At 68.8% G+C, this 53,767-nt stretch carries 59 protein-coding genes and 1 pseudogene (2 of these 60 only partly in view); 26 read left to right on the top strand and 34 right to left on the bottom strand.

Translation table 11 applies throughout. The features are described from left to right. The 3 genes from ACGFSB_RS29580 to ACGFSB_RS29590 all read right to left on the bottom strand — a co-directional run. On the bottom strand, positions 1–658 hold the 5' portion of the coding sequence (locus ACGFSB_RS29580) for an AAA family ATPase (RefSeq protein WP_393405546.1). Its footprint begins 356 nt before the window's first position; only the first 658 of its 1,014 coding nucleotides appear in the window; it begins with the start codon at positions 656–658; its stop codon lies beyond the left edge, outside the window. A 120-nt stretch (positions 659–778) separates the two neighbouring features. After that, positions 779–2,845 carry a trypsin-like peptidase domain-containing protein gene (locus ACGFSB_RS29585; protein WP_393405548.1) on the bottom strand — a complete coding sequence of 689 codons (2,067 nt, stop codon included), beginning with the start codon at positions 2,843–2,845 and terminating at the stop codon, positions 779–781. Then, entirely contained in the window at positions 2,842–3,189 is a 348-nt protein-coding gene (locus ACGFSB_RS29590) for a CU044_2847 family protein (RefSeq protein WP_393405550.1), read from the bottom strand. Before ACGFSB_RS29590 ends, ACGFSB_RS29585 begins: the two co-directional genes overlap by 4 nt. A gap of 122 nt (positions 3,190–3,311) precedes the next feature. Between ACGFSB_RS29590 and ACGFSB_RS29595 the strand changes: the two genes are divergently transcribed. After that, on the top strand, positions 3,312–3,497 hold the full coding sequence (locus ACGFSB_RS29595) for a DUF6104 family protein (protein WP_018102711.1): 186 nt from the start codon (positions 3,312–3,314) through the stop codon (positions 3,495–3,497). 106 nt (positions 3,498–3,603) lie between these two features. On the opposite strand, the gene ACGFSB_RS29600 is transcribed toward ACGFSB_RS29595, so the two are convergent. Next, positions 3,604–4,509: a hypothetical protein gene (locus ACGFSB_RS29600; protein ID WP_393405552.1), complete on the bottom strand. Its 906-nt coding sequence runs from the start codon at positions 4,507–4,509 to the stop codon at positions 3,604–3,606. Between the two features lie 171 nt (positions 4,510–4,680). Between ACGFSB_RS29600 and ACGFSB_RS29605 the strand changes: the two genes are divergently transcribed. After that, positions 4,681–5,586, top strand: coding sequence for a DUF4097 domain-containing protein (locus ACGFSB_RS29605; protein ID WP_393405554.1), 906 nt, complete (start codon positions 4,681–4,683; stop codon positions 5,584–5,586). 1 nt (position 5,587) lies between these two features. Then, on the top strand, positions 5,588–6,673 hold the full coding sequence (locus ACGFSB_RS29610) for a helix-turn-helix transcriptional regulator (RefSeq protein ID WP_393405556.1): 1,086 nt from the start codon (positions 5,588–5,590) through the stop codon (positions 6,671–6,673). A 108-nt stretch (positions 6,674–6,781) separates the two neighbouring features. Here ACGFSB_RS29610 and ACGFSB_RS29615 read toward each other — a convergent pair whose 3' ends face one another. From ACGFSB_RS29615 to ACGFSB_RS29630, 4 genes are all read right to left on the bottom strand, one after another. Further along, positions 6,782–7,345, bottom strand: a complete 564-nt coding sequence (locus ACGFSB_RS29615) for a Clp protease N-terminal domain-containing protein (protein WP_393405889.1) — start codon at positions 7,343–7,345, stop codon at positions 6,782–6,784. Continuing rightward, the gene (locus ACGFSB_RS29620; RefSeq protein ID WP_190081985.1) at positions 7,345–7,554 is read right to left on the bottom strand and encodes a helix-turn-helix domain-containing protein; all 210 of its coding nucleotides are present in this window, start codon (positions 7,552–7,554) and stop codon (positions 7,345–7,347) included. The genes ACGFSB_RS29615 and ACGFSB_RS29620 overlap by 1 nt, the downstream gene beginning before the upstream one ends. A 106-nt stretch (positions 7,555–7,660) precedes the next feature. Further along, on the bottom strand, positions 7,661–8,626 hold the full coding sequence (locus tag ACGFSB_RS29625; RefSeq protein ID WP_393405558.1) for a zinc-binding dehydrogenase: 966 nt from the start codon (positions 8,624–8,626) through the stop codon (positions 7,661–7,663). Between the two features lie 151 nt (positions 8,627–8,777). Next, on the bottom strand, positions 8,778–9,992 hold the full coding sequence (locus tag ACGFSB_RS29630; RefSeq protein WP_393405560.1) for an NADP-dependent malic enzyme: 1,215 nt from the start codon (positions 9,990–9,992) through the stop codon (positions 8,778–8,780). A 586-nt stretch (positions 9,993–10,578) separates the two neighbouring features. On the opposite strand from ACGFSB_RS29630, the gene ACGFSB_RS29635 reads away from it, so the two are divergent. From ACGFSB_RS29635 to ACGFSB_RS29650, 4 genes are all read left to right on the top strand, one after another. Then, positions 10,579–11,535: an ABC transporter substrate-binding protein gene (locus ACGFSB_RS29635; protein ID WP_393405562.1), complete on the top strand. Its 957-nt coding sequence runs from the start codon at positions 10,579–10,581 to the stop codon at positions 11,533–11,535. A 34-nt stretch (positions 11,536–11,569) separates the two neighbouring features. Further along, complete coding sequence (locus ACGFSB_RS29640; RefSeq protein WP_393405564.1) at positions 11,570–12,508, top strand: amino acid ABC transporter permease; 939 nt, start codon at positions 11,570–11,572, stop codon at positions 12,506–12,508. Next, positions 12,505–13,266: an amino acid ABC transporter ATP-binding protein gene (locus ACGFSB_RS29645; RefSeq protein WP_393405566.1), complete on the top strand. Its 762-nt coding sequence runs from the start codon at positions 12,505–12,507 to the stop codon at positions 13,264–13,266. Before ACGFSB_RS29640 ends, ACGFSB_RS29645 begins: the two co-directional genes overlap by 4 nt. Before the next feature lie 120 nt (positions 13,267–13,386). Then, the gene (locus ACGFSB_RS29650) at positions 13,387–13,659 is read left to right on the top strand and encodes a BTAD domain-containing putative transcriptional regulator (RefSeq protein ID WP_393405568.1); all 273 of its coding nucleotides are present in this window, start codon (positions 13,387–13,389) and stop codon (positions 13,657–13,659) included. A gap of 10 nt (positions 13,660–13,669) precedes the next feature. On the opposite strand, the gene ACGFSB_RS29655 is transcribed toward ACGFSB_RS29650, so the two are convergent. Next, positions 13,670–14,431, bottom strand: a complete 762-nt coding sequence (locus ACGFSB_RS29655; protein ID WP_393405570.1) for a class I SAM-dependent methyltransferase — start codon at positions 14,429–14,431, stop codon at positions 13,670–13,672. A gap of 104 nt (positions 14,432–14,535) precedes the next feature. On the opposite strand from ACGFSB_RS29655, the gene ACGFSB_RS29660 reads away from it, so the two are divergent. Then, entirely contained in the window at positions 14,536–15,165 is a 630-nt protein-coding gene (locus tag ACGFSB_RS29660) for a CGNR zinc finger domain-containing protein (protein WP_393405572.1), read from the top strand. Here the strand turns inward: ACGFSB_RS29660 and sodX are convergent. Then, positions 15,069–15,533, bottom strand: coding sequence for a nickel-type superoxide dismutase maturation protease (gene sodX / locus ACGFSB_RS29665; RefSeq protein ID WP_393405891.1), 465 nt, complete (start codon positions 15,531–15,533; stop codon positions 15,069–15,071). The genes ACGFSB_RS29660 and sodX overlap by 97 nt on opposite strands. 145 nt (positions 15,534–15,678) lie before the next feature. Between sodX and sodN the strand changes: the two genes are divergently transcribed. Then, entirely contained in the window at positions 15,679–16,074 is a 396-nt protein-coding gene (gene sodN, locus ACGFSB_RS29670) for a superoxide dismutase, Ni (protein WP_393405574.1), read from the top strand. 7 nt (positions 16,075–16,081) lie between these two features. On the opposite strand, the gene ACGFSB_RS29675 is transcribed toward sodN, so the two are convergent. Together ACGFSB_RS29675 and ACGFSB_RS29680 are read right to left on the bottom strand one after the other, a co-directional pair. After that, entirely contained in the window at positions 16,082–17,236 is a 1,155-nt protein-coding gene (locus ACGFSB_RS29675) for a tyrosine-type recombinase/integrase (RefSeq protein ID WP_393405576.1), read from the bottom strand. A 21-nt stretch (positions 17,237–17,257) separates the two neighbouring features. After that, on the bottom strand, positions 17,258–17,761 hold the full coding sequence (locus ACGFSB_RS29680; protein WP_393405578.1) for a helix-turn-helix transcriptional regulator: 504 nt from the start codon (positions 17,759–17,761) through the stop codon (positions 17,258–17,260). Positions 17,762–17,881: 120 nt separating this feature from the next. Here ACGFSB_RS29680 and ACGFSB_RS29685 point away from each other — a divergent pair, with 120 nt between their 5' ends. After that, positions 17,882–18,076: an AlpA family transcriptional regulator gene (locus ACGFSB_RS29685; RefSeq protein WP_019889361.1), complete on the top strand. Its 195-nt coding sequence runs from the start codon at positions 17,882–17,884 to the stop codon at positions 18,074–18,076. A 148-nt stretch (positions 18,077–18,224) separates the two neighbouring features. Continuing rightward, positions 18,225–19,007: pseudogene (locus ACGFSB_RS29690) on the top strand (hypothetical protein); the annotation flags it as partial. A 22-nt stretch (positions 19,008–19,029) separates the two neighbouring features. Here ACGFSB_RS29690 and ACGFSB_RS29695 read toward each other — a convergent pair. Together ACGFSB_RS29695 and ACGFSB_RS29700 are read right to left on the bottom strand one after the other, a co-directional pair. Then, a complete protein-coding gene (locus tag ACGFSB_RS29695) occupies positions 19,030–19,848 on the bottom strand; it encodes a class I SAM-dependent methyltransferase (RefSeq protein WP_393405581.1) in 819 nt (272 codons plus the stop codon). After that, complete coding sequence (locus ACGFSB_RS29700; protein ID WP_393405583.1) at positions 19,845–21,185, bottom strand: helix-turn-helix domain-containing protein; 1,341 nt, start codon at positions 21,183–21,185, stop codon at positions 19,845–19,847. The genes ACGFSB_RS29695 and ACGFSB_RS29700 overlap by 4 nt, the downstream gene beginning before the upstream one ends. 103 nt (positions 21,186–21,288) lie before the next feature. Between ACGFSB_RS29700 and ACGFSB_RS29705 the strand changes: the two genes are divergently transcribed. From ACGFSB_RS29705 to ACGFSB_RS29720, 4 genes are all read left to right on the top strand, one after another. Then, positions 21,289–21,750 carry an ATP-binding protein gene (locus tag ACGFSB_RS29705; RefSeq protein WP_393405585.1) on the top strand — a complete coding sequence of 154 codons (462 nt, stop codon included), beginning with the start codon at positions 21,289–21,291 and terminating at the stop codon, positions 21,748–21,750. Next, positions 21,744–22,100 carry a hypothetical protein gene (locus tag ACGFSB_RS29710; RefSeq protein ID WP_393405587.1) on the top strand — a complete coding sequence of 119 codons (357 nt, stop codon included), beginning with the start codon at positions 21,744–21,746 and terminating at the stop codon, positions 22,098–22,100. Before ACGFSB_RS29705 ends, ACGFSB_RS29710 begins: the two co-directional genes overlap by 7 nt. Before the next feature lie 147 nt (positions 22,101–22,247). Then, positions 22,248–23,363, top strand: coding sequence for a hypothetical protein (locus ACGFSB_RS29715; RefSeq protein ID WP_393405589.1), 1,116 nt, complete (start codon positions 22,248–22,250; stop codon positions 23,361–23,363). Further along, complete coding sequence (locus ACGFSB_RS29720) at positions 23,360–23,719, top strand: ASCH domain-containing protein (protein WP_393405591.1); 360 nt, start codon at positions 23,360–23,362, stop codon at positions 23,717–23,719. Before ACGFSB_RS29715 ends, ACGFSB_RS29720 begins: the two co-directional genes overlap by 4 nt. A gap of 110 nt (positions 23,720–23,829) precedes the next feature. On the opposite strand, the gene ACGFSB_RS29725 is transcribed toward ACGFSB_RS29720, so the two are convergent. From ACGFSB_RS29725 to ACGFSB_RS29740, 4 genes are all read right to left on the bottom strand, one after another. Next, positions 23,830–25,188: a hypothetical protein gene (locus ACGFSB_RS29725; RefSeq protein ID WP_393405593.1), complete on the bottom strand. Its 1,359-nt coding sequence runs from the start codon at positions 25,186–25,188 to the stop codon at positions 23,830–23,832. After that, positions 25,172–26,986, bottom strand: coding sequence for a hypothetical protein (locus ACGFSB_RS29730; RefSeq protein ID WP_393405595.1), 1,815 nt, complete (start codon positions 26,984–26,986; stop codon positions 25,172–25,174). Before ACGFSB_RS29730 ends, ACGFSB_RS29725 begins: the two co-directional genes overlap by 17 nt. 618 nt (positions 26,987–27,604) lie before the next feature. After that, the gene (locus tag ACGFSB_RS29735) at positions 27,605–27,898 is read right to left on the bottom strand and encodes a hypothetical protein (protein WP_393405597.1); all 294 of its coding nucleotides are present in this window, start codon (positions 27,896–27,898) and stop codon (positions 27,605–27,607) included. A 77-nt stretch (positions 27,899–27,975) separates the two neighbouring features. Next, entirely contained in the window at positions 27,976–28,620 is a 645-nt protein-coding gene (locus tag ACGFSB_RS29740; protein WP_393405599.1) for a LysE family translocator, read from the bottom strand. A 144-nt stretch (positions 28,621–28,764) separates the two neighbouring features. Between ACGFSB_RS29740 and ACGFSB_RS29745 the strand changes: the two genes are divergently transcribed. Further along, positions 28,765–30,846, top strand: a complete 2,082-nt coding sequence (locus ACGFSB_RS29745; protein ID WP_393405601.1) for a GTP-binding protein — start codon at positions 28,765–28,767, stop codon at positions 30,844–30,846. 160 nt (positions 30,847–31,006) lie between these two features. Here ACGFSB_RS29745 and ACGFSB_RS29750 read toward each other — a convergent pair whose 3' ends face one another. Further along, entirely contained in the window at positions 31,007–31,945 is a 939-nt protein-coding gene (locus ACGFSB_RS29750) for a sigma-70 family RNA polymerase sigma factor (RefSeq protein WP_393405603.1), read from the bottom strand. 129 nt (positions 31,946–32,074) lie between these two features. Here ACGFSB_RS29750 and ACGFSB_RS29755 point away from each other — a divergent pair, with 129 nt between their 5' ends. Then, positions 32,075–32,581 carry a pyridoxamine 5'-phosphate oxidase family protein gene (locus tag ACGFSB_RS29755; RefSeq protein ID WP_393405605.1) on the top strand — a complete coding sequence of 169 codons (507 nt, stop codon included), beginning with the start codon at positions 32,075–32,077 and terminating at the stop codon, positions 32,579–32,581. A gap of 49 nt (positions 32,582–32,630) precedes the next feature. On the opposite strand, the gene ACGFSB_RS29760 is transcribed toward ACGFSB_RS29755, so the two are convergent. The 11 genes from ACGFSB_RS29760 to ACGFSB_RS29810 all read right to left on the bottom strand — a co-directional run bounded on the left by ACGFSB_RS29760 (position 32,631) and on the right by ACGFSB_RS29810 (position 42,537). After that, the gene (locus ACGFSB_RS29760; protein ID WP_393405607.1) at positions 32,631–33,821 is read right to left on the bottom strand and encodes an HAD-IA family hydrolase; all 1,191 of its coding nucleotides are present in this window, start codon (positions 33,819–33,821) and stop codon (positions 32,631–32,633) included. After that, positions 33,818–34,342 carry a hypothetical protein gene (locus ACGFSB_RS29765; protein WP_393405609.1) on the bottom strand — a complete coding sequence of 175 codons (525 nt, stop codon included), beginning with the start codon at positions 34,340–34,342 and terminating at the stop codon, positions 33,818–33,820. The genes ACGFSB_RS29760 and ACGFSB_RS29765 overlap by 4 nt, the downstream gene beginning before the upstream one ends. A 128-nt stretch (positions 34,343–34,470) precedes the next feature. After that, a complete protein-coding gene (locus ACGFSB_RS29770) occupies positions 34,471–35,286 on the bottom strand; it encodes a hypothetical protein (protein WP_393405611.1) in 816 nt (271 codons plus the stop codon). A gap of 363 nt (positions 35,287–35,649) precedes the next feature. After that, positions 35,650–36,018 (bottom strand): GntR family transcriptional regulator, encoded by a 369-nt coding sequence (locus ACGFSB_RS29775; protein ID WP_393405613.1) that lies wholly within the window; start codon positions 36,016–36,018, stop codon positions 35,650–35,652. 4 nt (positions 36,019–36,022) lie between these two features. Then, on the bottom strand, positions 36,023–37,057 hold the full coding sequence (locus ACGFSB_RS29780) for a DUF1648 domain-containing protein (RefSeq protein ID WP_393405615.1): 1,035 nt from the start codon (positions 37,055–37,057) through the stop codon (positions 36,023–36,025). An 84-nt stretch (positions 37,058–37,141) separates the two neighbouring features. Further along, positions 37,142–37,393 (bottom strand): hypothetical protein, encoded by a 252-nt coding sequence (locus tag ACGFSB_RS29785; protein WP_393405617.1) that lies wholly within the window; start codon positions 37,391–37,393, stop codon positions 37,142–37,144. Positions 37,394–37,437: 44 nt separating this feature from the next. Continuing rightward, positions 37,438–38,034, bottom strand: a complete 597-nt coding sequence (locus tag ACGFSB_RS29790; protein WP_393405619.1) for a dihydrofolate reductase family protein — start codon at positions 38,032–38,034, stop codon at positions 37,438–37,440. Between the two features lie 97 nt (positions 38,035–38,131). Continuing rightward, positions 38,132–38,896, bottom strand: coding sequence for an ANTAR domain-containing protein (locus ACGFSB_RS29795; RefSeq protein WP_393405621.1), 765 nt, complete (start codon positions 38,894–38,896; stop codon positions 38,132–38,134). Between the two features lie 78 nt (positions 38,897–38,974). After that, positions 38,975–39,628, bottom strand: a complete 654-nt coding sequence (locus ACGFSB_RS29800) for a GNAT family N-acetyltransferase (RefSeq protein ID WP_393405623.1) — start codon at positions 39,626–39,628, stop codon at positions 38,975–38,977. A 248-nt stretch (positions 39,629–39,876) separates the two neighbouring features. Next, a complete protein-coding gene (locus ACGFSB_RS29805) occupies positions 39,877–41,034 on the bottom strand; it encodes a family 2 encapsulin nanocompartment cargo protein polyprenyl transferase (RefSeq protein WP_393405625.1) in 1,158 nt (385 codons plus the stop codon). Between the two features lie 96 nt (positions 41,035–41,130). Next, positions 41,131–42,537, bottom strand: coding sequence for a family 2B encapsulin nanocompartment shell protein (locus ACGFSB_RS29810; RefSeq protein ID WP_393405628.1), 1,407 nt, complete (start codon positions 42,535–42,537; stop codon positions 41,131–41,133). 271 nt (positions 42,538–42,808) lie between these two features. Here ACGFSB_RS29810 and ACGFSB_RS29815 point away from each other — a divergent pair, with 271 nt between their 5' ends. The 3 genes from ACGFSB_RS29815 (at position 42,809) to ACGFSB_RS29825 (ending at position 44,838) form a co-directional block, all read left to right on the top strand. Continuing rightward, complete coding sequence (locus ACGFSB_RS29815) at positions 42,809–43,057, top strand: hypothetical protein (protein ID WP_393405630.1); 249 nt, start codon at positions 42,809–42,811, stop codon at positions 43,055–43,057. 137 nt (positions 43,058–43,194) lie between these two features. Beyond that, a complete protein-coding gene (locus tag ACGFSB_RS29820; protein ID WP_393405632.1) occupies positions 43,195–43,785 on the top strand; it encodes an N-acetylmuramoyl-L-alanine amidase in 591 nt (196 codons plus the stop codon). Between the two features lie 114 nt (positions 43,786–43,899). Then, positions 43,900–44,838 carry a 1-aminocyclopropane-1-carboxylate deaminase/D-cysteine desulfhydrase gene (locus ACGFSB_RS29825; protein WP_393405634.1) on the top strand — a complete coding sequence of 313 codons (939 nt, stop codon included), beginning with the start codon at positions 43,900–43,902 and terminating at the stop codon, positions 44,836–44,838. On the opposite strand, the gene ACGFSB_RS29830 is transcribed toward ACGFSB_RS29825, so the two are convergent. Beyond that, entirely contained in the window at positions 44,817–46,415 is a 1,599-nt protein-coding gene (locus ACGFSB_RS29830; protein ID WP_393405636.1) for a Na+/H+ antiporter, read from the bottom strand. The two genes, ACGFSB_RS29825 and ACGFSB_RS29830, sit on opposite strands and share 22 nt — an antisense overlap. 46 nt (positions 46,416–46,461) lie before the next feature. On the opposite strand from ACGFSB_RS29830, the gene ACGFSB_RS29835 reads away from it, so the two are divergent. The 3 genes from ACGFSB_RS29835 (at position 46,462) to ACGFSB_RS29845 (ending at position 48,447) form a co-directional block, all read left to right on the top strand. Further along, the gene (locus ACGFSB_RS29835) at positions 46,462–46,722 is read left to right on the top strand and encodes a UBP-type zinc finger domain-containing protein (RefSeq protein WP_393405638.1); all 261 of its coding nucleotides are present in this window, start codon (positions 46,462–46,464) and stop codon (positions 46,720–46,722) included. A gap of 247 nt (positions 46,723–46,969) precedes the next feature. Beyond that, positions 46,970–47,383 carry an anti-sigma regulatory factor gene (locus ACGFSB_RS29840; RefSeq protein WP_030780840.1) on the top strand — a complete coding sequence of 138 codons (414 nt, stop codon included), beginning with the start codon at positions 46,970–46,972 and terminating at the stop codon, positions 47,381–47,383. Further along, complete coding sequence (locus ACGFSB_RS29845) at positions 47,380–48,447, top strand: RNA polymerase sigma factor SigF (protein WP_393405640.1); 1,068 nt, start codon at positions 47,380–47,382, stop codon at positions 48,445–48,447. The genes ACGFSB_RS29840 and ACGFSB_RS29845 overlap by 4 nt, the downstream gene beginning before the upstream one ends. Before the next feature lie 72 nt (positions 48,448–48,519). Here the strand turns inward: ACGFSB_RS29845 and ACGFSB_RS29850 are convergent, their stop codons facing one another. Next, positions 48,520–48,972, bottom strand: coding sequence for a hypothetical protein (locus tag ACGFSB_RS29850; protein ID WP_393405642.1), 453 nt, complete (start codon positions 48,970–48,972; stop codon positions 48,520–48,522). A gap of 92 nt (positions 48,973–49,064) precedes the next feature. On the opposite strand from ACGFSB_RS29850, the gene ACGFSB_RS29855 reads away from it, so the two are divergent. Continuing rightward, positions 49,065–50,033, top strand: coding sequence for a diacylglycerol/lipid kinase family protein (locus ACGFSB_RS29855; RefSeq protein WP_393405644.1), 969 nt, complete (start codon positions 49,065–49,067; stop codon positions 50,031–50,033). 318 nt (positions 50,034–50,351) lie between these two features. Beyond that, entirely contained in the window at positions 50,352–50,609 is a 258-nt protein-coding gene (locus ACGFSB_RS29860) for a WhiB family transcriptional regulator (RefSeq protein WP_016639615.1), read from the top strand. Between the two features lie 244 nt (positions 50,610–50,853). On the opposite strand, the gene ACGFSB_RS29865 is transcribed toward ACGFSB_RS29860, so the two are convergent. Both ACGFSB_RS29865 and ACGFSB_RS29870 read right to left on the bottom strand, forming a co-directional pair. After that, positions 50,854–52,320 (bottom strand): sensor histidine kinase, encoded by a 1,467-nt coding sequence (locus ACGFSB_RS29865; RefSeq protein WP_393405893.1) that lies wholly within the window; start codon positions 52,318–52,320, stop codon positions 50,854–50,856. A gap of 270 nt (positions 52,321–52,590) precedes the next feature. Next, the gene (locus ACGFSB_RS29870) at positions 52,591–53,211 is read right to left on the bottom strand and encodes a TetR/AcrR family transcriptional regulator (RefSeq protein ID WP_393405646.1); all 621 of its coding nucleotides are present in this window, start codon (positions 53,209–53,211) and stop codon (positions 52,591–52,593) included. Between the two features lie 118 nt (positions 53,212–53,329). Here ACGFSB_RS29870 and ACGFSB_RS29875 point away from each other — a divergent pair, with 118 nt between their 5' ends. Continuing rightward, on the top strand, positions 53,330–53,767 hold the 5' portion of the coding sequence (locus tag ACGFSB_RS29875) for an SDR family oxidoreductase (protein ID WP_393405648.1). It continues 309 nt past the right edge of the window; the window shows 438 of its 747 coding nt (coding positions 1–438); it begins with the start codon at positions 53,330–53,332; its stop codon lies beyond the right edge, outside the window.

The following is a 53,767-nucleotide window of genomic DNA, read 5'->3' on the forward strand; positions in this document are numbered from 1 at the left end:
TGCGGCCGTCGTCGGTGAGCACCTGGACCGCGGGTTCGCGATCCGCGATGCGTTCGAGCTCCGGGATGGCGAACTCGCCCTCCTCCAGGGCGTTCAGCAGGTCGTTGGGGAGGTCGAGGTCGCTCTTGTCGAGCTCGTCGATGAGCAGGACGCGTGGCACGTCGGAGGGGAGCAGTGCGGTGCCGAGCGGTCCGAGACGGATGTACGAGCCGATGCCGGGCGCGGCGGCCTGGCTCCCCGACTCGCCCTGGGCGCGCTCCAGTTGGACGTCCTGGAGGCGGCCGATGGCGTCGTAGCGGTAGAGCCCGTCCCGGAGGGTGGAGCGGCTCACGATGGGCCAGCGCAGTACCCGGCCAAGGCCGAGCTCGTGGGCGACGGCGTAGGCGAGGGTCGATTTTCCGGTGCCGGGGTTGCCGGTGGCCAGGAGCGGGCGGCGCAGGTACAGAGCGGCGTTGACGGCATCGGTCTCGGCGGGCCTGGGTGCGTAGTTCTCGACGAGGGTGCGCTGGAAGCCGAGCCTGCGGGCCGTGCTCGGGTCGGTGCCCGGGGCCGCGTCCCGCTCCGAGGCCGTGAAGTCGCGCCAGGGGGGTGGAGGGGGTAACCGCTGCACTCCGTCGTGCGGCTCACCGACACCTCGGTAGATCCGCCAGTCATTCACCTTGGGCTCCTCCCGGCTCTGGTGAGGCCGCGCAGCGGGTACAGGCGACGACGACACTACCGCCGATCACCCCGGCCTGCCGACCCCGGTTCCGGCCCCATTCTGCGGTTTGACGGTCCATCAGGTCTCGATGGTCGGTGGAGAGACGGCTTCGGTGCCGTAGGGCGGGCGATCGGGCGGGTCGAACAGAACGGCGATGCCGTCGGCCCATCCGGAGTCGGCGGCCCGCTCCGGCGTGCTGGCGTGGACGCGCAGTTCCTGGATGCGGTCGCGGAGTCCGGCGGCGTTGCCGACCTTGGCCAGAAATCCACCGGCCCGGCGGTGGAACTCCTGGCAGTCGCCGTGGTCCTGGCCGTCGCGGCGCCACAGGACCAGCGGGTGTCCGGCGGCGAGCGCGGTGGCCATGGCGGCGAAGCCGTCGCCATGGCCGACATGCCCGCAGTAGACGGGCACGGAACCGCGCTCGGCTCCCATGAGTCTGCCGAACGCCGCGGGCTTGCTCTCACGGCGTACGGACGGCGCATGGCCCGATGTCACGGCCTCGTCGCGCAACGGCACGGCGGCCAGCGGGCCGTCGACGGCGGCGTTCCACAACCGCCGCCACTCGGGGATGACGTCTCTCCCGTTGCGCCTGCGGTCGCGGATGACGACGACCCGGCGTCGGCCGAGCGGCATGTAGGGCGGGTCCCACTCGTCGTAGGCCTCGTCGTCGTCGGCACCGTCCGGTATCAGGCGCCAGGCGTCGAGCGGTTCGTCGAACAACTGCCGGGGCAGCAGGGCCTCGACGGCGGCCAGGTTCTCCCCGCTGTCGCCGAGGCGCAGCGCGGCGGCGAGCGGTCCGCGCAGGGTCTCGTGCAGCTTGGAGCGCGGCACGCCGCGGTCGCTGCCGTCCAGCGGGCTCACGTCGCGGCCGTCGTACAGCAGCTTGACGCTCCACGGGTAGCGGTTGTCGTAGCCGGGGTCGCCGATGTCGACGAGGACGTCCGCACGGGCCTGGGGGCGGTTCTCCCGTACGGAGGCGACGGGTGGGGCCTGGGTGTCGGTGCCGTTCAGGATCGGGGCGAGGGCGAGGGCGATCTCCTCGGCGATCGGGCCGCGGGCCATCCCGGACCCGTACGCCAGCCAGTCGGCGAGGTCACGCAGCGCGTCCGCGGAGGCCGCGTCACGACGGGTGAGCGTGGTGTGCCGGGCGACCTTCGCGGCGTACAACAACACCGCGTCGAGGTCGAGTTCGCGCGAATTCGCCGTGCCTCGGATGTCGGGCAGGTCGTGCAGAAGACCGGCGCCCTCGCGCCAGGTGCGCGGGTCGTACTCGATGGGTGAGCGGTAATCGTCCGCGAGGACACGGCACTTCACTTCGTGTACGAGATCCATGACCTCGCCGGGGCCACCGGGCGGCGGGAGTTCGGCGAGGCGGCCGTAGAGGTGAACCCGCAGGTCCGGGGTGAGTCCGGGTGCGCCGCGGGTGCGCAGCTTGAGCTGGGTGCGCGTCCAGTCGTCGGGCCCGCCCGCGCGGTAGCGGCGCAGGTGATGGCGGTCGTGTTCACTCATGACCGTGTGCAGTACGTCGCCGCCCGGGAGGTCGTACAGCTCGTGCAGGGCGGTGACCGGGACGGCGGCGCCCTCGCTGCGGCCGACCCCCTTGACCAGGGCGATGACGGCTCCGGACTCCCGGTCGATGACGGGCCCGCCGGAGACTCCCTCGACGGGCAGGACGCCGGTCAGGAGCAGCGCCCTGGTGTCCAGCGCCTGTGCCGTGCCGAGCCCGTCGCGCACTCCGAGATCGCCGGTCTCCCGCGACCAGCCGTGCAGGCTGATCTCGGCGGGGATGGACGGGGGCCGCTCGCTCAGCCAGACGCACGGGGCATCGCGCGCGCCCGGGACGTGGACCAGGGCGATGTCGGGGAACTCCCAGCGCGACCGGTTCCCCTCAGGGACCGAGGGCCGGGGCTTGGCGAGGACGACCCTGCCCGTGGCGGTGCCGCCCTGCCAGACGACGCCGACGGCTTCTTCGCTCCGCCACACTGCGGCTCCCCCCTTTCCCACGACATGGGCGCAGGTCAGCAACCATCCCGGGGCGATGAAGAAGCCCGAACCCCAGTAGTGGTCACCATGCTGCTCATACCCCCCACCAGGCTCCACGATGCGCGCGAGCGAGGGGCGCACTATCCCCTGTACGGCGCTCATTCCGCGCCTGTCGCCGTGGCCGCGGGTTCCGTCCAGGTCAGCGACACGGACACGGACGCCTTGCCGCTGCCGTCGGCGAGGACACTGATGACCTTGCCGGCCTGCGCGGACAGCTCGATGCCGAAGTTCACGGCGACCTCGACGGAACCAGAGGGTCCGAGCCCGGAGCGCAGGGAGCCCACCACCCCGCTCACGATGTCGCCGAGTCCGCTCGCCATGTCGATGACGCGGTCACCGACTCCGGTGTCCCGGTAGCCGCCGCTGTCGATTTCCTGTGCCTCGGTGATGCGCGCCCAGACGGCGGTGCCGTCGTCGAGCCGAATCTGTGCGATCCCATCCGTCACAAAAGACCCCCGTTACCCCCATGACAAGGAGGAGCAGGCTAACTCCATGCAGGGGGCAAGAGCGAGGGAACGACCCTTATCCTGGCTGAGACACAGCGTTTTCGAGCCCAGCGGAGCCCCCCTTGTACTTCACCGACCGTGGCATCGAGGAGCTTGAGAAGCGGCGCGGCGAGGAGGAAGTCACCTTCGAGTGGCTCGCCGAGCAGCTCCGCACCTTCGTGGACCTCAACCCCGACTTCGAGGTCCCGGTAGAGCGCCTCGCGACGTGGCTGGCCCGGCTGGATGACGACGAGGACGAGGACGAGTAGGCGGTCGCAGCGGTTCACGTAGGAGGTACGCGCCGGTTCAGGTAGGCGGTACGCGCCGGTTCAGGTAGGCGGTACGCGCCGGTTCAGGTAGGCGGTACGCGCCGGTTCAGGCGGCCTTGCGCGTAGCCCCCGAACCGCCCCCGCAAGGCCCGGCGTCAGCCGCCCGTACGCGGTCGTAGGCGAAGCCCAACGCCCCCTGCGCCAGCAGCAGCAGCGCCGCGGCCGCCCATCCCGCACTGCGCCGCCGTACGGCCCACGCCGCCACCGGCAGCCCCGCGGCCAGCTGCGCCGCGGCCAGCGCGCGGGCCCTGGGTCCCCGTAGCCACGGCCCGAGACGGCCGCGCTCCACGACGTCGAGCTCCGCCCGTACCGCGTCCCGCCACCCCGACCACTCGACCTGCCGCACCCCCGGCACCACGTGGGCCACCGCCCGCAACCGGTCGGCGGGTTCGCCGGGGCTCAGGCCTGTCGGCAGGGCCGCTCCGGCCCGCGTGAGCACGGCGAGCAGCCCCAGCATCCGCGCACGGGCGTCGGCGTCGGCGTCGGCGTCCGTGTTCGGGCGCCCCAGGGCCTCAAGCGCCTGCATGTCGAGGACGGGGTCGAGCCCGAGCCGCGCGGCGAAGGTACGCAGGGCCTCGCCCTCGCCGACGGGCGTCCCGTTCGCCAGCCATTCGTAGCCGACCGTGCGCCGGAAGCCCGCCGCGAGCGTGAAGCCGGACCGGTCGGAGTCCCACCACAGGGCGAGCACGGGCCAGGTCGACCCGACGGCGAGCGCGGTGGCCCACCCCGTGAGCACCCGGTCAACGGGTTCGTCACCGTGCACCCAGGGCTTGCCCTCAGGGACGAGCACACTCCACTCGCGCCCCGCCGGGGCGAGCAGCAGCCGCTCGCGCAACAGGCGTGCCGCGGGCTCGACCGCGTCGAGGTCGGCCCGGCAGAGCAGGAGGGCACCGGCGGCGGCGCGCTCGGAGAAGGAAGCACGCTCGAAAGCCTCGAAAGCATCGGACGACATGGCCCCACGCTAGGTCAAATCACCATATTCGGCGCTGAGAAGCGACAGTGTCTTGACTTTCCGCAACCGCGATATATCGTGTATCTCAGAGACGCGATATGGCGCGTTGCCGTCCAGGGTGTCAGAGGCCGTCAGGCCCTGCCGCCCGGCTCACCCCAGGAGGTCAGCCCGATGTCAGAGTGGTCCGTCGCCGAGCCCAAGAAGCTCACCTTCGACGCCCCAGTGACAACACTCCAGGTGCGCGTCGTCAACGGAACAGTGAACGTCGTGGGCACCGACGAAGTTTCCGCCAGGCTCGAGGTCTCCGAGATAGAGGGCCCGCCCCTGACCGTCACGCAGTCGGAAGGCACCCTGTCCGTGGCGTATGACGACCTGCCCTGGAAGGGCTTCCTCAAGTGGCTCGACCGCAAGGGCTGGCGCCGCAGCGTGGTGGTCTCCCTGGCCGTCCCCGCGGGCACCCGGGTAGAGGTGGGCGTCGTCGGGGCGGGCGCCGTGGTCTCGGGGATCGAAGGACCCACGGAGGTCAAGGGCGTCACCGGCGACACCACCTTCGTCGGCCTCTCGGGACCCGTCCGCGCCGACACGGTCTCCGGCAGCGTGGAGGCCCAGGGCATCACCGGCGACCTGCGGTTCAACTCGGTCTCCGGTGACCTGACCGTCTTCGAGGGCGCGGGCTCCTCCGTTCGGGCCGATTCCGTGAGCGGCTCGATGATCGTGGACCTCGACCCGGCGGGCGCCCCGACCGACATCGGCCTGACGAACGTCTCGGGCGAGATCGCGATCCGGCTTCCCCATCCGACGGACGCGGACGTGGAGGCGAACACCGCGAGCGGCTCGGTGTCCAACGCGTTCGAGGATCTGCGCGTCAGCGGCCAGTGGGGGGCCAAGAGGATCACCGGCCGCCTGGGCTCGGGCAGCGGAAAGCTCAAGGCGACGACGGTCTCGGGATCCATCGCGCTGCTGCGCAGGCCGCCGACAGAGGAAGATCCATCCGACGCCGTCCTTCCGACCACGCCCTCGACGGACGACGCCACCCCGACGGACGACGCCGCCCCGACCGACAAGAAGGTGCTCTGAGATGGCCCCCGTGTTCGCCCACGGCCGACTGCGCCTGTACCTGCTCAAGCTCCTCGACGAGGCCCCGCGCCACGGCTATGAGGTGATCCGCCTCCTGGAAGAGCGCTTCCAGGGGCTTTACGCCCCTTCGGCGGGCACGGTCTACCCGCGCCTGGCCAAGCTGGAGGCAGAGGGCCTGGTCACGCACACCACGGAGGGCGGCCGCAAGGTCTACGCCATCACGGACGCGGGCCGCGCCGAACTGGCCGACCGCAGAGGCGAGCTGGCCGACCTGGAGCTGGAGATCCGCGATTCGGTCGCCGAGCTCGCGGCCGAGATCCGGGACGGCGTGCGGGGCGCGGCCGGTGAGCTCCGCCGCGAGATGCGGGAGGCGGCCAAGGAGGCCCGTGCGTCCGGCGGCACGTCCGGCACGTCCGATGGCAAGAGCGGCTCCGCCGCGGGGAAGGCCTTCCCGGACGCCTCCGACTTCTTCGACGGCTCCTGGGGCGACAAGGAGGGCTGGCGCCAGGCAAAGGAGGAGTTCAAGCGCGCCAAGCAGGAGTGGAAGGACCAGGCGCGGCGCGCGAAGGACGAGACCCGCCGGGCACGCGAGGAAGCCCAGCGCGCCCGCCGCCAGGCCCAGACGGCGCAGGAAACCGCGCACGCCCAGGCTCAGGAGGAGGTGCAGCGCATCGCACGGCGCGTCCAGGACCAGGTGCAGGACCACTTCACGCGGGGCGACTGGCCGACGGGGGTCCGCGAGGGCCTGACGGAACTGGCCAAGGAGTTCGGCGAGTTCGGAAAGAACGCAGGCCACGACTTCGGCCGCAAGGGCGGCAAGGGCACGCGGGCGACCGCCGAGGAGCCCAAGTTCACGGTGGACCGCGAGGACGAGGTCCCTACGGAGTATGTCCCGGACTGGGCCCAGGACGACAGCACCGGCCACCCGGAACGCGACCTGGACCGCCTCCTGGACCGCTTCCGCGACGACATCCGCGACGCGGCCCGGGACCACGGCGTGACGGAGGACCAACTCCGGGACGCCCGACGGCACTTGTCTGCGGCGGCGGCCCACATCGCCGCGACACTGCGCACACCGAAGGCGTGACCTGGGCGGTCGACAGAGAGGGCGGCGTCGGCGCTCCGGGACTCGGCGCCGACGCCTGAGGGAGGACGCCCGAGGGAGGGCAGAGCTGTGCATGGCGCGACGCCACTCCTACTCGGCGCCCCCGCCGTACAGCACCCTCTCCACCGACTCATGCGTCACGCCATGATCCGCAAGCACCTCGCTGATGGGCCCGGGGCGGACAGTGAGGGCGAACAAGATGTGCTCGTCGCCGATGTGCCGGTCCCGGCGAGCGGTGGCGATGCGCAGGGACTTCTCCAGGGTGTCCTTGGCCTCGCGGGTGAAGGGCAGGCGCCCGGTCCAGCCGAGGCCGGACCGCCCGGCCCTGCGCCCGCCCGCCAACGCGCCCACGCCATGAGTCTCCTCGACCCGGGACACGATCTCGGACACGTCGATGCCGAGCTCGGCCAGGGCCTCCGTGTCGGCCTGCGAAAGACCCCCGCGGCGCCGTGCCTCGCCAAGGGCTCCCTCGATCGAGTCCCGGCGACGCGTGGCCCCGAGTGAGGCCAGGGCGAAGGACGCCCGGCTCGCCTCGCGGTCGAGCAGCGCGAGCAGCATGTGCCCGTCGTCGACGGAGTCGGCGCCCTCGCCCTCGGCATGGTCGACCGCACCCTTGACCACGGCGCGGGCGTCCTTCGTGAACCGCTCGAACATCATTGCCTCCCGTACTTCTTGTGCACGGCCTGCCTGCTCACTCCGAGCTCCGCGGCGATCCCCTGCCACGACCAGCCCTGCAGACGCGCACTGCGCACCTGCACGGCCTCCAACTGCTCCACCAGCCTCCGCAGCGCGGAGACGGCTCGCAGTCCGACTCGTGGGTCACGGTCACCCGCACGCTCGGCGAGATCCGTAGCTTCGGTCATGCGTGTCAACTTACGTTGACGGAAGGTGGGTGTCAACCGTAATTGACAAGGCCGACGGTCCAAGGTGAGGCTGGTGAGGCCAGCGAGATCGGTGAGATCGGTGAGATCACCCGACCTCGAGCACGATCTTCCCGAACTGCCCGCCCGACTCCATCCGCTCGAAGCCCTCGCGCGCCCGGTCGAGCGGCAGCACCTCGTCGATGACGGGACGTACGCCCGTGGCGGCGCAGAAGGAGAGCAGGTCCTCCAGCTCGTCCTTGGAGCCCATGGTCGAGCCGACGATCTTCAGCTCCAGGAAGAAGACCCGCGTCAGCTCCGCGTGCGAGGGCCGGTCACCGCTGGTCGCGCCCGAGATCACCAGAGTGCCGCCCGGCTTGAGGGACTTGATCGAGTGCGACCACGTCGCCGCCCCCACCGTCTCGATGACGGCGTCCACCCGCTGCGGAAGCCGCGCACCGGACTCGACAGCCTCCACGGCGCCCAGCTCCAGGGCCCGCTTCCGCTTGGCCTCGTCGCGGCTCGTGGCGAAGACCCGGAGCCCCGCCGCCTTGCCGAGCACGATCGCGGCCGTCGCGACGCCGCCCCCGGCACCCTGCACAAGCACCGAATCACCGGGACGCACCCCGGCATTGGTGAAGAGCATGCGGTACGCGGTGAGCCACGCGGTCGGCAGACAGGCCGCCTCCGCGAACGACAGTTCCTTCGGCTTCGGCAGCAGATTCCACGTGGGGACGGAGACCTGCTCGGCGAAGGTCCCCTGATACTTCTCGGTCAGGATCGAGCGACCCTCGCGGGGCCCGACTCCGTACCCGGTCTGACCGATGACGGAGTGCAGCACGACCTCATTGCCGTCCTCGTCGATCCCGGCGGCATCACAGCCGAGGATCATCGGCAACTTGTCCTCGGCGAGGCCGACCCCGCGCAGGGACCACAGGTCATGGTGATTGAGGGAGGCGGCCCTGACATTCACGGTCGACCAGCCGGCCCTGGCATCGGGGGCGGGACGCTCCCCCAACTCAAGGCCACTGAGCGGCTGGTCACGGTCGATGCGGGCGGCGTAGGCGGCGAACATGAGGCAGACGATAGGCGGGCGCCCTACCCGCACGTAACCATGCACGGCTGTGACACACGCCGCGCCCCGTGCCGTACGCAACCGCGCCCCCGTGCCGTACGCAACACGTGCGTACGAGACGGGGGCGCGGTCATACCGTCGAGCGCACCGCTCAGCGTCGAGCCACGCCCTCGGCCCGAGCGGCAGCAGCCACAGCGGCAGTCACAGCCGGTGCGACCCTCTCGTCGAACGGCGAGGGAATCACGTAGTCGGCCGACAGCTCATCGCCCACCACACCGGCCAGCGCCTCCGCGGCGGCGATCTTCATGCCCTCGGTGATCCGCGACGCCCGCACCTGGAGCGCCCCGGCGAAGATGCCGGGGAAGGCGAGGACGTTGTTGATCTGGTTCGGGTAGTCCGAACGCCCCGTCGCGACGACAGCCGCGTACTTGTGGGCGATGTCCGGGTGCACCTCGGGGTTCGGGTTGGCCATGGCGAACACGAACGAGTCGGGCGCCATGGAGGCGACCGCGGGCTCGGGGACGGTGCCGCCCGAGACACCGATGAACACATCGGCACCCGCGAGCGCACTCTCGAGCGAACCGCTGAGCCCGGCCTTGTTGGTGAGCTCCGCGAGCTCCCGCTTGACCGGGGTGAGGTCCTCCCGGTCCCGGCTCACGACGCCCTTGCGGTCCGCGACCGCCACATCGCCGAGGCCCGCCTCGAGCAGGAACTTGGCGATAGCGACCCCGGCCGCACCCGCACCGGAGATCACGGCGCGCAGCTCGCCGAGCGTGCGCCCGGTCAGCTTCGCCGCGTTCCGCAGCGCGGCGAGCGTCACGACCGCCGTGCCGTGCTGGTCGTCGTGGAAGACGGGGATGTCGAGCCGCTCCTGGAGCTTGCGCTCGATCTCGAAGCAGCGCGGGGCCGAGATGTCCTCGAGGTTGACACCGCCGAAGGACGGCGCGAGCCGCACCACGGTCTCGACGATCTCGTCCGTGTCCGTCGTCGCGAGCGCGATCGGAACCGCGTCCACGCCGCCGAACTGCTTGAACAGAATCGCCTTGCCCTCCATCACGGGGAGGGAGGCCTCGGGGCCGATGTCACCGAGGCCGAGCACGGCCGTGCCGTCGGTGACGACGGCCACGACATTCGACTTCCATGTGTAGTCGTTCACCAGCTCCGGCTGCTCGGCGATCGCGGTGCACACTTTCGCGACGCCGGGCGTGTACGCCAGGGACAGGTCGTCCTTGTTCCGCACCGGCACAGTGGCCTGCACGGCCATCTTGCCGCCACGGTGCAGCGCGAACGCCGGATCGAAGGGCTCTTCAGCGCCTTCGTGACCCGTACTGCTGGCGCTGCGAGGATTGACGATCTCCGCTGCCACTTGTCTTACCCCTTAAGTCTTAAATCATCAGTTGAGGGTGTCCACTCCTGGTTGAGAAGTGGGCGGGCACCGCGTCTGTTCCCCGCCTGTCGGCGGAGGGAGGTACAGACACGCGGGCGCGCCGCACACGCGCCCTGGGCCCCGGATGAGGGGTGTAACGCACCTTTCTACCTGACGGTCCTTGCCACGGGCGAGTGGGATTGGTTACGTGAGGCGTCCCTGGTCCTTGTAGTGGTCCCACAAGAGCGGGCGGCGGCAGAGCATTGCCGGATTTCCGGAAGAGGACGGCCGGGCTTCCCGGCGAGGACGGCCGGATCTGCCGAAGAGGGCAGTCCGCCGGTCCGCATCGCGAGATTCACCCGAGATTCACGGAAGATCTCAAATGGCGGTACTTCATTCCAGACCGGTACGGCCCGGTTGTTCCGGCCTGTCCGGGTTCCAGGATCACCCGTTATCCGATTTTGACATCTCCAGCACCCAGAATCGGACGCTCCGAATGGCAAGATGCCGTCATCACACGAGGTCGCGACACCCGAAGGTGTGTGCACGACCACTCGGCAACTCCCTCATCCGCCGGAGGACCCTCATGACCGCACGCTCCATCTGTCGTACGACCAGCGGTAAGTCCGTGAAGTCCCGGATGTCCGCGGTCGGTGCGATCGCGGTCGCCGGTGCGCTGCTGCTCACCGGCTGCGGAGACCAGACCAAGGACAACGGCGGGGGGAAGGTCAAGGACGCGCCGCTCGCGGACAAGCTGCCCGCCGACATCCGGGACGCGGGTGTCATCAAGGTCGGTTCGGACATCGCGTACCCGCCGGTCGAGTTCAAGGACAAGTCCGGCAAGACCGTCGGCATCGACCCCGACCTCGGCGACGCGCTCGGCAAGCAGCTCGGCGTGAAGTTCCAGTTCGACAACGGCACCTTCGACACCTTGCTCGGCGGTCTGCGCTCCAAGCGCTACCAGGTCGCCATGTCGGCCATGACCGACACCAAGAACCGCCAGGAAGGCGTCGACGAGGAGACCGGCAAGAAGATCGGCACCGGCGTCGACTTCATCGACTACTTCACAGCGGGCGTCTCGATCTACACCAAGAAGGGCGACGACCAGGGCATCAAGACCTGGGCCGACCTCTGCGGCAAGAAGATCGTCGTCCAGCGCGGCACCGTCTCGCACGACCTGGCCAAGGCCGAGTCGAAGAAGTGCAAGGGCGGCAAGAAGATCGCCATCGAGTCCTTCGACAACGACCAGCAGGCCCAGACCCGACTGCGCTCGGGCGGCGCTGACGCGGGCTCCTCGGACTTCCCGGTCGCCGCGTACGCGGTGAAGACCTCGGGCGGCGGCAAGGACTTCCAGCTGGTCGGCGAGCAGGTCGAGGCCGCTCCGTACGGCATCGCGGTCTCCAAGGAGAACCCCGAGCTGCGTGACGCGATCAAGGCGGCACTCGACGCCATCGTCAAGAACGGCGAGTACGACAAGATCATCTCCAAGTGGGGCGTCGAGGCCGGCGCGGTCAAGGAAGCCAAGATCAACGGCGGCAAGTGACCGCGTCCCTCTCAGTCGCTGAAAGGCCACTCACGTGACCACCGACATCATCAAGCAGGGCCCGGAGGACACCCCACCGTCCCCCGAGCCCGAGACCATCAAGGCCGTCCCGGTCCGCCACTACGGCCGGTATCTCGCCGCGATCCTCGCCATTGCCGCCCTCGCCGCAATCGTCATCGCGTTCGCGCGGGGCAACATCAACTGGGGCGCGATCCCGGACAACTTCTTCGACGAGCGCATCGTCAAGGGCGTCCGTGAGACCCTGCTCCTGACCGTCCTGTCGATGCTCATCGGCGTGGTCGGCGGCATCCTCCTCTCGGTCATGCGCCTGTCGAAGAACCCGGTGACCCAGGCGATCGCCTGGTTCTACATCTGGTTCTTCCGGGGCACTCCGGTCCTGGTCCAGCTCTTCATCTGGTTCAACCTCGGCTTCGTCTTCGACACGATCAACCTCGGTCCCATCTACAAGGACCAGTGGTCGGACTTCATGACGCCGTTCCTGACGGCGCTGCTCGGCCTGGGCCTCAACGAGGCCGCGTACATGGCGGAGATCTGCCGCGCCGGCCTGCTCTCGGTCGACGAGGGCCAGACCGAGGCGGCGCACGCGCTCGGCATGAGCCACGGCAAGACGCTGCGCCGGATCGTCCTGCCGCAGGCGATGCGCGTGATCGTGCCGCCGACGGGCAACGAAGTCATCAACATGCTGAAGACGACCTCACTGGTCGCCGCCGTCCAGTACTTCGAACTCCTGCGGTACGCCCAGGACATCGGCACCTCGTCCGGCGCGACGGTGGAGGCGCTGCTGCTCGCCGCCACCTGGTACCTGATCATGACGTCGGTCCTCAGCATCGGACAGTTCTACCTGGAGCGTTACTACGCACGCGGCTCGTCCCGCTCGCTGCCGCGCACACCGTTCCAGAAGATCAAGGCGAACGTGCTCTCTCTGGGCAGCCCGAAGGGAGGCGTCGCATGACCGCCATGGTGAAGTCCGAGGGTGTCCACAAGTCCTTCGGCAATGTCGAGGTGCTCAAGGGCATCGACCTGGAGGTCAAGTCGGGCGAGGTCTTCTGCCTCATCGGCCCGTCCGGCTCCGGCAAGTCGACGTTCCTGCGCTGCATCAACCACCTGGAGAAGATCAACGCCGGTCGGCTGTACGTCGACGGAGAACTGGTCGGCTACCGCCAGAAGGGGGACAAGCTGTACGAGCTCAAGGACAGCGAAGTCGCCCTGAAGCGCCGGGACATCGGCATGGTCTTCCAGCGCTTCAATCTCTTCCCCCATATGACGGCCCTTGAGAACATCCTGGAGGCGCCGGTCCAGGTCAAGGGCGAGACGAAGGCGGCGGCGAAGGAACGCGCCGGGCAGCTCCTGGAGCGCGTCGGTCTGGCCGACAAGGCGAAGAGCTACCCCTCACAGCTCTCGGGCGGCCAGCAGCAGCGGGTGGCGATCGCCCGCGCGCTGGCCATGGACCCGAAGCTGATGCTCTTCGACGAGCCGACATCGGCGCTCGACCCCGAGCTGGTCGGCGACGTGCTCGACGTCATGCGTGATCTCGCGGAGTCCGGCATGACGATGATCGTCGTCACGCACGAGATGGGCTTCGCCAGGGAGGTCGGCGACAACCTCGTCTTCATGGATGACGGAGTGGTCGTCGAGTCCGGTCACCCCAGGGACGTACTGACGAACCCTCAGCACGACCGCACGAAGGGGTTCCTCTCCAAGGTCCTCTGACACCGACAGCCACCGGACCGTGTATGGCCGGTGTATGGCGCCGTGTATGCGGGGCGGCCTGATCATCGTTGCGGCGGTGATCGGGCCGCCCTGTTTTCTTTCCCCCACGGAGGACTACTCATGGGAGCCATGCGGAAGGCGCCGGTCGTCCTGCCACTGGCACTGGCCGTTCAAGTCGGTTCGCCGACCGATGCCGGGCAGCGGACTCACAGGTCGGGCCGCACCAAGGAAGCCCTGGACGCCTACCGCGCGCTGCACGCGCTGCTCGATGCCGAGCTCGGTGTGGCGCCGATCGGCGAACTGCGGCTGCTGCACCAGGCCGTGCTCTCCCGCGATCCGGCGATCGCGGTGGCACGCCGCGATCGCCGGACCCCCGCACCCGTCTTCGGGTGACGCGGGCGGGCTACTTCAGACCGAGCACCATCGCATCGGACGGCGACGACCACACCGTCCGCGCCTCGCCGAAGCCCGCGTCGCGCAGCGTCCGCGCGTGCCATTCAGGCGACGGGGTGTCGCCGTCCGCGTGCTCGCCGTAGATCTCGAACCGCTTGGCGGTGGGCTCCGCGAGGACCGGGTCCTTGGCCGCGAGCTGCCACCACTCCCGCCAGTCCACGGCGCCGCCGGTCTTGGCCCGGTCCATCCGGGCGTGCCGCTGGGCGCTGTCGGCGGCGTTCAGGCGGGGAGTCGCGGGGTCGGGCATGTGATCGGCGTTGAGGAAGACGCCGCCGTCCCGTACGACGCCGGCGATCTGCCCGTAGAGGGTGGTGAGGGGTTCACTGTGCAGCCAGTGCAGTGCGGTGGCGGTGAGGACGGCGTCGTACGAGTCGTACGGAAGCTGGGTCGTCCACTCCGGGTCCTTGAGGTCCGCGGTGACGAAGGTGACCCGGTCGTCACCGGCGAAGGTGCCCTCGGCGATGGCGAGGAGCGCCGGGTCGAGGTCGACGCCCGTGCTGATCGCGTTCGGGAACCTCTTGAGCAGCCGGTCCGTAATACTCCCCGTACCGCACGCGAGGTCGAGGACGCGCGGTTCGGTGCCGACGACGGCCTCGACCATGTCCAGCATGACCCGGAACCGCTCCTCGCGGTCGGGCAGATACCACTCCTGTTGCCGGTCCCAGCTGTCCTGCCAGGCGCGCCAGTCGGTCCCGGACACCGTCTCCGTCATCAGAAGCCCTCCAGTACGTAATACGCTCTCGTAATACCCTGTAAGCACGCGCAACCGTTACTCACGCACCTGACGAAGATAGCCCGCCCCGGTAAGGACTACAAGTGGAACTGGCCTATTACTCGGACTACGCCGTACGTCTGGTCAACAGCGAGGAGCCGGGTCGCAACACGGACACGCTGACGTCGGTCGAGGCGGTCCGCGAGCTGTTCGGAGGCAGTTCGCAGGCGGCACGCCGCGCCACGGACTCCGACGTCACCCGCTTCCGCTCGGTGCGCGCCAGGCTCAGGGCCGTCTTCGAGGCGGCCGACAGCGGCGACGAGACCCTCGCGGTCGACCTGCTGAACTCGCTGCTCATGGAGTTCCCGGTCAGCCCGCAGGTCTCGGGCCACGACGACCGCGACGACGAGGGCAACCCGCTGTGGCACATGCACTTGGCGGACCACCCGTCGAACGCGACGTCCGGGTACGCCGCGATCGCCGCGATGGGCCTCGCCTTCCACCTCACCGAACACGGAGTGGACCGCCTGGGCCTGTGCGAGGCGGCACCGTGCCGCAACGCCTATCTCGACACGTCGACAAACCGTTCCCGGCGCTACTGCTCGGACCGCTGCGCGACCCGCGCCAACGTCGCCGCCTACCGCGCCCGCAAGCGCTTGGAGACGGCGCGGTCGGCGAGCACGGGGCGCGCGGCGGATACGGCCCAGCGCAGCACCGCGAACGGCGAACGCTGACCTGCCCGTTCACCGGGACGCCGGCCTGACCCGAACTTGGGCGGGCGGTAGCGGAACCACACCTTCCCCAGGACGAGTTCCTCGGGCACCGTGCCGTAGTCCGTGCTGTCCCCTCCCGCGTACGCGTTGTCCCCGAGCACCCACCAGCCGCCGTCGCGCCGCTCGGCGGCCCGCTTGACGACCAGCAGATCCTGCTGGAACGGATGCCGCAGCACGACGACGTCACCGGCCCGCACCCGCGCGCCCCACTGCACCACCAGACGGTCCCCGTGGTACAGCGTTGGCACCATCGAAGGCCCGGTCACCTCGGCCGCCCCCAACGGCACCATGGACCTTCTCCGCTCACTCTCCTGCGACAGCTCCGGCATCACCGGCACCTCCCCGGTCCAATCCTCCACGAGTCCCAGTCTGACCCTGGACTTTTGTCCTAAGCCCATGGGGGCACTCGCGAAAACCCGTCTCTCACGGAGTAATGTCCCACCTGAGAAGACGATCACGAGGAAGGACCGCTGCATGCTTTCCCGCCTGTTTGCCCCCAAGGTAAAGGTCAGCGCCCACTGCGACCTCCCCTGCGGTGTGTACGACCCGGCCCAGGCCCGCATCGAGGCGGAGTCGGTCAAGGCCGTCCAGGAGAAGATGGCCGCCAACGACGACGCGCAGTTCCAGATTCGCGCCATCGGAATCAAGGAGCAGCGCGCGGAGCTCGCCAAGCACCACGTATCGGTGCTCTGGAGCGACTACTTCAAGCCCCCGCACTTCGAGAAGTACCCGGAGCTGCACCAGCTGGTCAACGACACCCTCAAGGCCCTCTCGGCCGCCAAGGGCTCGTCCGACCCGGCCACGGGCCAGAAGGCGCTCGACTACATCGCCCAGATCGACACGATCTTCTGGGAGACCAAGAAGGCTTGATCTATGGCTAGGCCGTCTGACCTGCGGTTTCGCGGGTTGCATCGCCTACCTGTCCGCACCCGGTCCGCAGGCCGCCGAGAACGGCGTCCATGACGGAGCGGGTGCGGTCTTCTTCTCCCGGCCACAGGTGGGCGTAGATCCGCAACGTGATGACGGCGGACGCGTGGCCGAGGACCAGCTGGACCTGCTTGACGCTCGCTCCGCCGGCGATGAGGGCGGAGGCGTAGAAGTGGCGCAGATCGTGGGTGACCATGTGCGGCAGCTCGACGGGCTTGCGGCCCTCGCGGTCGGCTGCTTCGCTCTCCGCTGCTTGGATCGTCCTGCGGGCGCAGTTCCACTCCGTCTTCCAGCGGCGGTAGTTGAGGGGCTCGCCCTCCTCCATCGTGAACAGCCAATCCTTCGAGGGCCGTGCCGCCAGGTGCGTGAGGAGCGCATCCGTGACGACCTCGCCCACCGGGACCGTACGCCGGGACTTGCCGGTCTTCGGCGGGCCGATCAGGCCGGACTGGAGACGCTGGCGCTCGACACGGATCGAGCCGCTCTTGAAGTCGACGTCCGAGACTTTGAGACCGAGCAACTCACCTATGCGCAAGCCTGATCCGGCCAGGACGACGATCGCCGTTCGGATGTACGGCGGCATCGATCCGAGCATCGCCTCGACCTGCGCGACGGTGAGCGGAGTGAACTCCTCATCGGGCATGGACGGGAGCGTGATCCGCTTGCAGGGGGTCACGGCGATGACCTTGTCCTCGACGGCCGCCGTCATGACGCGGACCAGGACGTCGTAGACGTTGCGTACGCTGCCGGGACCGAGTTGCTCGGAGAGCTTCTTGAAGAGGGCCTGGATGTGGCTGCGGCGCAGGGACGCCATCGCGTAGGAGCCGAGCACGGGTATCAGGTGAACCCGCAGGGCGTTGTCGGTGATACGGGTGCCCGCCTCACCGGCGATCTGCTCGCCCTCCCACTTCGTCGCGTACTTCTCGAATGAGATCTTGCCCGCGCGCGGGTCGACGTAAAGGCCGGTGACCACGCTGGCCGTGACCTCGTCGAGCCAGCGCTGGGCGTCGAGTTTGCGGTCGAAGTGGCGGGCGTGCTCCTTGCCGTCGAGGTCGCGGTAGCGGGCCCGCCATTTGCCGTTGGGGCGCTTTTGAATGTTGGCCAAGTGGCTTCTCCTTTGGGTTGGTTATCGGTAGTAGCCGCCGCCCTCGATGTGCTCGGTGAGGGCGCGGGCGTCGCGCTCGTCGCCCATCAGGCGAAGGCACTGTTCATGAATGGCTCGTGAGCTGTCGGGGCTGACCTGGATGTGCTCGGCGATGCCGACGACAGCGTGGTGCAGGCGGTCTTCGGCGTCGCGTGTCTCGTAGTACGCCTCGACGGCTTCCTGGACGAGCCGCCTGCTGTCGAGATCCAGCCCTTCCAGCGGCGGTGTCATCAGCTCTTCGAGGGGCAGCTCGAAGACGCGGGCGAAGGCGAGTGCCTCGTCGACGTTGATGCGGCGGCGCGGGGTGCCGTTCTCGATGCGCCAGACCGCGGTCTGGTTCATCTTGACGCCGGCCTTGGACACCCGGTCCGCCAGCTCTGTAGTGCTCCATCCCCTGACCTCGCGTTCCAGCGCCACCCGCGCGGCGATGTTGCCCTCGCTGTAGAGCAGCGGCACCTCACCGCCGTCGACCTTGTCGCCTGTCATCGGACCTCCATCACGACCATCACTTTCCCAATTGAAACACATTCTTGCCGATTTGGTTAACCGGCGATCGTCGAGTACGAACTATGCAGACCGGATTGCCGCCCAGTCGATTGGGAATGCATGCGATACCTGACCACCGCCGAGGTCGCCGAGCGCTACCGCACAGCGGAGAGCACCGTCCGCTACTGGCGCCAGATCGAGAAGGGCCCGCGCGGCATCAAGATCGGCAAGCGGGTGCTGTACCCCGAGGCCGAGCTGCTGCGCTACGAGCGGGCGCTGATCGAGGGCCGAGACGAGTGGGGTCTGGCCTCTTGAGCCGCCGGAGGCTCCGGACACAGAAACGGCCCCCGGCGCGTCAACGCCGAGGGCCGGAGATTCCCCTGCCGATCACCCATCCCTGAACGTACGAGCTGGTGAGGGGCGGGACGTTGCCCGTCCTGCCCCTCACCGGAGAGGAACGTCTATGGAGGACTCTATGTCCCCCACCACGACGAACACATCCCCCGCCGCCTGGCCCACGACAGCGGTCCCCGGCGGGGGCACCCCCTGGCGCCGCCGGGACCAGGACTCCGCTGTTGCGGTGTCGGGGGACCGTCCCCGCGACGCACCCGGTCCCCTGTCACCGCAAGTCGCGGTCCCCATATCCACATCCGCTGGAAACGTGCAGGCCAGCAGCGTGACAACGGGGACCAGTCCCCGAGACGCCGGAGTTGCACCAGGGGACCGCAATGGGGACCGGGGCGTCGGTCCTCGTCTCTCACCGGGGACCGACGGTCCCGTGGAGGCCGAACAGCACGAGATCGCACTCGTCGATGGCAAGGCAGGCAACGGAGTCCATGAAGGCGCGCGGGCGCAGGTAGCTGCTGACGGGGTCGCGCTGCTGGACGAATTGCGGGCAGCGATCGGCAAGTACGTGGTGCTGCCCAGCGAGGAGGCGCTGACCGCGGTCACCTTGTGGGTGGCGGCCACGCACATCCAGACGGCTCTGCAGCACGCGCCGCGTCTGGCGGTGGTGAGCCCAACGAAGGGGTGCGGCAAATCCCGGGTTCTGGACGTCCTCCACGAGACCGTGCACCAGCCGATGATGACGGTGAACACCTCTCCGGCGGTCATCTTCCGGATCATCGGCAAGAACCCGCCCACCATGTTGGTGGACGAGGCGGACACCATCTTCGGCCCCAAGGCGAACGGTGACAGTGAGATCTTGCGCGGCCTGCTGAATGCCGGCCACCAGCGCAACCGGCCGACGGCGATAGCCAAGTCGGCTGTCAGCGACGGCAGACGAGGATGCCGCCCAGGCACGTGACCTCGAAGGCCCCATGCCGGGCAATGCGATCGACGAGGATCGCGCGGGCCCGCTCGATCGTGGCCTCGAAAGGCACGTCGTGCTGGTCCGCCCAAGCCCGGTAAGAAGCCATGTGCGCGATGACCGGCTCGGGGTGCTGGACCGTGATGGTGCCGGGCAGTTCGATCGTCTCCACGCGGCCGAACTCCTCGCCCAGGAAGGCCGGGGCCTTCTCCAGAGAGAAGCGGGCGCTGAGCGAGATGCGGGCCGGGCCGCGTCCGGTACCGAGGACGTCGCCCGCCGCCTGCTGCCACAGGTCGTCGAGTTCGGCCTTGTCCCGGTCGCTGTTGGTGGAGACGATCACCGCCCCGTCACGAGCCACGACGCGGGACAACTCCCTGACCGCCTGCGGGATGCCCGGGACGTGGTACAGCATGTGCAGCGCCAGGGCCGCGTCGACGCTCGCCGTGGCCAACGGCAGGCGGGTGGCATCCGCCACGGCGACCGGGCCGGGCACGCTGGCGAGGATGCCGGGGGCGATGTCCAGTCCGAGCAGGGCCAGCTCGGGCCGATCGTCGCGAAGCCGCTGGATGAATTTACCGTTGCCGCAGCCGATATCGACCACACGCCCGCGTACGCCGCACAGCTGTTCGGCGACGATGCCAGGCAGGTCGTATCGGGGTGTCTGCCACTGGTAGAGCGACTGGCGGGCAGCCAGGTCCCGGTCGCCGTTGTAGGCGCTTCCGGCAAGGCGGCTCCGGTCGGTGACGGCGGCGTCGTGTGCGGCAGACAGTTCGGTCACGTCGGCAGCTCCGGTGGGTGGGCGGCGGGCGAGGCCGCGAGGACGGCCGTGTGCTGGAGTCGTTCGCGTAGGTGTGCGGCCTGCGCGGCTCCACCGTACTGCGGCCCTCCTAGCTCCCGGCCCAGAGCGGTGAGCCGACGCACGATGCTGGCCGACATGCGGTCGGGCGGTGAGTCGAGGACGAATCCGAGCATCGCCTCGGTGCCGTCCAGGTCGCCCAGGAGCAGGTGACCGCGGGCGAGATCGACATGGGCGGCGAGCAGGTCGCCGACCGACTGATCATCGTCCTCGGCACTGCGGTAGAGCCGGATCGCACTGTCTGCGCTGACGATGGCCTGCTGGACATGCTCCCTCCCGCCCACGGCCAAGTGGCTCGTGCCCGCGTACGCGAACTGCTTGGCGGCCGGGAAGGCGAAGATGCCCGGCACCTCGTCATGGCCGGGCATTGCCTCGCGGGAGCGCTCGGCATCCGCAAGGGCGGCCACCGCGCCCACCCGGTTTCCGGCTATGGCCAGCGCACGCGCCTCCAGGCTCGCCAACCGGGCTCCGATGCTGCCGGGAGCCCGGTGGTGGCGGCCGGCCTGCGCCAGCCGCGCCGCCTGCTCGTACCGCCCGGTCCAATAGGCGATCAGGGACTCCACGGCCCGTACCCAGGCCAGCATCCCCTCGTGCCCGGCTGCCTCTGCACACGCCCGAGCGGTACGAGCGTGAGTGGCAGCGGAGTCGTAGTCGCCCAGGTCCAAGCAGACGTGCGCGGACAGCCCGCACAACCGTGAGGCCGCGACGTACAGGTCAGCAGTCTGCCGGGGATGCTGGCGTCCGCGCAGCAACTCGAACGCCCCGTCCCGCAGCCGCTTGATCTCGATGTACAGCTCCATCAGCGGATGGCTGACGTAGGCGCGAGCGAGCCGAGCAACATCGGCCTCCAACTGCTCGACGACGAACTCGTCGGCGTTGCGTTGCGCGATGAACCGGGCGAAGTCGGCCGACATCACCGCGTCGGCCGATACGGCACCCACCCCGGAGCGTGAAGGCACGGCGTGCCCCAGTGACCGCTCCTGCACGGCTCCTACCGCGCTGTGCTCTTCCGCCACGAGGCTCTTGCTGACCGCCACCGCCCGGTCGAGCACCGCCACATCGACGCCGAACACCCGTGCCAGGTACTTGCGGGTGTACGGAACCGGGATACGCACCTCGCGCTCGTAACGCCCGATCTCCTTACCGGTCTTGGCGGAGCGCCCCTCCAGGGCGTTGTACTCGTCGGCCACCCGCTGCTGGGTCCAACCGCGCACAGTACGCAGCCGAATGAGCAACGCGCCGATCCCCGTGTCACCCATCCCGCTCCCCGGAGCATGCGAACTCTGGCCCCCATAGTGGCCCCCTGCATGGCCCCCACGCTGGCTCCCGACCCAAACGAGCGACAGCGGTTGGCTGTTGGCCATGCCCAGCACACTGCCCGACGAGCCGGAAACCCTCGCACCGGGCCAAGCCCTCGACGGCGCCGTCGAGCACGAAACCAAGCTCTTCGACCGGCGTCGGACCACTCCACGCGCCGCCCGCTCCTTCGTCGCCGAGACCCTTACCCAGTGGGGCCGAACGGAACGCCTCGACGACATCCGGCTGTGCACCTCCGAACTGGCTACCAACGCCGTCTTGCACGGAGCCCCTGCAGGCGGTCAGGTCCTCGTACGCGTCGAACTGCACGCCACCGTGCTGCGCATCGAAGTGCACGACGGCGGCAACGCCAGACCTGAAAAGCGGGAGGCATGGGAGACAGCGGCCGACGGCCGCGGCCTGCTGCTCGTATCCGCCATTGCCGATCACTGGGGCGTGGAAGAACGCCCAGGCCCCGGCAAATGCGTCTGGGCTTCCTTCCACCACGGGGTAGTGCCCGCATGCTGACGCCTGCCCGCACCGAGTCCTTCATGCCGTCCGCCGGTCTGATCGCCTTCCTGGCCAACACCACATGGCTGGACGCCACCCCAACCGGCGCTGCGTTGTGCTGCCTCCTGCTGGTGCCCCAACTTCCCCACAGCGTCTACGAGACGCCGAGCGTCATCGAGCAGCGCATGCGTGCAGTCGGTGAAACTCTGCGCCTCGGCCAGGCCACCGTGCCCCCGCCGGACATCGGGCCACGCCTGCGCCTTCTCACCCCGACCGAAGTGGCCCTGCGCTTCGACAGCACCCCCTATCACAAGCGCATCCCCGAGACCGCGCCTGGACCCTGCTACTCGCCCAAGGAACCCCGGTAGCCCTCGTCCTGGGCCTAGACCCGCTCTCCCGCAGCGCCACACCAGCAGAGATCGACGCCTATCTGGACCGCGCGACGCTCTGCCAACGCCTCCTCTTCGGCCACACCCGATCTGAGTGAACCCCAACCCACCCCAGGGGGACATCCCGTGACGCCCCACCCTGTCTCGCCGAACACCGTCCTGGCCAACGCCCTCCACCACGCGGAGGACGTCCTGACCCCACGCATCCTGGCCACCTCACCCGAGCGGATCGTGCTGGTCGTCGGCACCCAGATCAACGGCGCCCCGCACATCGGCACCTCTCTCGTGCAGTCCCTGGCATTCGCTATGGCCGCCCGCCTGCGCGACCGCTTCGGAGTCCCCACCGAAGTCCTGTTCAGCGCCCTGGACAACGCCCCATACGAACTGACCACCGACCCGGTCAGCGGACACCGCTACCAGCGCGCCTACGCCCAGGCCCTCGGTCACGAGGCCCTGACCGACCTCGTCACCGCCCTCTACCAGCCCCTGTTCACCGTGCTCTCTCGGCGCCTGGGCATCCCTCACCGGATCGAGACCTATAGCCAGCAGCAGGCCGGCGAACACTTCCGCCGCACCTGGCTCCGGCTCCTGCCCCGCCTCGACGCCGCCCGCGGGTGGCTCGCCCCCTCCACCGGCACACCACACCTGCGCATCCCTTGCTCGCACTCCGACTGCGGCTGGGCCGAGAAACACGCCGAACGCACCCGAGTCCACCTCACCGACCGCGAGACCGCGCACGTCGCTGCCGTCTGCCTCCACCACGGCCCCTACCAAGCGACCATCACGCCAACCGGAGGCGCTTACCTCGACCTGGCCACCCTGTACCGCAATGCGGTCAAGGAACTCTCCGTGTCCAACCCCCACGGCACGCTGCACGTCATGGTCAAGGGCGGCGACTGGGTCTTCGGCTCCCACCTGGTCGACGAAGCCCTCCAGGCCGTCGGCCTCACCCGCGCCCAGCTCCCCGCCCGCTTGTTCTGCCCACAGGTCGTCACCGACACCGGCGCCAAGCTGTCCAAGTCGCTGATCCGCGAGGGGCGTGCTCCCTTTCCCGAGGGTGCCGCCGAGTGGATGCTCGATACCCGGGAGTGGCCCGGCACCATCCCGGAGTACGCCGAACAACTGCTGGCCATGACCGATACCTTGCTGTCCGACCCCCGGCACTTCTTCCGCTCGTATTCGGCCTCCGAGATCGGCCGCATGATGCCCGCACCAGTCACCAGGAGTGTTCCCGCCCCATGACCGACACCACCGCCCGCGTCCACGAGCTCAACCTCTACCGCCAGTACTTCGACCTCGTTGCCGCAGGCACCAAGACCATCGAGGTGCGGGTGAAATACCCGCACCTCACCGATCTCGGTGCAGGCGACATCATCCGCTTCCGTATCAAGGGCACGGACGAAACCTGCAAGGTGAACGTCAAGCGGGTGACCGAATACGCCAATTTCGAAGCGCTGCTCGACGGCGAGGGACCGGTCAACATCAATCCAACCGCTACTCGCGAACAGCAGCTCAACAACATCCGAGCCATCTACCCGCCCAAGAAGGAAGCCCTGGGGGCTCTGGCCATCGAAATCGAAGGTACCGCTGATCACTAGCCTCCGGCGTGTGATCAGCTTTCTGTCTCTGGCTGTACCGGCCAGCAGCAGGCCGGGAGCGCTTCACCGTTCCAGCATCGGCTTGACCAGTATCGGTGGCGTGAACCGCTTCAGCTCTCCTCCCGCCGACGCCGCGCGGCCCGGTAGACCAGCATGCGCGCGACGATGCTCGTGGCGTACTCGACGTCCTCGGCCTTCGGCATCTCCTTGCTCTTCCCATGCGCAACGTCGTTGCGCAGTTTGCGAAGCTGCCAGAGCATTTTTATTTCGTCAGGCGTGTAAGTGACGCCGTCCACGTCTAGCGCCTTCATCAACTGCCGCCGCAGCGGTGGACTATTGAGATTGGCAACGAAGTCGTTGATTCGGTCCTTCTGCTCCGGCTTCAGAGTGGTCGGAATGCCCGCCTTGATCGCATCGAGTTCCACCTGTGCGAACACGCGCTCGACTGCTGTTCCACTGGCATAGAACTCGATCGCTTCGAACAGGGCGAGCACACGGGCGAGCAGATCGGATTCATTTGCGGCACGAGCGAGGGCGAGAAACGCAAGACGCTCCTGCAGTGTCAGCCTTGGGACATCAGCATGGAATCTTCTGCCATCAGGCGTGAGAGGAACAGAGTGCGGCTGCGGAAGTAGTCCGGGACGACGAAGCCAGAACCGGCCGGTTTGCATGCCTCGTATGGCCACCCAGTCTTGCCTGTTCAGGCGGGCGAGCGAGTCCTTCCTGCTGAAGTGGAGCGTCTCACCTGACGGCAGTATGGCGTGGCCGTAACGGAGGTAGGTGGTCAGCCAGGCAAGCGCAAAATCGATGGTCGCGACACCCCGTTCCTCTGCGGTCAGGGCGAGCGTCGTCGTGACGAGCGCGAGCGCATATGCCTGTGCATCAAAGCCGTCGTATTTACCGTCTGAAGTGTCGAGGCCCGCGAGGATTCGTGATGCGGTGTCTGGGGGAATGAAATATACCCCCGCGAAACCTGTGGGCTTCTCCGCGATAATTCCGCTGACCGGCACGATCACTTCGAAGGTTTCTCGCGGCAAGGCGTCGAGTCCTTCGATTCTGAGTTGATCGTTTCGCATCCCTCCGGAGCGAGCCAGAGTATATATAAGCTCGGGGCCATTGAATCCACGATATGTAAACGTGTTTAAGACTGCCTCGGACAGCGAAAGCACTCCGAGCGCCTTCACGGAGACTCCGTCGGCATCCGGCTCGGCGGCCGCCACAGTTCCCGTGAATCGCGGAATGACTGTGCCCTCCTGCTCCACCGATACACCGAGACCGGCAAAGTAGTCCGGAGTTGCTGCGCTACGCTCAAGGTCGAGTTTTACCCGTGCATCATTTCCGGTGTTTATTGCAGCGTTGACTTGCCCGTCAGTGAACGCCGTAGACACATCCACCGGCCCAAATCGGATCGCCCAGCGTCTCTGCGCCTTGAGAAGTCCGAATGCGTCCAGGTCAGGCTTCTTTGCCATCTTCACTTCCTCCTGCCGACAGGGCGTCCGCAAAGACCTGCGGTGCATGCAGAAGTTCGCTGAGAACAGAAAGCGCGAGAGGTGCGATGAGGGCCGTCACTGCGATCTCCGGAAGCACGCCTTTGGCTGTTCGTTGAGCGGCGACTTCAAGGAGACGCAGCGCATTCGCGTGATCTGCACGTGGCACGTACTGCGCCAGCCGCTCCAGGAGGTCATCCGGTACGTCATCCCGCTCAGTTGCGGCACGGTGGAAAAGGGCCAGCCGCACGTGCATCACGGAGGCTTCCATATCGCCTCGACCATATGCGATGGTCGCCAACCTCATCTGATCGAATGCCGTCGCCATCGATAGCGAGCGGGCCTCTGAGGCACCATCTAGGAGTGCAGCTGTGTTCCTGCTAACGCGTAGGAGATGGGCGGCCCGCTCGCGCACGAGGGAGAAGGCTCCAGCTTCCCACCACGTTTCGGTTTCGGCAGTGCGCCCCTTGGAGAAGGTCCGCCGTGCTGACGGCTCGCGCATGGCGACAACGGCACCGAGCAGCAGGGTAAGCGCCTCGATCTCTGCAAGGCGCGCCTGCAGCACGCACTGGTCCCGATCACTGTTGTAGCTGTAGCGCGCGGCCTCATGAGGTGGCGTCGGGAAAGCGGGCAGGCCGGTATCGAATCCGGCCTTTCGAAGGGCTCGGTCATAGGAGCTCGCGCGTCTCTGGACTGCTGACAGGAGGCTTGCGTAGCGTGCCTGGGTCTCTTGCTGAGCTTCCGTCAGAAGCGCCCGGTCCATCGCCGTCGACCACGATCTCTCTAGCTCATCGGGGAACTCCGTGGCGTGCTTTGCGAGCGCATCGAGGTCCTGGGCTTGGTCGTCAAACTCCTTGGCCTCCTGAGCAGGTGGGGACGAGCCCTCATCGCCAACGCCCACCGGATCGACAACTTGCGCCGCTAGAGGCGGTCGGGGGTCCGATACAGGCGGAGGAGCTGAGCGGATTTGTGAGCCCGAGGTCGATTTCAGAAACTGTTGGGTGAACGACAGTGCGCGATGTAGAAGGACGCCTTTGTCTAGAGGCAATGCCACGACATCCATGGTCATCTTTCGCTTGCTGCCAGCTTCCCCTTCCATAGATCTCCACCGGAACAGGCACGCGCCACCGTCAGGGACCTCTGCGGCAAGCTGGCGCAGGCGGAGGGAGTGGTTGTTGATGAGTGATGCGTATGTCTGAAGCTGGCGACCGATGAGCCGCTGTGCGACGACGACACCGCTGAAGAGTAATGCCATCAGGTCCAATCCGGGACCAACTCCGTCTACTGCGGTGGCAAGCTGGCTGAGTGCTTCGGATTCGATGCCGATGCCCCCGCCCAACGCAATGAACGGGCCGGTATTGAGCGAACCGACGGCTATCAGGAGCCGAAACGGCGGACGAGCGGTTTCCTCGGAGATCGCAGCCTCGATCTGGGCGAGCTGCTCGCTTTCCTCTCCGAAGTCCTGCTCGGCTGATCGCCTCAGCCCGTCCGAAAAGTCTGCAGCGATAGCGCCGAGGGCCCGTGCAGCCGAATTCATCTCGATCGCACGTCGCTCGGGAGTCGACTGACGCTTGAGAGCTTTGTCAAGCTGCTGATATGCATCGACGAGCTGGGCGTATCCGGTCGCAGCCGCGAGTCGCTCGAGAAACCTGCTCGACTCCTGCGCCTGCTCGGCATCCTCGCGACTCAATTCGCGTAGAGCTGCGAAGCTGACCTTTGCCCCTGGGTTGGTGGGCGAAACTTGTGCGCCCAACTGCCACGGGATATCACCTGCGTCCATCCGCCCAGTCTGCCACGCGCTCGCCAGGGCCCGGCTCAGATTATCCGGATAATCAAGCGGTGGTTGGCCCGCCACGTAGGAACCTTCGTCGAGAGCTCCTCCCAACGTCCGCCGCCAGCTACGTCCAGCGCTCACACGCGGCCATTTTCGGCTTCGAGTACTCAAGCTGTAGGTCGTGATCATGGTTGCCTCGCCCGGGGGAGTTTTCGAAGTCCCAACTCAGCAGCACGGGAGCCCTGTCCGTTGCGCACCCCGACCTCACATCGCCCCCGTCACCCGATCGGTGGCGCAATGAAAACGCTCAGTGATATCGCATCAGTCCCGACCCAGTCCGCACACAGTCCGCAGAACACCCGATCAGGACCGTCAGCACCCATCGCAGCCCAACACCAAAAGGCCAGGTCAGCGCCCCGCAGGAAACATCCCCGCAGGTCACCGACCCGGCCCATTACTAGGAGACGAAGAAGGCCTGACCCTCACCGGTCACCTTCTTGGTACGTACGTCACGTCAGTGCGCACCACAGCACATACGAAAGCACCCGGCATCCGCGCGGAGCCGGGTGCTTTCGGCGTTCCCATCACTGCGTTCCCACCCGCATCACTGCGTTCCCACCCGCATCACTTCTGCAGCGCGGCAAGGCCCTTCGCCAAGCCCTCCCCGTCCATCACCGGGTTGATCTCGATCCTCGCGCCGAGATCCAGGAAGAACGGCTCGGCGATGCCGGGCATCTCCGAGCTGTCCTGCATGTCGAAGACGAAAGTGGCGCACCGCCCGCCCTCACTGGGGCCGAAGTACGCCGCCTCGGGCTTGAGCCGTTCCACCACGCCCTGCATCAGCTTCGCCAGTGTGCCGTTCTTGATCGCCTCGTTCGAGACCTGGGTGTCCAGATGCGCTCTCAACATAACCCTCATGGCACTCACTCCTCCTCTTACAAGGATCCCGCTCTCCACTCCGATCCGCATCTTTCGCCGCCGGTCACGCCGGGTGCTCAGGCCCTGTCATGCAGCGCCAGGTTCGCGGCGAAGCCGAGGAACGCCACTCCGCTGAACTGCTCGAGCCTGCGCCGGAACGACGGGCGCCGGATGCGTTCACCCAGCGCCGATGCGGCGTAGGAGACGATCCAGTACCAGAGGGCGAGCTCGACGAGGTCGATCGCCGTGAGCAGCAGCGTCGTGCCGAACACGGGGGCGCCCTGCGGGATGAACTGCGGGATCAGGCTCATGTAGAAGAGCCCGGCCTTGGGGTTGAGCAGGTTCGTGCCGAGCCCCGCGCGGAAGGCGGCCCAACGGTCCTGAGGGGTCGGGGGCACCGCATCCGCCTCCTGTCCGGTCTCCTGCCGCAGGTCCGGACGGCGAGCCCGCCACAGCGCCGAAGCGCCAAGGCACGCCAGGTACACGGCCCCTCCGATGCGCAGCACGTCGTACGCGAAACGGGAGGCGGTAAGGACTGCCGTAAGCCCGATCGCCGTCGCTACGCCCCAGGCCAGGCAGCCGGTGAGGATGCCGAGCGCGGCAGCGGTCCCGCCGGCCCGGCCGTGGGCCATCGAGGTGCGCAGGACGAGGAGCGTGTCCAGACCCGGCGTGATGTTGATGATCGCGGCGACACCCGCGAACGCAAGCGTGGCGGTGAGCATGACAGGAGGGTAAATCAGTTGCCGCCCAGTGCCGTGCCCTGCTGCACTTGTCGTACGCCTCGACCTGTCAAGGAGACGCAATGCGCCGTTCGTTCATGTCCGACCAGAAGGGAATTGCCATCAACCCAGAGGACATGACACTCAGTGCATACGTCGAGCACGAGCCCGAGCACGAGCACGCCTACGAACACCCTCAACCTGGGGATCCTGGCGCACGTCGACGCCGGTAAGACCAGTCTGACCGAGCGGCTTCTGCACGCCGCCGGTGTCATCGACGAGATCGGTCGCGTCGATGCGGGGAACACCCAGACCGATTCGCTCGCCCTGGAACGGCAGCGCGGGATCACGATCAAATCCGCCGTCGTCTCCTTCGCCATCGACGACGTCACCGTGAACCTCATCGACACCCCTGGCCACCCGGACTTCATCGCCGAGGTCGAGCGGGTGCTGAGCGTGCTCGACGGTGCCGTGCTCGTCGTCTCCGCGGTGGAAGGCGTCCAGGCGCAGACCCGCGTACTGATGCGGACGCTGCGGCGGCTCCGGATTCCCACGCTCATCTTCGTGAACAAGATCGACCGGCGCGGCGCGCGCTACGAGAATCTGCTGCGCGACATCTCCGAGCACATCGCCCCGGACGTCGTCGCGATGGGGGCAGTCCACGATCTCGGCGGTCCCGAGGGGAGCTACACCCCTTTCGCCGCCGGTGATCCCGCCTTCACCGCCCGCCTCGTCGACGTACTCGCCACGCATGACGACGCCCTGCTCGCCGCATACGTGGACGCCGACGAGGCAGGCCTCCCCTACCGGCGGCTGCGGGCCGAGCTCGGCGCTCAGACCGGGCGGGCCCTGGTGCATCCGGTGTTCTTCGGGTCAGCCGTCACCGGCGCCGGTGTCGGGGAACTCGTCGCGGGGATCCGGGAGTTGCTGCCCTCAGAGCCCTCAGCGCCCTCAGAGGACGGGAGCAGGCTCGTCGGCGATCCCGTTTCCGGGACCGTCTTCAAGGTCGAGCGCGGGGACGCCGGGGAGAAGGTCGCGTACGTGCGGATGTTCTCGGGGACGATCCGCACGCGGGACCGGCTGCCGTTCGGCGGCAAGGGCGGCGGCCGCGAGGGCAAGGTCACCGCCGTCAGTGTCTTCGAGCAGGGGTCCGCCGTCCCCCGCGAGGGTGTCTCCGCCGGGCAGATCGGGAAGTTGTGGGGGCTCGGCGACATCCGGATCGGTGACGTCATCGGCGTACCGGGTGTGGCGGCGGAGCGAAGGGGCGGGAACGGTCGGCATCACTTCTCGCCGCCCACCCTCGAAACCGTCGTCGTCCCGGCCCGCCCCGGCGACAAAGGCGCCCTGCATCTCGCCCTCGGACAACTCGCCGAGCAGGATCCGCTGATCAATCTGCGGCAGGACGACATCCGCCAGGAGGTGTACGTATCGCTCTACGGCGAGGTCCAGAAGGAAGTCATCGAGGCGACTCTCGCCGATGAGTACGGCATTGACGTCGCGTTCCGTGAGACCACGACCATCTGCGTGGAGCGCGTGACCGGAAGCGGCGCCGCCTTCGAGATCATCGCCAAGGACGACAACCCCTTCCTCGCCACCGTCGGCCTGCGCGTCGATCCCGGTCCGCCCGGATCCGGCGTGGAGTTCCGGCTCGGGATCGAGCTCGGTTCGATGCCGTACGCGTTCTTCAGGGCCGTCGAGGAGACCGTGCGCGAGACGCTGCTGCAAGGGGTGCACGGGTGGGAGGTCGACGACTGCGTCGTCACCATGACGCACTCCGGGTACTGGCCGCGGCAGAGCCACGCGCACGGCACCTTCGACAAGAGCATGTCGAGTACGGCAGGGGACTTCCGGCAGCTGACCCCGCTGGTCCTGCTCGGCGCGTTGCGGCGGGCCGGCACCGAAGTGCACGAGCCGTTGCACCACTTCCGGCTCAGCGTGCCGGACGACGTGTTCGGGGCGCTCCTGCCCGCGCTCTCACGGCTGCGGGCCGTCCCGCACACCCAGACGGCGCGCGGTTCCTCGTACGTCGTCGAAGGCGAGATCCCGGCAGCCCGCGTCCACGAGTTGGAGCAGCTGCTGCCCGCGCTGACGCGCGGCGAGGGCGAGCTGGAGTCCGCCTTCGAGCGGTACCTGCCGGTCCGGGGCGAGGCCCCGGACCGGCCGCGCACCGACCGTAATCCGCTCTGCCGCAAGGAGTATCTGCGGGAGGTGGCGGGGGTCCGGCGCTGAGCCGAGGGGCAGGCAATGGGCTCTGATTCAGGCGGGGAGCCGTGGCTCAGGCGCCGGGCCATGGCTCAGGCGCCGGGCCATGGCTCAGGCGCCGGGCCATGGCTCAGGCGCCGGGCCATGGCTCAGGCGCCGGGCCGTGGCTCAGGCGCCGGGCCGTGGCTCAGGCGCGGAATGGCACGAGACCGAGCGCGCGTACGCGGGCAGGGTCGACGAGGATGTTGAGCTCGACGATCCTGCCGTTCGAGATCGTGAACTCCATGACCGAGAACACCTCGTCACCCGGCACCCCGACCAGCCCGAGCCGGCCGTTGACCATCGCGAACTCGGTACGCGGCGCCCCCTCGGAGAACATCGCGGCCTGCCCGGCGACCACCTTCGCGCCCCGCACCAGCTTCGAGAGCCCGGAGGCCAGTTCGCCGGTGTCGGCCCGCAACACCACATCCGGGTCGAGCAGTTCGAGCAGCGCGTCGAAGTCGCCGCCCCGCGCGGCGGCGAGGAAGGCGCCGACGATCTCGCGCTGCCGCGCGGGGTCGTTGTCGGGGGTGGGGGCCGAGTCCTGCACCCGGCGCCGGGCCCGGCTCGCCAGCTGCCGGGTCGCGGCCGGGGTGCGCTCCACGATGGGGGCGATCTCGTCGAACGGCACGGCGAACATGTCGTGCAGCACGAAGGAGAGGCGTTCGGCGGGCGCGAGCGTCTCGAGTACGACGAGGAGTGCGAGGCCCACCGAGTCGGCGAGCAGCACCTCCTGCTCGGGGTCGACCACGTCACCCCAACTCACCACCGGGTCGGGCACATACGTGTCCAGGGGGAGCGCCAGGGGCTCCTCGCGTCGCGACTGCCGCGTACGCAGCATGTCGAGGCAGATCCGGCCGACGACCGTCGTCAGCCAGCCCCCCAGGTTCACCACCTCGTCCGTGTCGGAGCGGCTCAGCCGGATCCAGGAATCCTGGACCGCGTCATCCGACTCGCTGAGCGAGCCGAGCATCCGGTAGGCGACGGCCTTGAGATGCGGGCGGTGCTCCTCGAAACGGGCCGCGAGGGCTTCGTCCCCGTCCGCGAGTGCGTCGTTCCGGCCCACCCGTGCTTCGTTCCGGTCCATCCGTCACATTCCCTCGTCGTGATCCGTCATAGAAGTGATACACCGGTTCAGCGGCGCCACCAGGAGATCAGCACAGCGTTCGGATCAGCACAGCGTTCGGATCAATGCAGCATTCGGAGGAGAACAGTAATGAACGCGTACGGCCTACCCGATGCTCCGCCCCCCATTGTCGACCCGCCGAAGGCCACGACGCGGGCGCCCGCACAGCGCAAGAAGGATGCGCTGCACCGCCTCGCCCACGACATCGACGCATGGGTGGCCACGGCCGACGCGGACAACGGGACGCCGTATCTGATCCCGCTGTCCTTCCTCTGGGACGGCGAGAGTCTCCTGGTGGCCACCCCGGACGCCAGTGTCACGAGCCGCAATCTGCGGGCGACGGGCAAGACGCGGGTCGGCATCGGGCCGACGCGTGACCTCGTCCTCATCGAAGGGGCCGTACGCGGCCTCGGTGAGGGCGAGTTGACCACCGAGGACGGTGACGCGTTCGCCGCGAAGACCGGCTTCGACCCGCGCAAGCTCGACACCCCGTACGCCTACTTCCGCATCACCCCGCAGCGGCTCCAGGCCTGGCGCGAGGCCGACGAGCTCGTGGGGCGTGACCTGATGCTGGGCGGGCGCTGGACGGTTGGGTGAGCGGTGGACGGATGGGTGAGCGGTGGACGGATGAACAGGGCCTCGGTGATCAGCTCCGGCCCAGCACCGGAGCCAGCGCATCCCGCAGATCGTCAGGCCCCTTGTAGTGGAGGCCCACCATGCCGAGCGCGACGGCCGCGTCCACGTTCTCCTGGCGGTCGTCCACGAACAGGCAGCGCTCGGCGGGGATTCCGGCCCGCCGCACGGCGATCTCGTAGATCCGGCGGTCCGGCTTGGCGATGCCCACGCCCGCGCTGCTGACCACGTCGTGCGCGAGGTCGGCGATGCCGAGCAGGGCCAGGTCCTCGTCGAGCCACGGGGTCGCGTTCGTCACGAGCGCCACGTGCAGATGGGCGGCGCGAGCCTGCCGGAGCAAGTTCACCACGGTGGCGTCGGCGGAGAACGCGGCGTCGGCCAGGGCGGTGCCGAGTGCGTGCCCTCGCTCCCACGGGATCCGGTCCGCGAGGCCGTGCGCGATCGCCTCCACCCACTCCTCCTTGCTGATACGCCCCAGCATCAGCGGCATGTCGGTCTCCGGCGCGAAGGCGACCTCGGCGGTACTGCCCTGCGGGAGACCGGCGGCGCGCTCCATCTCCTCGACCCCCGAGACGTCGTAGAAACGGATCACGCCGTCGAGGTCGCAGAGCACGGCGTCGAACGGCAGGGGCGGCGGCGAGACGGGCGGCGGCTGCGGCACCTGCCAGGTGTAGCGCAGCTTCTCCTTCGCATCGGCGCCGAGGCGGTTGTAGAAGCGGATCGCGCCCTCGTTCCAGGCGGGCGTCTGCCACTGGACCTCGGTGAGCCCGAGGGCACGGGCCTCCGCTGCCACCGCGTCCGTCAGGAGCGGGCCGAGGCCGAGCCCCCGGTGTCCGTCGCGCAGGAAGAGGCAGTCCATGTGCAGATACTCGGCCCCGTCCCAGGTGGAGACCTCCGGTGCACAGGTGGCATAGCCGACGATCTCACCGCCGGGCAACTCCGCCACCAGGCAGCGCAGGCGCGGCTCCGGGGTCCCGAAGAGGAGGCCGTCGAGGCGCCCGGCCAGGCCGGGGGTGAGCGGCGGGGACTTCTCGTACGCGGCGTGCTCGTCGGCGAGTTCGGCGATGCGGGGGAGGTCGGCGGGGCGGGCGTAGCGTACGCGGGGCGCGTGGCCGGGTCGTGCGTCCGGCGATTCCGCCTCCCGCTTATGGTCCGCCTCCCGCTTACGGTCCGCCTCCCGCACGGGCGCTTCCTCGTACGTCATCGCAGGTCCCCCTCGATCACGTCATGGCCCCACGCGGTGAGCCGCTCCGCGAGCGTCCCGCCGCCGTCGAGCACGCGGCGCACGTACGCGTCCCGCTCATGCGTGAGCACGGCGGCCTCCCACACGCAGGGTGCGAGCCCGGCGCGGCCCGGCCTGAGCCGCTCCGGGTCCCCCGCGGGCCCGACGAAGACCGCGAGGTCCGACATGTATCCCTCGATCCAGCTCTGTACGAGGACGTAGTCGCCGTCACCGCCCGCGTGCACGATCAGCACGGCGAGCCCGGCGGAGCCACGGGCACGGCCGAGCCCCAGATGCGCCCCCGCGATCGCGAGCGCCGCTTCCTCGTCCCGCCCTGTCACCTTCCGCCCCGGCGCCTCGACGGCGTACGTCTTCACGAGATGCCCGCCGGCCTCGCGCACCCCCAACGCCCGCGCGGTGCGCGCGTGATAGCCGTCGGCGAGGGCAAGGAGCTGCTCGGCGTCGACGAACGAAGGAAGTTCATCAAACTCGGTCATGTCCATGCGCCCATGATGCAGATGTCGGCCGCTTCTCGCCGGGCACCCGCCCACTTCCGCCCCGGCTCCCGTCTACCGTCCCGCCCCGGCTCCCGTCTACCGTCCCGGCTCCCGCCCACCGCCCCGGCCCTCGCCTACCGCTCATCGAGCACGCGCCGCACATTGGCCCGCACCCGGTCCTGGTCCTCGCGCACGGCCTCGTACACATCCCTGTGGCGGGCCACGTCGACGCGCTGCTTCTCGTCACGCACCGCCCACCACACACCGGCGGTGTTGTGCTCCCGCTTGCACTCGACGTCGGCGGTCGCCGTGGCCAGCTCCCTCTTCGTACGCGTGGTTTGGCCGCCCTTGAGATGCGCGCGCCCCCACGCCTTGTCCTGGAACGCGGCGCTCGGCGACTTGTAGCGCTTGATGCCCTTGTCCTCCATACAGCCGGCCCAGGTGTCGACTGCCTCGCGCACCCGCTTGTCCTTGGCGGCCGCCTTGTCCAGGTGCTGCCGCCGCTTGGCGGTGTACGTCCACATGCGCGTCTTGTCCTGTACGCCGTCGGTGAGGCGCTCGGTGTCGCTCACCCCGCAGCCGCCGCGCTCGGAGGACCCGCGACCCCCTCCGTACAGCGCGTCCCGCTCGGCGTCGGTCATGGCGCGCCCCTCAGGACGCCCGGTGCGGGCCAGGGACTTCTTCGGGTCCCAGCCGTAGCCCCAGCGGCGGGCTCTGTCGAGGTCGAGCGGCCCGTACGGATACGCCGACATCGCCACGACCGTCAGTGTCTGCGTCGGCATGTTGTCCGGGTCCGGCTGTTTCGGATAGAGCGGGAAGTCATCGAAGCCGAGCTTGCGCATGCAGCTCTGCGCCATGCGGGCCTGCGCCTCCGTGTGACGCCGACTGTCGCTCGTCGTGAACTCATAGCGTTCCAGCGGGAGTTCGGGGAGGTCCCTCTCCTCCGTCACGGAGGGCGTACCGGAGCTCGCCCCACCACCCCCGGAAGACTCGGCCTCGCACCCCACGAGCCCCGCCACCACCAGCCCCGCGATCCCCGCAACTGCCCACCGGGCCATTCCCCGCCGCCCCATCAGTCCGTCCCCTCCCCAGCCCCAGGTGCCCCACGCACCGGAACCGTCGGACCATACCTCTACCTCCCGCCCGCTTCAGCTCCGCAGTCGGCGCCACCGCGTATCCACGGGCGATCCACGGGCGATCCACCACCGAACGCTCAACTCACCGAACACGGCGGCTACTTCAGCGAGCGGCGCCGGTTCCCAACGAACCCCACAGACCCCACAGGCCCCACAGGGTCTCCGTACGCATCGACCTCACGCCCTCAGTTCCGTCAGTCCCGTGTCCACGAGGGACCGCACCTCGTCCTCCGAGAGCCCCAGTTCCAGCGCGTCGGCGATGAACGCCCTTACACGCTCCCCCAGTTGGGCTCGCGCCTGCGCCACCGCGCCGTCCACCACGATCGCCCCGCGCCCCCGCCGAAGTTCGATCAGGCCCTCCTCGCGCAGCCGCTGGTAACCCCGCAGCACCGTATGGACGTTGACCCCGAGGGAGTCGGCCAGCATTCGTGCGGCGGGCAGTCGATCGCCCGGACTCACCGAACCGTCCGCGACCGCGCGGCGCGCGCACGCGGCGATCTGGTCGGCGAGGGGCACCGCCGATGTCGTATCGATCCGGAACAACATGCCGTCAGCTCCGCCCGTCGCGGGGGTCCCCGCGGTCGACCAGCGCGTTGAGGAGCGCGGCAGCGGTCGAGGAGTCCTCGACAGTGACGGCGAAGTCCTTGCCATTCACCCGCCGGACGATCACGGCCTCACCCGACCGCATGATGACTCCGGAGCGCCCGGGAGCGATGCGGTAGCCCCAACCCCCGTAATCGGAAAAGGCGTTGATCCGGCGGCTGCCCGCGTGCTCGATACGGTCGAGCGGCAGCCGGAAGCGCGGCCACGGCGCGAGCGCGGGGGACACGGTGAGCCCGCGCCGGTCCACGGTCACGCAGGCCCGCGCGAAGGCCGCGATCAGCAGTCCGGGGACGAGCAAGGACAGCGAGGTCAGCCAGTCGCCCATCAGCCACGCGGTGGCGATGCCCGCCGCCGCGAGCGCTACGCCTGTCCCGCACAGCGGCCAGGAGCCCGTGTGCCGTACCCATCCGGCGACCTCGCTCCTCCCCAAGTCGAGCCGCCCGGCGCCCGGTCCGCCGTCCGCGACCAGCGGCGAGCGTACGTCGGGCAGCGGCACGAGCCCCGCGAGAAGTGTTCCCGCGCCGGCCGCGAGCGCGGCGACCCCGACCGCGACGGCGAGTTGCCACAGGGGGAACACCGCCGCCGCTCCATCGGCGGTGCCACGGTTGGCCACGAGGCTCGCGCCCATCGGCCAGGCCAGGAACGCGGCGGTCGCGTACGCACCGGCGAGCAGCCTTCGCAGCCCGCGCCGCCAGGTGGCGAGGTCGCTCCTGAGCGCGACGAAGACGACGAAGACACTGACCGCGCCGAGCGCGACGAACATCCCGCCGAGCATCGCGAGAAACCCGGCGTGCCCGACATAGCCGTCGGCCTCTCCGTCGGCGCCGAAGTGCCGGGCGAGGCGATCGGGCAGTTGATCACGGACGGTTACGTACACCGCGAGGTCGGCGGCGAGTCCGAGCATGAAGGGGAGCGCGGCGAGCAGTGCGACACCGGTGTCGCGACGGGGCGGGCGAGGGAGAGGGTCAGTAGTCGTTGCCATGAAAACCTCCATTGTTCGCATCCTAATAGAACAATGGAGGGGCGCGGAAGGGTACGAGTACTCGACCCTGGTTCCTCAGAGGGATCAGTCGCCGTCGACGCGTGCGCCCGCGCTCTCGCCGGTACTTTCGTCCCCGCCCTTGCCCCCGCCCTTGTCCCCGCTCTCGTCGACGCAAGCGTCGCACTGCGGGTTGTGACACGGGCCTGGGCCCCATACAGGGACGTACGCCCCGAGCACCTTGCGCCGCTTGATGGCCGTACCGACAGGCCGTCCGCAGCTCGCGCACACCGGCTCGCGCTGCGGGCGGGGGCCGGACCGGCTCCCATCGCTGCCCATACGTCCAGCGTATGACCGCTCGGGCAAGACGAAAAGCCCAGCCGTCAGCGCTTCCGGCGGTACGTCCGCACGACGACGCCATTGCCGAAGACCCGGGAGGCGTGCAGCGTGAACTCACTGATCACGGACTCCGCGTCCGCACCGGTGTCGAACATCGGCATACCGGACCCCAGGAGCACCGGGTACGTCTTGATGACCAGCTCGTCGACCTCGTCCCGCAGCTCACCCGCGATCTTCGCGCCGCCGCACAGCCAGATGTCGAGCTCGCTGTCCTCCTGCTTGAGCTCGCGGATCTTGCCGACCACATCACCAGGGATGATCTCGACGTTAGGGTCCGGCGACTTCTCGATGGTGGTGGACGCCACGTACTCGCGCAGGTGCCCGTACGGGCTCGTGATGTCGACGTCCAACGCGAGCCGATAACTGCCCCGGCCCTGGACGACCGTGTCGAAGTGCTTGTTCGCCAGGCCTTCGAGGCCGAGGATGCGGCGGCCCTCGATCGAGATCGTCTCCGGATACTCCGCCTTGAGGAACTCGAGGAACTCCTCGTCCACGAACGGCATGAAGGATTCCGCGTCGCCACCGCGGTCACCGATGAAGCCGTCGATCGATACGGCGACGAAGTAGCTGAGCTTTCGCAAGCTGGGTCTCCTTGTTCGGAATGGATTCAATGACTCGGGATTCAATGACTCGGAATGGATTCAATAACCGCATGGCTCCCGGAGCCGGGCCGCCGGGTCACCCCCGGCTGATCCCGTCCGTGTCGAACTCCCCGGCCACCACCTGCCGCGCGCACTCCGCGATCCGCAGCCGGTTCGCCCGCACATACCGCCGCAGCGCGTCGAACGCCTCGTCGACCGTGCACCCCCAGCGTTCGGCGAGAATTCCCTTCGCCTGCTCGATGACGATCCGGCTGGTGAGGGCCTCCTGCAACTGGCCTCGCTCCACCAGGCTCTGCTCCAGGGAGCGCCGCTGGAGGATCGCGATCGTGGCGACATCCGCGAGGGCCTGAGCGAGCGCGATCTCGTCGGGACCGAGCGCGTTCGGCTGCGCCTGGAACAGATTCAGCGTGCCGAGTACCTGCTCCCCGCGGCGCAGGGGCAGCGCCTGTGACATCGCGTAACCGGCCTCCAGGGCACGCGGCGCGAACTCAGGCCAGGCGATGGCCGCTTCCAGACCACCGAGGGCGACGTTCGTGTGCGCCGCTCCGGAGCCGTAGCAGTCCAGGCACGGCCCCTCGCCCTGCTGGAGGGTGAAGAGGTCGAGCACCCAGGCGTGTCCGTCGGACGCCGCCGCGAGCCGCAACTCGCCCTGGGGGTCGGCGAGCAGGATGCCCGCCGAGGAGACGCCAAGCAGCTCCACGCAGCGTACGGCCAGGCTCTGCAGGAACGCGGCGATGTCGAAATCGCCGGTCAAGGAGTCAGCCACCTCCACGAAAGCCTCCGCCAGAAGTCGTTCGCGGGACGCGATGTCGGACACTTCACGGGTCAGATCGGTGGGCATAAGGGTCACCTCCCCTTCGTCGTGTCCGAGGAGTCCGAGGAGCGAGTCCGAGGACAACACAGCGGACCTGCAACGACTTTATGCGAAAAGACCACTGTCGATACCACTGTCGATACGACTGTCGAAACCGCCTGCGGCACACGGCTTGGGTTCGCGCCACATCGGCCACAGTCGCGGGCCGTCCGGCAGGTCGATCGCATCCCCGGTGAAGACGAATCCGAGCCGCGCGTACAGGTCGCGGCTACGGCTGTTGCTCGCCTCCAGGTAGGCGTGCAGCCCCTCCCGGTCGCAGCGTTCGAGTACGGCACCGATCAGCGCGGAGCCGAGCCCTTCGCCCTGCCGCTCGGAGCTCACGCCGATCATGTGCAGATACTGGTGGGCCCGGTCGGTCGGGTGCGCCTCGCTGGTCAGGCGGCCGATCTCCTCGACCCGCTCATTGGCAGGGTCGACGGCCGCGCGGAGCTGTGCGGGCCCGTCTTCGTCGCCCTCGTGCTCGCCCGCGGGAACGGACCACCAGAGCGCCACGGCATCGCCGTCCTCCGTGATGTCGACAAATCCCTCGCTCAGCGCCATGTCGAGGAAGGCCTCCATCAGAGCGCCGTGCCTGCGGCGGCGGTGTTCCTCGCCGGGGAAGACCCAACTGCTCACCGGATCTTCTCGGAACGCATCGTCGAGCAACCGGACCACATCGGCCCTGTCGCTCTCCCCCGCCCTCCGGATCAGTACGCCCACTGCCCGCCCCTTTTGCCCCTCGGCCACGCTCAACTGCGTGCCACACTCCACCGGTTGCCTCGGCCGTCTCTGTTGCCCCGGCTGTTTTCGGTTGCAGCCTAGGTGATCGGGGCCCCGGACACGGGCGAGCCCCGCACCCTGACCGGATCTCGGCAGAGTGCGGGGCTCGTCGGTCTGTTCAGGTCGGCCCTGGCCCTGGCCCTGATCCGCCGGGCAGGACACTGGTACGCACATGCCTCAGAAGACCCCTAGTACGTACGCCGCGTCACGAACTCGGCGAGTGCCAGCAGGCTGCCCGCCGCCGCCGGAACCGGCACCGCGCGGGCGAGCTGATTCACCGCGCGGGACATCCGGTCCGCCGCGTGCAGCAGCGCCCAGTCCCTGCCGCCCGCCGCCTCGACGGCGCGCGCCATGCGTTCCAGGTCACCGTCAGCAGGCGAACGCCCGTACAGCTCGGCCAGTTCGGCGGCGGTCGGACTGCCGGACGCCAGTGCGGCGACCACCGGCAACGACTTCTTACGGACGGCGAGGTCGGCGCCGGCCGGCTTGCCTGTGTGTCCCGGGTCGCCCCAGATGCCGATCACGTCGTCGATGAGCTGGAAGGCGAGCCCCGCCTCACGGCCGAACCCGTCGAGCGCCTCCACCTCCCTCCGCCCCGCGCCCGCGTACAGCGCGCCCAGCGCACAGGCACAGCCGAGCAGCGCCCCCGTCTTGGCCTCGGCCGTGGCGAGGCACTCGTCGAGCGTGACCTCGTCCGGGCCGCGCCGTTCGAGCGCGCAGTCCGCGTGCTGGCCCGCGCAGAGCTCCACCACGCAGGCGGAGAGCCGGGCCGCCGCCGCCGAGGCCCCGGGGTGCGGGTCCTCGGCGAGCAGCCGCTGCGCGAGCGCCTGGAGTGCGTCACCGGCCAGGATCGCGTCGGGTTCACCGAACACGGTCCATGCGGTGGGCCGGTGCCTGCGGGTGGTGTCGTGGTCCATGACGTCGTCGTGCAGGAGCGTGAAGTTGTGGGTCAGCTCCACGGCTGCCGCGGCCCGGACGGCCATGGCCGGCTCCCCGCCGAGTGCCCGCACCGCGGCGAGCACGAGCGCGGGCCTGATCGCCTTGCCCGCGTGCCCGGCCGCCGGTGAGCCGTCCGCGTGTTCCCAGCCGAAGTGGTAGAGCGCGATACGGCGGATCGATCCGGGCAGCGAATCGATCGCCCGGCGCAGCTCCGGGTCGACACGCAATCGCGCCGACGCCAGCACCTCAGCCGCTTCGGACCACTCGTGCACCTCGTGCACCTCGTGCTCTTCGGCGATGTCCTGCTCAGCGATGTCGTGCTCAGCGAGATCCTGCTCGGCGGCACCCTTCGCCATCGCCTCCATGGCCGTCGTCGTGTCCGTTGCGGCCGTCGTCATGTCCGTCATGGACTCACCCCGGGGAGGATGCGGACGGTGGCGGTTCCTGGGCCTGTGGGCGCGTACGCAAGGGGTGTACCCGGCGGCACGTCCACAGACACGGCCTCACCGCCAGCGACCGATCTCGACGTTCTCCAGGATGCCCAAGGCGTCCGGCACGAGCACCGCGGCCGAGTAGTAGGTCGACACCAGGTACGAGATGATCGCCTGCTCGCTGATTCCCATGAAGCGCACGGACAGGCTGGGTTCGATCTCGTCCGGGATGCCGACCTGATGCAGGCCGATGACGCCCTGCTCCTCCTCGCCCGTACGCATACAGATGATCGAGCTGGTGCGCTCCTCGCTGACCGGGATCTTGTTGCACGGGAAGATCGGCACACCGCGCCAGGTGGGGATGCGGTTGCCCCCCATGTCGATGGTCTCCGGCACGAGCCCGCGCTTGTTGAGCTCGCGGCCGAACGCGGCGATCGCGCGCGGGTGGGCCAGGAAGAGCTTCGAACCCCGCCTGCGGCTGAGTAGTTCGTCCATGTCGTCGGGGCTCGGCACGCCGTCGTGGGGCTGCAATCGCTGTTCGTACTCGCAGTTGTTGAGCAGTCCGAACTCGCGGTTGTTGATCAGCTCGTGCTCCTGGCGCTCCTTGAGCGCCTCGACCGTGAGCCGCAGCTGCTGCTCGGTCTGGTTCATCGGCTGGTTGTAGAGGTCGGCCACGCGCGTGTGAATGCGCAGCACGGTCTGGGCGACGCTCAGTTCGTACTCGCGCGGCGCGGCTTCATAGTCGACGTAGGTGCTCGGCAGGTGCGCTTCGCCGACATGTCCCGCGGAGAGGTCGATGGGCGCCTCGCCGAACTTGTTCGTCCGCTGGGACGGGATGGACCGCAGTCGCTGCAAATGCTCACGGAGTGAGCCCGCCCGCTCCGCGACCTGCTCCAGGTCCTGGCGGGGCAGCGTGAGGACGGTGCACGCGGTCACCGCGCGGGCCGTGTACTCCCAGATGGCCTCCGGGTCGAGCAGTGCCTGTTCGCCGAAGTACGAGCCGTCGGCGAGTGACTCGAGGACCGTGTCGTCCCCGTAGGGCCCTGTGCCGATCTTCTCGACCCTGCCGTGGGCGAGCAGGAACACCTCGTCGGCCTGGCTGCCGAAGGACGTGATGACCTCACCCGCGGCGAACTCCCGCTGACGGCAGCGCTGGGCCAGCTCGCTCAGGACCTCGATGTCCCCGTACTCCCGCAGGACCGGCAGTTCGCCGAGCTCCGCGGGGATGACCTGCACCTGGTCACCGGTCTTCACGAACGTCACCCGGCCGTCGCCGACCGAATAGCTCAGCCTCCGGTTCACCCGATACGTACCGCCCTTCACCTGCACCCACGGCAGTGTCCGCAGGAGCCAGCGTGAGCTGATCTCCTGCATCTGCGGCGCGGACTTGGTGGTGGTGGCCAGATTCCGTGCGGCAGAAGTACCCAAGCTCTGCTGCGGCTTGGCCTGTTCCGCACGGACCTCTTCGCCTACCGACATTGGCAATGCCCTCCCGATCAAGTGATCTGCGTCGACAAGCTTTCCAGTACGGAGAGTGGGCGCGCCATTACACAAACGAGCGGGAATGGATCACGCGATACGGGGAAATCGCACGCGTACGAGCCTCTGCGGTGCCGGCTGCGGTGCCGGCGCCGGGGAACTCCAAGATCCGCGCATCCGTTGAACGAAGCACAACGCCGAATACGCCGAACACGCCCCTCACCACCGCTCACCCCACCTCACCATCCGCATCAATCCGTAGGAGATGGCAATGGCAGGCTTCCTGGATCGCGCAAAGGAACAGGCGCAGCGGGGACTCACCCAGGGCAAGCAGAAGCTCGACGACGTCCAGGCGCAGCGCGCGGGCGGCGACCTTCTGAAGAAGCTGGGCTCGGCGTACTACGCACAGCAGCGCGGCACGGGCTCCCCCCAGGCCACCCAGCAGGCCCTTCAGGCGCTGGAGGCCCACATCGCCACGAACGGCGACGCGTTCCTGCACAGCGGCGACCACCGCGGCTGACCAAATCGAATCGCACGGTGCCCGAACAGCTACGGAATAGTTCCGAACGGCTGGTCCGGGCACCGTGGTTCCGGTAAAAGCGGACATACGAGATGGTCCGCGACCGGCGGCCGTCGTGCTCCGCGAAGGAGTCGGCCATGGCCCCACCCATGTCCGCGGGCAGTTTCCTCGACGCCCTCAAGGACGAAGGTGTGACGATCGTCGAAGTCGGCGACTGGCGTCACCACAACCGCAACCACAAGGGGCCGTGGGGCCCGGTGCACGGCGTGATGATCCACCACACCGTCACTTCGGGCAGCCAGCGGACGGTGGAGATCTGCCGCGACGGCCACGCCTCGCTGCCGGGTCCGCTCTGCCACGGCGTCATCACGAAGGACGGCCGCGTCCACCTCGTCGGCTACGGCCGCGCCAACCACGCGGGCCTCGGCGACGACGACGTCCTGCGCGCCGTCATCGCCGAGAAGGCGCTCCCGCCGGACAACGAGGCGAACACCGACGGAAACCGCCACTTCTACGGCTTCGAGTGCGAGAACCTCGGCGACGGCGAGGACCCCTGGCCCGATGCCCAGCTCGATGCCATCGAGAGGGTCTCGGCAGCCATCTGCCGCCACCACGGCTGGACGGAACGCTCGGTGATCGGCCACTTGGAGTGGCAGCCGGGCAAGCAGGACCCCCGGGGCTTCACCATGAAGTCCATGCGGGCCCGCATCGAAGCCCGCCTCAAGTAATCCCAACCGGCACCCGGCCCGGCTGCCTCCCGTAGTGGGCAAGCGCTCCGTACCCGCTCCGTACGGCACGACGCTTGCCCACCTCAGCCGCCAAGGCGCGTGCACAATGGCAAGGTGAGAACCACCCCGCCGCCCCACCTGGGCCCCCGCCTCCCGTCGCCCTTCCAAGAGCTCCGGGACGACCGGTTCACGCGGCACGGCGCGACCCTCACGCTCAAGCGGGACGACCTGATCCACCCGGACCTGCCGGGCAACAAGTACCGCAAGCTCGCCCTGAACCTGGACGCCGCGGTCGCCGCGGGCCACGAAACGCTGCTGACCTTCGGCGGGGCCTACTCCAACCACCTCAGGGCGACGGCCGCCGCGGGGCGCATCCTCGGCATGGCCACCATCGGGATAGTCCGCGGCGACGAGCTCGCCGGGCGCCCTCTGAACCCGTCACTGACGCAATGCACGACTGACGGAATGCGCCTGCACTTCGTCGACAGATCGACGTACCGCCAGAAGACCGATCCCGCGGTCCTGTCAGCCATCCTCAGCGCGACCGGCGTCGACAACCCTTACGTGATCCCCGAAGGGGGCAGCAATTCCCTGGCCGTACGGGGCTGTACGGCACTGGGCGAGGAACTCCGCGGACATACGCACATCGCGGCCGTGGCCTGCGGCACCGGCGGCACCCTGGCTGGAATGGCCGCGGGCCTCGCCGCGGACCAGAGCGCCATCGGCATACCCGTACTGAAGGGCGGCTTCCTCGGCCCCGAGATACAGGCGCTGCAACAGCGGGCCTTCGGCGCCCCTACTCCGAACTGGCGTCTGGACGACCGCTTCCACTTCGGCGGCTACGCCCGCACGCCCCCCGAACTCACCGCGTTCGCAAACGACTTCGAGGACCGGCACGGCCTGCCCGTGGAGCGTGTCTACGTGGCCAAGCTCCTCTACGCGCTGACAGCCCTCTCCGAAGAGGGCGCTTTCCCGCCGGGCACCAAGGTCACGGCTGTGATCACGGCGGCGGAGCCACCGCCTCCGACGGCTCAGTCCTCGACCTCCCGGTAGGCCGCCGCCTCCTCCAGGTCCAGCTTCCGCAGGAGCGTCCGCATCATCTCGTCGTCGATGCGCCGCTCGTCCCGCATCCTCACGAACACCTCCCGCTCCGCGGCGATCGCCTCCCTGGCGAGCCGGCGGTAGGTGTCGTCCGCCGATTCCCCCGTCACCGGGTTGGGCTGCCCGAGCCGCTCCCACACGGAGTTGCGGCGCCGCTCGAGGACGGTCCGCAGACGGTCCTGGAGGGGCTGTGGGAGGCAATTGCGCTCGTCCTCCATCAGTTCGTCCACTCGCTGCTCCGCGGCCTGTGAGGCGGCGTTCTGCGCCTGCGCCTCCGCGAGCGTCTCCGCCTGCGTGTCCCTGCCGGGCAGTTTCAGGACCCGGATCAGCCACGGCAGCGAGAGCCCCTGGACGACCAGCGTGCCGATCACGGTGGTGAAGGTCAGGAACAGGACGAGGTTGCGTGCGGGGAACGGCTCCCCGTCGTCCATGACGAGCGGGATCGAGAACGCGATCGCCAGGGACACCACTCCGCGCATCCCCGCCCAGCTGACGATCAGCGGCCGCCGCCAGTCCATGTCGCTCTCCCGCTCCTTGATCCGCGTGGACAGGATCCGCGGCAGATAGGTCGCCGGGTACGACCACACGAAGCGCACGAGGACGACGAAGAAGAAGACGCCGAGGGCGTACCAGACCGCCTCCACTCCGCTGTACTCACCGAGCCCTTTGAGCACGAGCGGCAGTTGCAGGCCGATGAGCCCGAAGACCGCCGACTCCAGGATGAACGCGACCACCTTCCACACCGCGGCCTCCTGGAGCCGCGTCTCGAAGTCGACCTCCCAGGAGCGGTGCCCCAGGAACAGGGCGACGACGACCACGGCGAGCACTCCGGAGGCGCCGACCTGCTCGGCGGCGGCGTACGCGACGAAGGGGATCAGCAAGGAGAGGGTGTTCTGGAGCATCGCCTCCTTCATGTGCCTGCGCAGCCAGTGGATCGGCACCATGAGGATCAGCCCGACGCCGACCCCGCCGACCGCGGCCACCAGGAACTCCCAGATCCCGCCCGCCCAGCTCGCGCCCTCGCCGACGGCCGCCGCCAGGGCGACCTTGTAGGCGGTGATCGCGGTCGCGTCGTTCACCAGGGACTCGCCCTGGAGGATCGTGGTGAGCCGCGACGGCAGCCCCACCTTCCGCGCGATGGCCGTGGCCGCCACGGCGTCCGGCGGCGCGATCACCGCCCCGAGGACCAGCGCGGCGGTCAGCGGCAGGTCGGGGATCAGCAGATACGCCAGCCAGCCCACGGCGAGGGTCGCGAACAGCGTGTACCCGACCGAGAGCAGCGCCACGGGCCTGAGGTTGGCGCGCAGGTCCAGGTAGGAGCTCTCCAGGGCCGCGGTGTGCAGCAGGGGCGGCAGGATCAGCGGCAGCACGATGTGCGGGTCCAGGTGGTAGTCGGGGACCCCGGGCACGTAGGCGGCGACGAGCCCCACCGCGACGAGCAGCAGCGGCGCGGGCACCGGCGTCCAGCGCGCGGCTCCGGCCACCGCGGCGCAAGCCGCGATCAGTGCCACCAGTGGCAGTACATCCATCGGCCGGGCCCTCCCCGATACACGTTCCCGTCGTAACCTGGCAATCATGAACGAGTGCCCGCATGTAGCAGCGCTGCCGCACCCTGAGCCCACGCCGCTGAGCGACACCTGTCTGGAGTGCCTCGCGGCCGGCAGTCACCCGGTGCAACTGCGGCTCTGTCTGGACTGCGGGCATGTGGGCTGCTGCGACTCCTCACCTTTCCGCCATGCGACGGCACACTTCAAGGACACCGGGCACCCGGTGATGAGGACCTTCGAACCAGGCGAGAGCTGGCGTTGGTGCTTCGTGGACGGTTCGATCGTCTGAGGCCTGGGTACGTCAACCCGACGCCCGTACTCTCCAATTGGGACCGTGAGACCCCTAGCCACTGTCCGTACCCGTAGGCTTACTATGAGTGACAGCAACGGAGTGGGGTCCCCGGGACACGGAACTGGGGAGCGCGGTAGCGTCACCGCAGAACTACGTGGTGCGTTACCCGTGTGACGCAGTCCGGACCGTCGCTCGACGGCGGCCCTGGAGCCCCGAAAGTGCTTGTACCACCTTGGAGGTGAGGGTGTCCCAGATCGCAGGCGAGCCCGGGAATCAGGACTTCGTCGAGGTCCGCCTCCCGGCTGCGGGTGCCTACCTGTCGGTGCTGCGTACGGCCACGGCCGGTCTCGCGGCGCGTTTGGACTTCACTCTCGACGAGATCGAGGACCTCCGCATCGCGGTCGACGAGGCCTGCGCGATCCTGCTCCAGCAGGCCGTGCCCGGCTCGGTGCTCAGCTGCGTCTTCCGCCTCGTCGACGACTCTCTGGAAGTGACCGTCTCGGCCCCGACCACCGACGGCCGGGCACCGGAGCGGGACACCTTCGCCTGGACTGTGCTGTCCGCCCTCGCGGGTCAGGTCGACTCCACCGTGGCCGAGGACAACACCGTCTCGATCAGCCTCTACAAGAAGCGCGGCGCGGGACCCGGGCCGGCGTGAGGGACGGGGACGGACCGGTGCGGGACGAAGAGCGCGGCACAGGGGGCCTGCCCGGAGGTCGGGGAGGGACACCGACGAGGGGGCGCCAGGCTCCGGCGGAGCCGGCCCTCACGAGCATCCCCGAGCAGCAGGCCAGGCCGCATCCGGAGGACCCGGAGCAGCCGGGTCCCTCGACTGTGGCTGATGCGTCGGAGCAGGCAGAGCCGACCGCCCAGGAGGAGCGCGCGAAGCCCTCCGACCCGGGCGGCGCGCAACGGGCGGGATACATGAGCGAACACGGCGAGCAGCAGCGCTACACCCGGCACAATCCGCAGGACCGCAGTGGTGCACGCGCGATGTTCATCGAGCTGCGCGAGCTGGAGAGTGGCAGCCCCGAGTACGCGCAGCTGCGCAATCGGCTGGTCCGTATGCACCTGCCGCTCGTCGAGCACCTGGCCCGCCGGTTCCGCAACCGCGGCGAGCCCCTCGACGACCTGACGCAGGTCGCCACCATCGGCCTGATCAAGTCTGTGGACCGTTTCGACCCGGAGCGGGGCGTGGAGTTCTCCACGTACGCGACGCCCACGGTCGTCGGCGAGATCAAGCGCCACTTCCGCGACAAGGGCTGGGCGGTCCGGGTTCCGCGGCGTCTTCAGGAGCTCAGGCTCGCGCTGACCACGGCGACCGCCGAACTGTCCCAGCTGCACGGCCGCTCGCCCACGGTGCATGAGCTCGCCGAGAAGCTGGGCATCTCCGAGGAGGAGGTCCTCGAGGGCCTGGAGTCGGCCAACGCGTACTCCACGCTGTCCCTGGACGTCCCGGACACGGACGACGAGTCCCCGGCGGTCGCGGACACCCTGGGGTCCGAGGACGAGGCCCTGGAGGGCGTCGAGTACAGGGAGTCCCTCAAGCCGCTCCTGGAGGACCTCCCGCCCCGCGAGAAGCGGATCCTGCTGCTGCGGTTCTTCGGCAACATGACGCAGTCGCAGATCGCCCAGGAGGTCGGCATCTCCCAGATGCACGTCTCCCGGCTCCTCGCCCGCACACTCGCGCAACTGCGCGAGAAGCTCCTCGTCGAGGAGTAGGCGGAGGAGCAGGCCGCCCCTCCGGGCCTGCTCCTTCGGAACAGTCACTTCGGGACGGCTACGGCACGACGGCTACTTCACGTCGTCCTGTGCGTTGCCGGGGCCCCGGATGCCGAGGGCCTCGGTCGTGGTGGGATTCACGAGCAGGACGAGCGCGGCCACCGCGACGGCGGCGAGCACGATCCCGGCCGGGATGGCCATGCTGTCGGCCTGCAGCAGCTGCCAGGCCACCGGCAGCGCCATGATCTGCGTGATGATCGCGGGCCCCCGGCTCCAGCTGCGGCGGCGCAGGAGACCGCGGGCGGCGAGCAGGGGCAGGAGCGCGAGGACGATCAGCGTGATGCCGCCCGTCGTGGCCTGTTCCGGGTTGTCGGGGTCACCCGCGAGGCCCATCACGAGCATGTAGACACCCGCGGCGATGAGTGCGACGCCCTCCAGCGCGGCGAGGGCCGCCGCGGCCGTCAGACGCCCGGGACGGGGGCCTGATTCCGGGGCTTCGGGGGTGGGCTTCGGCTCAGTACTCACCCATGCAGGGTAGCTCTGCGTATCCACGCTCCGGCCCTCGGTCCGCCCCCTCGGTCTAGGCCGGGTAAAGAGCGCTAGGTACGCTGCTTCGCATGCGTGCACTCCTTGTGGTCAACCCAGCGGCAACCACCACCAGCGCGCGCACGCGTGACGTACTGATCCATGCGCTGGCGAGCGAGATGAAGCTCGAGGCGGTCACCACGGAGTACCGCGGTCACGCCCGGGACCTCGGCAGACAGGCCGCGGACAGCAAGGACATCGATCTCGTCGTCGCCCTGGGCGGCGACGGCACGGTCAACGAGGTGGTCAACGGTCTGCTGCACAACGGCCCCGCCCCGGACCGCCTGCCCCGCCTGGCCGTCGTGCCCGGCGGCTCCACCAATGTCTTCGCCCGCGCCCTCGGCCTTCCCAACGACGCCGTGGAGGCGACCGGCGCACTGCTCGACGCACTCCGTGAGGACAGCGAACGCACAGTGAGCCTGGGGCAGGTGTCGGGCACCCCCGGCACGGAGGACGAAGCCGTACCGGCGCGCTGGTTCACTTTCGCCGCCGGATTCGGATTCGACGCGGGAGTGGTGGGACGGGTCGAACAACAGAGGGAGCGCGGTAAGCGGTCCACCCATGCGCTGTATTTGCGCCAGGTGTTCCGTCAGTTCCTCGACGAGCCGCACCGCAGGCACGGAATGATCACGCTGGAACGGGCCGGCGAGGACCCGGTGACCGACCTCGTGCTCTCCATAGTCTGCAACACCTCTCCCTACACCTACCTGGGCAATCGCCCGATGTACGCGTCCCCGCAGGCCTCCTTCGACACCGGCCTGGACGTGCTCGGTCTGAGCAAGCTCTCCACCACCGCCGTGGCCCGTTACGGGACGCAGCTCCTGACGTCGACGCCCGATCGCGGACCACACGGCAAGCACGCGGTCACGCTCCATGACCTCACCGACTTCACCTTGCATTCGAAGGTGCCGCTCCCCCTCCAGATGGACGGTGACCACCTGGGGCTGCGCACGAGCGTGACGTTCACAGGCGTACGCCGTGCACTGCGTGTGATTGTGTGAGTAGAAGGGGCCAAAGTCCTTTCACTCGAACGTTTAGGCCAGGGTCCACCCCATAGAAGTACGGCTGTGACCCAGCCGACACTGAGGAATCAAAAAAAACTTGCCTGAAGGGGTTGTATCCGCCGCCGAGGTTTGCGAATCTCTACATGGCGATCGGGACGGCCCGCAACATCGGCCCCACAGAGAGCCAGAACCCCCTCCTCAACACATAGGACATCGTCGCGTATGTGACGAAAGTCCCTTCCGTCGTCGAGGGATTCGTGAAAGCGTTCACATTCACAAGCAACTTGCATGTAATACCAAGGAGAGGTAGCAGCCATGGACTGGCGTCACAACGCCGTTTGCCGCGAGGAAGACCCCGAGCTCTTCTTCCCCATCGGCAACACCGGTCCTGCGCTGCTGCAGATCGAGGAAGCCAAGGCCGTCTGCCGTCGCTGCCCCGTCATGGAGCAGTGCCTGCAGTGGGCGCTCGAGTCCGGCCAGGACTCCGGCGTCTGGGGTGGCCTCAGCGAGGACGAGCGCCGCGCAATGAAGCGCCGTGCCGCTCGCAACCGTGCACGCCAGGCAAGCGCCTGACGGTCACGCCCCCTACGAGCCTGAGCTTGGCGGCGCGTACAGCGAGTACGCATCTCCCGCCCCCGAGCCGCAGCCGCGCAGTACCCCCGATGCGCAACGCAACGTGAGCAGTGAGCCCCGGACCACTTCGGTCCGGGGCTCGCTGCTTTTCGTATGCGGTATGCGGTATGCGGTATGCGGTATGGCACTGCGTCGTATGCGATCTGCCGTATACCTGGCGCCACGGCTACCCGGCGCCACGGCGCTACTTGTCGACGCTCACCGGAATGTCGAGGATGACCTGCGTGCCGCGCTCCGGGGCCGGCACCATGTCGAACGCGCCACCCATCTCGCCCTCGACCAGGGTGCGCACGATCTGCAGGCCGAGATTGCCCGAGCGGTGCGGATCGAAGCCGTCGGGCAGGCCGACGCCGTCGTCCTGGACGGTGATCAGGAGACGGCCGTCCTTGCTGGTGCCGCCGCGCACCGCGGACACCTCGACCGTTCCGGTGTCGCCTTCCTGGAAGCCGTGCTCCAAGGCGTTCTGCAGAACTTCCGTGAGGACCATCGACAGCGGGGTCGCGACCTCGGCGTCCAGGATGCCGAAGCGTCCGGTGCGCCGGCCCGTGACCTTGCCGGGCGAGATCTCGGCGACCATCGCGAGGACGCGGTCGGCGATCTCGTCGAACTCCACTCGCTCGTCCAGGGTCTGGGAGAGCGTCTCGTGCACGATCGCGATGGAGCCCACGCGGCGTACGGCCTCTTCGAGGGCCTCGCGGCCGGTGTCGGAGTCGATGCGGCGGGCCTGTAGGCGAAGGAGTGCGGCGACCGTCTGGAGGTTGTTCTTCACCCGGTGGTGGATCTCCCGGATGGTGGCGTCCTTAGTGATCAACTCCCGCTCTCGGCGGCGCAGTTCGGTGACGTCGCGAAGGAGAACGAGAGAACCGATGCGGGGCCCCTTGGGCTTGAGCGGGATCGCGCGGAGCTGGATCACACCGTCGCCCCCCTCGATCTCGAACTCGCGGGGCGCCCAGCCGCTCGCGACCTTGGCGAGCGCCTCGTCCACCGGGCCGCGGGACGGGGCGAGTTCGGCGGTCGCCGTGCCGAGGTGATGACCGACCAGGTCGGCGGCGAGGCCGAGGCGGTGGTACGCGGAGAGCGCGTTCGGCGACGCGTACTGGACGATGCCGTCGGCGTCGAGACGGAGCAGACCGTCGCCCACGCGCGGGGAGGCGTCCATGTCGACCTGCTGGCCGGGGAACGGGAAGGATCCCGCGGCGATCATCTGGGCCAGGTCGGATGCCGACTGGAGGTAGGTCAGCTCCAGGCGCGAAGGAGTACGCACAGTGAGCAGATTGGTGTTGCGGGCGATGACCCCCAGGACGCGCCCTTCCCTGCGTACGGGAATGGACTCGACCCGCACCGGCACCTCTTCGCGCCACTCGGGGTCGCCCTCGCGCACGATGCGGCCCTCGTCCAGGGCGGCGTCGAGCAGCGGGCGGCGACCGCGCGGGACGAGGTGGCCGACCATGTCGTCCTGGTAGGAGGTGGGGCCGGTGTTGGGCCGCATCTGCGCGACGGAGACGTACCGGGTGCCGTCGCGGGTGGGAACCCACAGCACGAGGTCGGCGAAGGAAAGGTCGGAGAGCAGCTGCCACTCCGAGACCAGCAGATGGAGCCACTCGAGATCGGAGTCACCGAGAGCGGTGTGCTGGCGTACGAGGTCGTTCATGGAGGGCACGTGTGCGAGCGTACCTGGCACGTCCGGCGGGTCCGCTCCGGGAGATTCCCGACGAGCCGCGGCGCCAGGGCGGGACCCTCAACCCACCCACGGCACCGCAGCCCTTCAGGAACACCGACCACCGGAATGTGCGGTACCGGAAGGCCGGTCGGAGGATCCGACACGGTCAGGGCAGAGAGTGCCGGTTCCTCGGTCCGCCCTCCTGTGCGGGAAGGACGGATGCTTTACCCACGCATTGTGGACTAGACCATTATCCTGTGTCTACGCGCCGGCGGATGTTTGTTGCTCTCTTTCGGGCCAGGCGCGCATGGCCAGCTCGGCGACGACTTCGAGCTCCCGCCTGGTCGCACCGTCGCGGGACTGCTGGGACATGCCCTGCAGTACGGCTCCGGTGTAGCGGGCCAGGGCGGGGGCGTCGGTGGCCGGGGGCAGCTCACCCTCCGCGACGGCGGCCCTGATGCGCGTCTCGATGGAGCTGATGTTGGCGTTGCGCCGCTCGCGCAGGCCTTCCTCGACCTCGGGCGTCGCGCAGTTCGTCGCGGCGTAGATGACGAGGCAGCCGCGGGGGTGACCGGCTTCCGTGTACTTCTCCGCAGCCTCGTGCAACATGCGCGCGACTCCGTCGCGGACGGTCGGCTCCTCCGCGAAGGCGCGCTCACCGAAGGCGCCGTGCGTCTGCCCGTATACCCGCACGACCTCCTCGAACAGTGACTGCTTGTCACCGAAGGCCGCGTACATGCTCGGGGCGCCGATGCCCATGGCCCGGGTGAGGTCCGTGACCGATGTCGCCTCGTATCCCTGTTCCCAGAAGGTGCGGATGGCCTGCTCCAGCGCGGTCTCGCGGTCGAAGGAGCGGGGGCGTCCACGCTGTTTCGTCGCCATGGGGTGAATTCTATAGCGGGCGCTAGTAAAACGGCGCGGAGTCGGCTACGGTTTTTTCTGTAGCGACCGCTAGAGAAATATCCAGCGGAACTCACCAAGCAAAGAGGGGGCGGCTCCCATGGGCGCGCTTACGGGGAAGACGGCACTGGTCACGGGCGGCAGCCGCGGCATCGGGCGGGGTATCGCCGAGCGACTCGGGCGGGACGGCGCACAGGTCGCCGTGCATTACGGCAGCAACGAGACGGCCGCGAAGGAGACAGTCACGGCGATCGAGGCAGCGGGCGGATCGGCCTTCGCGTTCCGTGCGGAGCTGGGGGTGCCCGGCGATGCCGAGGCGCTCTGGGCCGAGTTCGACCGGCATGCGGACGGCTTGGACATCCTGGTGAACAACGCGGGCATCGGGCTGTACAGCCACATGGGAGAAGTCCAGGAGGCGGACTTCGACCGGGTGTTCGCGGTGAACACGAAGGCGCCGTTCTTCATCATCCAGCAGGGCCTCGACCGGCTGCGCGACGGCGGCCGGATCATCAACATCTCGTCCGGCGTCACCCGCATC

This window comes from Streptomyces sp. NPDC048441, assembly GCF_043200235.1.
Classification (GTDB): domain Bacteria; phylum Actinomycetota; class Actinomycetes; order Streptomycetales; family Streptomycetaceae; genus Streptomyces.

Excerpts from the sequence above, each read along its gene's own strand:
- ACGFSB_RS29680 (WP_393405578.1), bottom strand. The coding sequence starts at position 17,761 with ATGACAGGCGACAAGGTCGACGGCGGTGAGGTGCCGCTGCTCTACAGC.
- ACGFSB_RS29610 (WP_393405556.1), top strand. The coding sequence starts at position 5,588 with ATGGCCCCCGTGTTCGCCCACGGCCGACTGCGCCTGTACCTGCTCAAG.
- ACGFSB_RS29820 (WP_393405632.1), top strand. The coding sequence starts at position 43,195 with ATGGCCCCACCCATGTCCGCGGGCAGTTTCCTCGACGCCCTCAAGGAC.
- ACGFSB_RS29655 (WP_393405570.1), bottom strand. The coding sequence starts at position 14,431 with ATGACGGAGACGGTGTCCGGGACCGACTGGCGCGCCTGGCAGGACAGC.
- ACGFSB_RS29830 (WP_393405636.1), bottom strand. The coding sequence starts at position 46,415 with ATGGATGTACTGCCACTGGTGGCACTGATCGCGGCTTGCGCCGCGGTG.
- ACGFSB_RS29705 (WP_393405585.1), top strand. The coding sequence starts at position 21,289 with ATGCCCAGCACACTGCCCGACGAGCCGGAAACCCTCGCACCGGGCCAA.
- ACGFSB_RS29685 (WP_019889361.1), top strand. The coding sequence starts at position 17,882 with ATGCGATACCTGACCACCGCCGAGGTCGCCGAGCGCTACCGCACAGCG.
- ACGFSB_RS29835 (WP_393405638.1), top strand. The coding sequence starts at position 46,462 with ATGAACGAGTGCCCGCATGTAGCAGCGCTGCCGCACCCTGAGCCCACG.
- ACGFSB_RS29740 (WP_393405599.1), bottom strand. The coding sequence starts at position 28,620 with ATGCTCACCGCCACGCTTGCGTTCGCGGGTGTCGCCGCGATCATCAAC.
- sodX (WP_393405891.1), bottom strand. The coding sequence starts at position 15,533 with ATGCCGGAGCTGTCGCAGGAGAGTGAGCGGAGAAGGTCCATGGTGCCG.
- ACGFSB_RS29780 (WP_393405615.1), bottom strand. The coding sequence starts at position 37,057 with ATGGCAACGACTACTGACCCTCTCCCTCGCCCGCCCCGTCGCGACACC.
- ACGFSB_RS29760 (WP_393405607.1), bottom strand. The coding sequence starts at position 33,821 with ATGACGTACGAGGAAGCGCCCGTGCGGGAGGCGGACCGTAAGCGGGAG.
- sodN (WP_393405574.1), top strand. The coding sequence starts at position 15,679 with ATGCTTTCCCGCCTGTTTGCCCCCAAGGTAAAGGTCAGCGCCCACTGC.
- ACGFSB_RS29710 (WP_393405587.1), top strand. The coding sequence starts at position 21,744 with ATGCTGACGCCTGCCCGCACCGAGTCCTTCATGCCGTCCGCCGGTCTG.
- ACGFSB_RS29635 (WP_393405562.1), top strand. The coding sequence starts at position 10,579 with ATGACCGCACGCTCCATCTGTCGTACGACCAGCGGTAAGTCCGTGAAG.
- ACGFSB_RS29625 (WP_393405558.1), bottom strand. The coding sequence starts at position 8,626 with ATGTTCGCCGCCTACGCCGCCCGCATCGACCGTGACCAGCCGCTCAGT.
- ACGFSB_RS29865 (WP_393405893.1), bottom strand. The coding sequence starts at position 52,320 with ATGAACGACCTCGTACGCCAGCACACCGCTCTCGGTGACTCCGATCTC.
- ACGFSB_RS29810 (WP_393405628.1), bottom strand. The coding sequence starts at position 42,537 with ATGTCGGTAGGCGAAGAGGTCCGTGCGGAACAGGCCAAGCCGCAGCAG.
- ACGFSB_RS29755 (WP_393405605.1), top strand. The coding sequence starts at position 32,075 with ATGAACGCGTACGGCCTACCCGATGCTCCGCCCCCCATTGTCGACCCG.
- ACGFSB_RS29775 (WP_393405613.1), bottom strand. The coding sequence starts at position 36,018 with ATGTTGTTCCGGATCGATACGACATCGGCGGTGCCCCTCGCCGACCAG.
- ACGFSB_RS29860 (WP_016639615.1), top strand. The coding sequence starts at position 50,352 with ATGGACTGGCGTCACAACGCCGTTTGCCGCGAGGAAGACCCCGAGCTC.
- ACGFSB_RS29815 (WP_393405630.1), top strand. The coding sequence starts at position 42,809 with ATGGCAGGCTTCCTGGATCGCGCAAAGGAACAGGCGCAGCGGGGACTC.
- ACGFSB_RS29620 (WP_190081985.1), bottom strand. The coding sequence starts at position 7,554 with ATGACCGAAGCTACGGATCTCGCCGAGCGTGCGGGTGACCGTGACCCA.
- ACGFSB_RS29795 (WP_393405621.1), bottom strand. The coding sequence starts at position 38,896 with ATGCCCACCGATCTGACCCGTGAAGTGTCCGACATCGCGTCCCGCGAA.
- ACGFSB_RS29650 (WP_393405568.1), top strand. The coding sequence starts at position 13,387 with ATGGGAGCCATGCGGAAGGCGCCGGTCGTCCTGCCACTGGCACTGGCC.
- ACGFSB_RS29785 (WP_393405617.1), bottom strand. The coding sequence starts at position 37,393 with ATGGGCAGCGATGGGAGCCGGTCCGGCCCCCGCCCGCAGCGCGAGCCG.
- ACGFSB_RS29725 (WP_393405593.1), bottom strand. The coding sequence starts at position 25,188 with ATGGCAAAGAAGCCTGACCTGGACGCATTCGGACTTCTCAAGGCGCAG.
- ACGFSB_RS29585 (WP_393405548.1), bottom strand. The coding sequence starts at position 2,845 with ATGAGCGCCGTACAGGGGATAGTGCGCCCCTCGCTCGCGCGCATCGTG.
- ACGFSB_RS29720 (WP_393405591.1), top strand. The coding sequence starts at position 23,360 with ATGACCGACACCACCGCCCGCGTCCACGAGCTCAACCTCTACCGCCAG.
- ACGFSB_RS29645 (WP_393405566.1), top strand. The coding sequence starts at position 12,505 with ATGACCGCCATGGTGAAGTCCGAGGGTGTCCACAAGTCCTTCGGCAAT.
- ACGFSB_RS29605 (WP_393405554.1), top strand. The coding sequence starts at position 4,681 with ATGTCAGAGTGGTCCGTCGCCGAGCCCAAGAAGCTCACCTTCGACGCC.
- ACGFSB_RS29870 (WP_393405646.1), bottom strand. The coding sequence starts at position 53,211 with ATGGCGACGAAACAGCGTGGACGCCCCCGCTCCTTCGACCGCGAGACC.
- ACGFSB_RS29750 (WP_393405603.1), bottom strand. The coding sequence starts at position 31,945 with ATGGACCGGAACGAAGCACGGGTGGGCCGGAACGACGCACTCGCGGAC.
- ACGFSB_RS29735 (WP_393405597.1), bottom strand. The coding sequence starts at position 27,898 with ATGAGGGTTATGTTGAGAGCGCATCTGGACACCCAGGTCTCGAACGAG.
- ACGFSB_RS29600 (WP_393405552.1), bottom strand. The coding sequence starts at position 4,509 with ATGTCGTCCGATGCTTTCGAGGCTTTCGAGCGTGCTTCCTTCTCCGAG.
- ACGFSB_RS29615 (WP_393405889.1), bottom strand. The coding sequence starts at position 7,345 with ATGTTCGAGCGGTTCACGAAGGACGCCCGCGCCGTGGTCAAGGGTGCG.
- ACGFSB_RS29730 (WP_393405595.1), bottom strand. The coding sequence starts at position 26,986 with ATGGACGCAGGTGATATCCCGTGGCAGTTGGGCGCACAAGTTTCGCCC.
- ACGFSB_RS29805 (WP_393405625.1), bottom strand. The coding sequence starts at position 41,034 with ATGACGGACATGACGACGGCCGCAACGGACACGACGACGGCCATGGAG.
- ACGFSB_RS29855 (WP_393405644.1), top strand. The coding sequence starts at position 49,065 with ATGCGTGCACTCCTTGTGGTCAACCCAGCGGCAACCACCACCAGCGCG.
- ACGFSB_RS29700 (WP_393405583.1), bottom strand. The coding sequence starts at position 21,185 with ATGGGTGACACGGGGATCGGCGCGTTGCTCATTCGGCTGCGTACTGTG.
- ACGFSB_RS29765 (WP_393405609.1), bottom strand. The coding sequence starts at position 34,342 with ATGGACATGACCGAGTTTGATGAACTTCCTTCGTTCGTCGACGCCGAG.